A 47,814-nucleotide genomic window follows, 5' to 3' on the forward strand; every position below is an offset into this window, starting at 1 on the left:
GCGATCAATCGAAAGCGCAACGGCCTGGACGCTCATCGCCAGCATCCGAATGCTCACGAGGCGCATCGCAAGATATTGGATCTATTGCTGAACTTTTGAATCAGGCTCTCAGCGTTTGTCGCCACCGCTGGTCCCTCGAACGCACACTTCCTCACGGCCATTCTGGCCGTGGGAGAACGACAATGGGACATTCGCAATTTGATCCGGCAGCCAATGCCCGAAGAGCCTGGAACGCAGGCCGAACGGTTGGTGCCAAGCGAGCGCTGAAGCCGCCACACGTTTTGGGCCGATCGGTTCTGGCTCGATCATGAAGGCAGACTGCGCGACCGAGCACTGTTCGATCTGGCGATCGACAGCAAGCGGCGCGGCTGTGACATTGTTAAGGTAAAAACCGGTGAACTCGTGTCGGGCGGGCGCATCCGGGCCCGGGAGGTGCCACCTGCGATTACGCTAAGTGGTCCAAGGCAAATCTTAGTGCATGACGGGCCTTGGCGCCAAGGCCGGTGAAGCCGGTTCGGATCGCGAAGCCGGCCGTTGCAGGACCTTGGGTGCGGGCGGTCCCGGCAAGGTCGAAGCCTACCATCGGCAAATCGGTAGGGAAACCACGGCGGACCTGCCCGGCTTACTGCCGGGCAGGTCCGCCGTGGTTTATATCGCTATAGAAAGTGATTTATGCCGGAAGTGGTTGCGGGGGTAGGATTTGAACCTACGACCTTCAGGTTATGAGCCGGAAAGCTACGTCAGTTGGACAACTTGGCTACAGCAGATCTGTTCGTCAGTAATGCCCAGAGACAGCAAACCCGCCGTTCTATATCCGGGACCGTCCCTTCTCACTACTCCGACGCACAGCGCCTTCCCTCACGGGCGTGACCAAGGCTTTCATTAGCGGGTCACAACGTTATCGGAGGCCGCGCAACATGACCGATCAGAAATATCTCACCCCAGAAGAGGTCGCGGAACGTTACCGAGGGACGATTACCATCGGCACACTGCGAAACTGGCGATCTATGAGAATAGGTCCCGCCTATTTGAAGGTGGGCAAGTCAGTTCTCTATCCCGTCAACGAGATCGAGGCATGGGATCAGAAAAATATCGTGATGTGTCCTGCAGCAAAACGACTCGGAATTAGAGCGGGGGATCAACGATGATAATCGCAGGGGTCGGCAAAACATCCGACCCCAGAAACCTACCCCATCAGAATCTTATACTCAATAATCTTTAGTATTTTCAACTACTTAATGAAATGAATGGTGTGATCCACAACCACCCGTCCGGGGATCCCACGCCGTCACGGGCCGACATCGACATGACCCGCACCATCGTCGAGACGGCGAAACCCTTGGGTATTTCCGTGCATGACCACATCATCATCGGCAAGGCCGGTCATGCCAGCCTCAAGGGCCTGCGATTGATCTGAGCGACGCGATTGTTCATCGCGAACCATATGATCGTCACGCATTTGATAAGAATCTTACGTAAGGTTAGAATGAGCGCATAGGAGAACGGTCATGGCCAGAGAGCGATTCACGATCGCAACGTTCAACTTGCGAAATCTGAACGAGCCGGGCCTCGACATGTATGGTCGCGACGGCTGGACAGCCGACGAGTACGGCGAGAAAATCGCGTTCACGGCCCGGATGTTCAAAATTCTGCCCTCAGACGTTTGGGCGTTCCAGGAGCTTTGGCACGCCGCATCGCTCGATCGCGCGCTCGCCGACGCCGGACTTTCCGCGGATTACACCGCTCTCGTGCCCGACGCCCATGCCGGCGGCATGATCGTGTGCGCGGCTGCCGTTCGCAAGGAGATCCTCGTCGGCGAGCCAGAGTGGATCAGCCGGTTTCCGGAAGGTCTCGTTCTTTCGAGCGGCGGTGACGACCCGCAGACGGAAAAGATATTCATCAGCCTTTCCAGCTTCTCGCGGCCGGTCCTGCATTTCCGGATCCAGCCGTCCGACCGCGCGACCCCGATCCACGTCTATGTCTGTCACTTCAAGTCGAAGGGACCGACGCGAATCTTTCGGGAGCCGTGGTACCAACGCGACGTGCATTCCAAGCACAGCGAGGCGATCGGCGGCGCCCTGTCCACCATTCGCCGGACCGCAGAAGCTACGGCGCTCCGCTTCATGCTGACCGAACGGATGAAGGGAACCGACGAGCCGGTCATCGTGCTCGGCGACATCAACGACGGCACCCTGTCGAACACGATGAACATCCTGACCGGCCAGCCGCGCTTTCTCGTCGGTGAAAGCCGCGGCGGCGGCGACATCGACCTCTATACGGCGCAGACGCTGCAGGAATACCGCTCCACCCGCGACGTTTATTACACCCACATCTTCAACAACAATTACGAGTCGCTCGACCAATTGCTGGTCAGCCGCGAACTCTATGACAACAGCCGCAACCGGGTTTGGGCGTTCGACGGGCTCGATATCGTCAATGATCACCTCCACTACGATCCGAAGCACGAGCAAGGGACCAGCGACCACGGCGTGGTCCGCGTCACCTTCAAACTCGACCCGGCGCGGGGCGCCGAAACCGGCTAACGAGCGCCCTTCCCTCTACGGCTTCAGTGCAGATAGCCGCCATCCTTCACCAACCGCAGTTCACGCGGCTTGATCAAGCCCGCATGCATGATTCGAACCGAGTGGATCGCCGCCTCGATCTCGCGCTCCCAATGGTCGAGAAAGCGACGCAGTCGCGGATATTCGGGGGCCAGATCCTCGAATTGCCAGGCGAAAGTCTGCAGGAAGCTGGGATGGTCCGGCATCCGGTACAGGACCTCCGCCGTGGTCAGGCCATAGCCCTGCAACATCCGTTCGAATTGCGGATCGGCGGTCTTGATGGTCATCGGCGCACCTTTTCGCTGCGCCAGCCGGGCATCGGCCGGCATTAGAAATGCTGCGACCTAAGAGTTAATGATGTGTTACCGGGCGCCGAAGTTCAAGCGCGAACAGTGCTTTCCGCGCCACAGGACCTGTCATTTCCCGGGATTGTTCACCTCGGCCGCGGCGCGCCGACGCCAACCGGAGCGTATGGGCCTCAGAACGCCCCGGGAAACGCGCCGCCGTCGATCAGCAGGCTCTGGCCGGTGATGTAGCCCGAATGCGCCGAGCACAGGAATGCGCAGGCCTTGCCGAACTCGTCCGGCTCGCCGAAGCGCCCGGCCGGAATGCCGGCGGCTCGGTCGGCGCGGATGTCGTCAAGACTGCGGTTTTCACGCTTCTGCGCCGCCGCGAAATTGGAGCGCAGCCGATCGGTGTCGAAGGCGCCCGGCAGCAGACAGTTGATCGTGACGTTCTGACCGGCGACGGTGCGGGCGACCCCGGCCAGAAAGCCGGTCAGCCCGGCGCGCGCACCGCTGGACAGGTCGAGGCCCGCGATCGGCCCCTTGACTGAGCTGGAGGTGATGTTGACGATCCGTCCGAAGCGGCGCTCGGTCATGCCGTCGATGACACGCTGCACCATCTCGATGGGCGCGATCATGTTGCCGGTGACGCCGGCCAGGAGATCGTCGCGCCCGAGCGCGCGAAAATCGCGCAGCGGCGGCCCGCCATTGTTGTTGACCAGGATGTCCACCTGCGGCACGGCGCCGACGAGCCGGGCCTGGCCGTCCGGGATCGAGACGTCGGCAACAACGGGAATGACGTCGGCGCCGGTCTCCCGTGAGATGGCTTCAGCCGTCGCGTTCAGCACCTCTTCGTCGCGGCCGTTGAGCACCACCGTACAGCCGGCCCGCGCCAACTCGGTGGCGCAGCCCCGGCCAAGCCCCCGGCTCGATGCGCAGACGATCGCGTATTTCCCTGTCAGTCCCAGATCCATGTCGTTTTCCCACTCGTCCTCAGCCGCTTAACGGCACGGGCGATTTTCGATTCTTCACCAATCACTTAGTCGGCTTTAATGATTCACTTTGCCAGGACGCATTGTGACGTTCCTGCGTTACCCTGCCCCCGGCGGCGTGCACTGCTTCCTGGGTATCGACGTCGACGCTCGCGGCGGCGCCGATCTCGACCTCGACCACAGCGTCGGGATGGTCGGCGATCACGCCTTGCGCCCCGACATCTCCCGAAAGCGCCATGATTTCAGGGCGATAGACCGTCGAGACCACGACCGGATTGCGCCGCCGGCCGCGATCGAAGGCCGCCGCGATCGACCCCGCGCCGGACGGCACGAAGGCCGCGATGAGCCGGTCGAGATCCGCCGGTGTCAGGAACGGCTGGTCGGCCAGCATGACAAGAACGCCGTCGGCTTCGGACGAGGCCGCGAACCCGGCCTTGAGCGAGGTCGAGAGCCCGTCAGCAAAGACCGGGTTCTCTACGATGTCGATGGCGAGGTCACCCAAGGCCGCGACAATCTCTTCCCGCATATGCCCGACGACCACCCGCACATGTCCCGCGCGCTTCGCAGCCAGCGCGGTCTCAGCCGAACGCCGGATCAGCGGGACGCCTTCGAAGGTCGACAGCAGCTTGTTCGGCCCGCCCATGCGGCTCGACCGGCCAGCGGCGAGGATGACGATATCGACGACTGGCTCCTCGACGGCGCTGTCCGCCTCACGCGGCTGCGGCCGCGAGGCGATCTCCATCAAGAGCCCGCCGACGCCCATCTTCCGAATGTCGTCGCCGGTCACCGGGAGATCGGCCAGTAGGCGATCGAGCACCCAGTCGAAGCCGTTTTCCTTGGGGCTGCGGGCGCAGCCGGGCGCGCCGAGCGCCGGCCGGCCGTCCAACGTGCCGAGGAGCAAGAGATTGCCGGGGTCCACCGGCATGCCGAGATGGTCGATCCGGCCGGCGGCCGCCGCGATCGCCGCCGGGATGACGTCGCCGCCGTCGATCACCGCCGAGGCGCCGAAGATCAGCGTCACATCCGCTGTCTCGCGCCGCAGCAGGGCATCGGTCAGGGCGCCCACCTCATGGGCACAGCGGATCTCGCCGACGATCATCGAGCCGGAGGCCGCGAGCCGCACCTCGGTGACGGCACGCGTCTTGTCGAGCACGCTCGGCTTGACGCCAGGAAGCTCAGTCTGGATCAGCACCACGCGCTTCGGCGCGAAGGGGGCGAGACGAAATGCCGCCTCTCCCGCGCAGAGCCGCACGGCCGCCTCGACCGCCGCGCCGGAAACGGCCAGCGGGATGATCTTCACCGTCGCCACCATCCGCCCTGCCTCAACGGGGGCGTATTCGCCGAGCGTCGCGAGGGTCACGCCGGGGTCGATGGCGTTGAGCGCGTCGACCATGGCGCGATCCGGCAGGAACAGCCCCGCTGTTTCCGCAAAGAGATTGACACGGCCGGTTCCGGCCTCGCCCGCTCGAATTCCCGCCCCGCCAAGCGCGGCACCGATCGCCGCCGCCGCCTGATCCTCGGTGAGGTCGCCCGGCTCGAGACGCGCAGCGGTGACAACGCCGACACCGGCGTCGCGAAGCGCGGCAATGTCCGCCACCGAGAGCCGTGTCCCCTTCTTCAGCCGACGCTGGTCGAGCCTCTGGGAGTGTGCCAGAATCGCCCCTTCCGCCTCCGCGACAGGTATCTCCCCGAAGATCATGCCGCCTCGGTCTCGCCCCGGCGCTCGGCGAACATCTTGCGCTTGCGGAACGCCTCGATGACCGAAGCAAGGATTGCGACGGCGATCTCGCCCGGCGTCGACGCGCCGATATCGGCGCCGATAGGCGCTTCGATACGGTCCATCGCCTGGACGGACATCCCGGCGTCGGTCAGTCGCTCGACCCGCCGCGCATGGGTCTTCCGGCTGCCCAGCGCGCCAATGTAAAAGCACCCGGCCTGGAGCGCCGCGATCAGCGGATAATCGTCGATCTTCGGATCGTGAGTGATGACGCAGACGGCGGTATAGGCGTCGAGCGGGCGGGCTTTCAGCACCACCTCGGGCCATTCGGCGACAAGCGCAACATCCGGAAAACGCTCCGTGGTGGCAAAGGCCGTGCGCGGGTCGACGATCTCGACATCATAACCGGCCAGCTTCGCCATCGGCGCCAGCGCCTGGCTGATATGGACCGCGCCGACGACGACGAGCCGGGGCGGCGGCAGATGGGCGTTGAGGAAAACCTCGCCGTGATCGGTCTGGACGATCCCGGACTTGCCGGAACGGATCACCCGCCCGATCGGCTCGGCGAGCGGATCGCCCACAACCTCCGCCTCGCGCACGAGCCGCTGGGCGCCATTCGCCAGAGCGGTGACGACGACGGCGGCCCGGCGGGCGGCGCGCTCGACGTTCAGATCTGCCAGAAGCACACGGTCCATCAGTTCACCCGTTCGACATAGACGCGGATGCGCCCGCCGCAGGACAGACCCACCCGCCACGCGGTTTCGTCGGCGACCCCGAATTCCAGCATGCGCGGCTCGCCCGCCTCGATCACGTCGACTGCCTCGGTGACCACAGCGCCCTCGACGCAGCCGCCGGAGACCGAGCCCTCGAAATTGCCGTCGGCATCGATGATCAGCTGGCTGCCGGTCGGCCGGGGCGCTGAGCCCCAGGTTTCCACGACGGTGGCGAGCGCGAGGCTCCGCCCCTCGCCGGCCCACGCCTCGGCGGTCTTCAATACATCGAACTCATGGATCGTCTGGGACATGATCTGACCCTCCTCAAAGGCGCGGCACACGATATCGCCGTAGTCGACCCGGCACCAGCGTCGGCAGAGCCTGCCCTTACGCCGCCATCGCACGATCGGCGGCGTCCATCCACCAGCGCGGATCGGTCTCCCGGCCCCCGCCACCCGACAACGCCTCGCAGAGCGCGCTCATCGCCTCCAGCGAATGCACCGAGCGGAACTCGTCCACATGCGGCAGCATGGCGCGGACTCCCTTGGCGCGGGCGGAAAATCCGTCGAAGCGCAACAGCGGGTTCAGCCAGATCAGCCGCCTGCAGGATTTATGCAGCCGCTCCATCTGTTTCGAGAGCTCGTCGACCGAATCGCGCTCCAGCCCGTCGGTGATCAGGATCACTACCGCGCCCTGGGTCAGCACCCGGCGCGACCAGGTCAGGTTGAAGCTCGCCAATGCCTCGCCGATGCGGGTTCCGCCGGACCAGTCCTTCACCGCGCCGGCACAGTCAGCGAGCGCCTCGTCGGGATCTTTGTGGCGCATCTGCCGGGTGACGTTGGTCAGCCGCGTGCCGAACAAAAACGTATGCACCCGGCGCCGTTTCTCGGTCAGGGCATGGATGAAGTGCAGAAAAACTCGGGTGTACTGGCTCATCGAGCCGGAGATGTCGGCGAGCACCACCAGCGGCGGGTGAATCTCGCGGCGAGAACGAAATTTCGGCAAGACGAGGTCGCCGCCGGTCCGCATCGAGGCCCGCATCATGGCTCTCGGGTCGATTCGATCACCGCGCGGATCGGGGCGAAACCGGCGTGTCGCGATCCAGTCCGCTGGCAGGCGCAGCGCGGCGATGGCCTGCTTGGCCTCCTCAATCTCGCGTACCGACATCTGCGCGAAATCCTTCTGGCGCAGCACCTCGTTGCCGGACACCGTGAGACTGGCGTCGATCTCGATCTCCGGCCGCTCCTGCTTGGTGATCCGGTCGCGGGCGCCCTCGAACATCGCTTCGGCGGCGCGGTCCTCGCCGGCCCGCTTCTTTTCCCGCTCCGATTGGCGTGGCGGAGCCTTCGGCGAGAACATGGCGATCATCTTTTCGATCAGTTCGCGCGAGCGCCAGAACAACCGGAACGCCTCCTCGAACACCGCATCGTCCTCGTGGCGGGTGATCAGCACCGCATGCAGCGTCCAATAAAAATCGTCGCGGCTGGTCAACCCCGCCGCCTTGACCGCCGCAATCGCGTCGAGCGTCGCGGAGGGACCGACCTTCAGTCCCGCCTTGCGTAGCGCCCGGGCGAAATAGGCGATGTTGTCCGCGAGCTTGCCGTCCGGATCTGCCGCCACTTTCGGCGGATCGGCGACGGCGCTCATGGGAGCCTTGCCAGGTCGCGCTTCACCTCGGCGAGAATCTCGCGGCCCTCGCCTCGTTCCATGCGTTGGATGTCGTCTTGGTATTTCAACAGCACCCCCAGCGTATCGGAGACATGCGCGGGGTCCAGCGCAACGGCGTTGAGTTCGGTCAGGGCGTTGGCCCAGTCGATGGTCTCGGCGACACCCGGCGCCTTGAAGAGATCGATCTGACGCAGCCTCTGCACGAAGGCAACGAGTTCAGCCGCCAGTTCGGCATTGGCTTGCGGTGCCTTGCGTCGCACGATCTGAAGTTCGCGGTCGGACGCCGGATAATCGACCCAATGATAGAGGCAGCGCCGCTTCAGCGCGTCGTGGATCTCGCGGGTGCGATTGGTGGTGATGATGACGATCGGCGGCTCGGCGGCTCGAATGGTACCGAGTTCCGGGATCGTGACCTGATTGTCGGAGAGAATCTCCAGAAGAAACGCCTCGAAGGCTTCGTCGGTACGGTCGAGCTCGTCGATCAGCAGCACCGGCGCGCGACCCGGCTCGCCTTCTAGCGCCTGCAGGATCGGCCTGCGGATCAAGAAGCGCTCCGAAAAGATGTCGGAGCGCATCGCGTCCTTGGACGTATCGCCGGAGGCCTCGCGCAGCCGGATCTCGATCATCTGCGCGGCGTAGTTCCATTCGTAGAGCGCCGAGGAGACGTCGAGCCCCTCATAGCACTGCAGGCGAATCAGCGGCCGGCCCAACGCCGCGGCCAGCACTTTGGCGATCTCGGTCTTGCCGACGCCGGCCTCGCCTTCCAGAAACAGCGGTCGCCCCATCTTGAGCGACAGAAACAGGACGGTCGCGAGCGACCTGTCCGCCACGTAGTTCTGTCCGTCGAGAAGCGCTTCGGTCTCGTCGATCGATGCCGGCAGTTTCGATGTCACGGATACCCTTTCCCTGAGACGCTCCGATGGCCCACGCTAGAGGCTGCGATAGGTCCGGTCGAGATAGACCAGCGACGGCGATTTCGATCCTGTGCGGATCGCCACCACCTCGCCGATCAGCACGCGGTGCGTGGCAACGATTTTGGCTTCCAATATCCGGCAATCGAACCCGGCCAGCGAACCGACCAGCAAAGGCGCGCCGGTTTGCAGTACCTCCCATTCGCCCTTGGCGAAACGCGCGTCCGACTCGAGCTGCCCTTCACCGGCGAAGGCGCGAGCGATCGCCTCGCTGTCTTCGGACAGCAGATTGACGGCGAAATTACCGTTGTTCTCAAACCGGTCGTTGGCCGGGCTCGACGTATTGAGACAGACAAGCAGCGTCGCCGGTTCGTCGGACACCGAACAGGCAGACGAGACCGTCACGCCACGCCGGCCCGCCGGGCCGTCCGTCGTCACCAGGTGAACCGCCGAGGCAAACCGGCTCATCGCGTCGCGAAAGCTGTCGCGGTCGATCGTCGATGTCGTCAGCAAACCATATTCCATTCATTGCGCCCGGGTCCCGAGCCGTTCGCGTCAAACATAGGGCGGGGATGGCGGATTCGCACGGGGTCTCGTCGCAATCCATCGCGGGCCCCCATCCAGACAGGCTTTCCCGGGCATTCCCGTTATGGCGCGAGCCGGCATCACGACACCGTCGTGGATACGGCCGGGTCCGTCTCGCCATCGTCCGGACGGTCGACTAGACTCGCAGGCATGACGCGTTTCTTTCTCACCCAGCCCCGGTATTTTGCCGCCTTCGGCCTGATGGGGATCACGCTTTTGCCGGCGCAGGCCCAAGACACGGGCGAGCCGATCACGCTCGGCGTAGCGGCACCGCTTTCCGACAGCGCCGGCATTCTCGGTCGGCAACTCGCCGACGGCGCGCGCGCAGCGGCGGCAAAACCCGCCGACGGCCAGACGGTCGAGGTCGTGGAGGCCGACACCAAATGTTCCGCCGAGGGCGGCAAACAGGCGGCCGAAAGCTTCGTCGCCATGAATGTCTCCGTCGCCACCGGCTTCCTGTGCGCCGACGCCATCGAGGCGGCGCTTCCGATCCTTACGGAGGCAGGGATTCCGACCATAGACGTTGGCGTGCGGGCCAACCGCCTCACCGACCGGCGCGAGCGGACCGGCTTTCTCGTCTGGCGCGTCGCGCCGCGTTCCGACAAGGAAGCTGCGGCGGCCGCAAGCTATCTGGCGACGCGCTGGAAGGCCGAGCCCTTCGGCCTCCTGGAGGACGGCTCGATCGCTGCGCGGGCATTGTCCGACGCGGTCCGCCGGCTCCTCGCCGACCAGGGCATGAAACCACAGACGATCGACAATTACCGGCCCGCCGAGGAAAAGCAGTTCGGCCTGGTGAGACGCCTGGAGCGCACCGGGGTCAGCCGATTCTTCATCGCCGGTGACCGGCCGGACGTCGCGATCATCGCCCGCGACGCTGCCGAGATCGGACTTGCCCTCGACATTGTCGGCGGCGAGGCACTATTCGACGAGACGAGCGACGACGTGCCGCTGCCGGACGGCATCGTTGCGGTCGCGCCGCGAATCCACGTCCCAGAACTTCAAGACGGCGGCCCGGACGAAGGACCAATGGCCGGACCGCAAGGCTATTTCGGCCCCGCATACGCGGCAACGCAGATCGCCGTCGCAGCGGTCGGCCAAAGCCGGGAAACCGGCCGGCCGATCACCGAAATCCTGGGCAACGAGGCATTCCAGACCGTGCTCGGGCCGATCCGTTTCGACGCCAAGGGCGATTCCGACCTCGATCTCTACCGCGTCTTCGAATGGCGCGGTAACGGCTTCGTCGACGAGACCGGGGGCTGAGGACATGAGCGCCTGGCGGCCTGGCACTCGCAATCTCCTCAGCGACGTCGCCGGGGTCAGGGTCGGGCATGCCGGCGACGAACGGCTGAAAAGCGGCACGACGGTCGTCATTCTCGACACGCCATCAATCGCGTCCGTGGCTATTCTGGGCGGCGCACCGGGGACCCGCGAAACCGATCTTCTGGCGCCGGAGAACACCGTCGCGGAGGTCGATTCGCTGGTGCTGTCGGGCGGGTCCGCCTTCGGCCTCGACGCCGCGTCGGGCGTGCAGGCCTGGCTCGCGGAGCAAGGCCGCGGCTTTGCCGTCGGCGATGTGCGCGTGCCGATCGTGCCGGCTACGATCCTGTTCGATCTAGCCAATGGCGGGGCCAAGGCCTGGGGCCGCTATCCGCCCTACCGCGAGTTCGGCTACGAGGCGGCACGCTCGGCAGGCGCCGATTTTCCGATCGGCACAGTCGGCGTCGGCATCGGCTGCACCACGGCGACGGTGAAGGGTGGCCTCGGCTCGGCGTCGACCGTGCTCTCGAACGGCATCACGGTCGCGGCGCTCGTCGCGGTCAACGCCGTCGGGTCGGCAACGATCGGGACCGGCCGCAGTTTCTGGGCGGCGCCCTTCGAACTGGGCGACGAGTTCGGCGGCCTCGGCCTGCCGCAACCGTTTCCTCCGGGCGCGACAGCCCCGCGAACCAAGCTCGACGCGCGGATGGGCGCCAACACGACCATCGGAATCATCGCCACCGACGCAGTGCTCGACAAGGGCGCCGCCAAGCGGCTGGCGATCGCCGGACAGGACGGCTACGCCAAGGCGATCTGGCCATCGCACACCGATTTCGACGGCGATCTCGTCTTCGCGCTGGCCACCGGCGGCAGCGGAATTCTGCCGGAGCCGATCGGCCGTGTGGAACTCGCCGCCGCGGCCACGGCGACCATGGCCCGCGCCGTCGCGCGCGCTATTTACACCGCGATATCCGCCGAGGGCGACCGACAGGCAACATGGTCGAGCCTTCGTGACCCGCGGATGGCGTCCGGCAGAGCCGGCAGCGAGAGAACGGCCCCATGAAAAACGTCACGAACACGATAGCGGCCGCAGCCATCGCGACCTTGCTGGCGTCGACCACCGCATCTGCCGAAGACCTGCCGTTCCTGGGTACCTGGGACTGCGAGGTGGCGATCTTCACTTTTACCCCGACCACCTACAACACCGGATCGGAGGATCTGCTGGTCGAAGAGGTTCAGGAAGGGAGCGACGGTTCCTACACGCTGTTGTTCGCCGATGACTATTTCATCACTCTTTCCGGCTTTACCGGCGATTCGATGGGGTGGTTCTCCGAGGCCAGCGGCGACAATTTTTCGTGCACCCGTATCGTCGCGCAAAAGTAGCACTCCCCGCGGCCAGCAAGTGAGGACCGACGATGACGCCCCCGCGACTTCCAAAGATCGCCGCCGCGGCGGCAGTCCTGCTGGTGGCGCTGCCGGGATTCGCTTCGCCTGCCTCGGCTGGCGACGCGGCAAGGCTGGAACCGCTCGGGTTCTCCGAGGACGGCAAGGTCTTCGCATTCGAGCAATCAGGCATCCAGGATGGGTCCGGCTTCCCCTATGCCGAGATATTCTTTCTCGATCTCGCCGAGGATCGCTTTCTGCCGCCCTCCCCGGTCCGCATCCGGATCGAGGCGGACGGCGCCGGGATCGCGGATGCCAGAGAGCAGGCTCGCGAGGCAGCCCAGGCGCTGTTCACGACCTATGATCCCGAGGCGCATCCCGGCTCACTGGTCGTCGCCAATCCGCCGACCGAATTGTCGGCAGATCCGTACCGAGCCCGCTTCCTGCCCCGACCCATCGAGCCGACGCCTGACAAGCCGGTCGAGCTTCGACTGGAGCCGATCCCGCTCAGCGGCGGCAAGGCGTGCGAAGTGTTCGGCACGTCTTACGGCTACCGGCTGGTGCGCATCGCCACCAAGCCGGGCGATGCGGCTGTGCTGATCCACGAGGACACTGCGATTCCAGAAAGCCGGGGCTGCCCGCTCGACTACGCCCTGTCCGAAATTCGCGTCTACGAGCGACCGACCGGCGGATTTTCGGCGGTGGCGATCATCGGGGTCAAATCCGTCGGCTTCGAGGGACCGGACCTGCGCTACATCGCCAACCCGCTGTCGATGGACTGATGAGCGATCACTTCGGCAAACGTTGAGACGCGGCGTCGGCTCTGTTAGACGGCAGCCGTTCCTCCCAATCGTATAGCTGAAAGAATCCGCGCCATGATCCCCCGCTATTCCCGCCCCGAGATGGTCGACGTCTGGTCGCAGGAGACGAAGTACCGGATCTGGTTCGAGATCGAGGCCCATGCCTGCGACGCCCTCGCCGAACTCGGCGTCATTCCCGAAAGCGCGGCGAAGACGATCTGGGAAAAGGGCAATGGTGCCACGTTCGATGTAGACCGCATCGACGCGATCGAGCGTGAGACCAAGCACGACGTCATCGCCTTCCTGACGCATCTTGCCGAGATCGTCGGCCCGGACGCCCGCTTCGTCCATCAAGGCATGACCTCGTCGGACGTCCTCGACACCTGCTTCAACGTGCAGCTGACCAAGGCCTCCGACCTGCTCCTCGCCGATCTCGACGGCCTGCTCGCCGCGCTCGAACGCCGCGCCTTCGAGCACCGGGACACGATCACCATCGGGCGTTCCCATGGTATCCACGCCGAGCCGACGACCTTCGGCGTCAAGCTCGCCCTCGCCTATGCCGAGTTCCAGCGCTGTCGCGAGCGCCTCGTCGCCGCCCGCACGGAGATCGCTACTTGCGCCATCTCGGGCGCCGTCGGCACCTTCGCCAACATCGACCCGCGCGTCGAGGAGCATGTCGCCAAGGCGATGGGGCTTGCGGCCGAGCCGGTGTCGACGCAGGTGATTCCGCGCGACCGACACGCGATGTTCTTCGCCACGCTCGGCGTCATCGCTTCGTCGGTCGAACGTCTGGCGACCGAAGTCCGCCATCTGCAGCGCACCGAGGTGCTGGAAGCGGAGGAATATTTCTCGCCGGGCCAGAAGGGCTCGTCGGCGATGCCCCACAAGCGCAATCCGGTGCTGACGGAAAACCTCACGGGCCTTGCCCGCATGGTCCGTTCCTACGCCCTGCCGGCGATGGAGAATGTCGCGCTCTGGCATGAGCGCGACATCTCCCACTCCTCGGTCGAACGGATGATCGGACCGGACGCCACGGTGACGCTCGACTTCGCGCTCGNACATCTCCCACTCCTCGGTCGAACGGATGATCGGACCGGACGCCACGGTGACGCTCGACTTCGCGCTCGTGCGCCTCACCGGCGTCGTCGACAAGCTGCTCGTCTATCCCGAGCGGATGCTGGCCAACCTCAACAAGTTCAAGGGTCTCGTCCATTCCCAGCGGGTGCTGCTGGCACTGACCCAGGCCAGTGTCTCCCGCGAGGATGCCTACCGGCTTGTGCAGCGCAACGCGATGCGGGTGTGGGAGGAGGACAAGGACTTCCTGACGGAACTCCTCGCCGACAAGGACGTGACGGCCGCACTGCCGGAAGCCGAGATTCGCGAAAAATTCGACCTCGGCTATCATACCAAGCACGTCGGGACGATCTTCGAGCGGGTATTCGGCCGCGCCGGTTGAACCCCGCGCCTGCGATCGTCGTTGCACCAATGCGCCCGGCCTGATCGCGACAAGGTCGGATCGGACGGGCGCTGGAACGGAGGACATCGCTATGCCTCACACGTCGGATCGCTCCGGAACCAACAGCCGCCGGCACATGATCTGGATCGCGATCGCCGTGGCCGCGCTGGCGTTCCTGGTTTATTTCTTCTTCTTCACCGCAACGCCGGACCGAGCGATTTTGACGGAGGACGAACTGTCCCCGGCGCCGACCGCCGAGGAGCCGGCCACGTAGCGGCGAGACAAGGGCCCGCCTGTCAGCTGTCTTGAACCGCGACAGGGTACGAGGATGGAAAACCGATGCCCTGACGGCTTGACTTGCGCGGCTCGCATTCGCATGTCCCGCCGATGCGCATTGCCGAAGCCGATATCCTCATCCTGCCCGGTTACAAGGGCTCTCCTGAAGATCACTGGCAGACCCGTTGGGAGCGCAGGCTGTCAACGGCGCGCCGTGTGCCGCAGGCCGAATGGACGAAGCCCGTCCGCGACGACTGGATGGCCGCGGTGGCGGATGCCGTGAACACCTCCGCCCGGCCGGTCGTCCTGGTCGCCCATTCGCTCGGCGTCGCGGCCGCCGTGCAGGCGATCCCGCGCTTCGAACGGCCAGTGGCGGGCGCGTTCTTCGTCGCGCCTCCGGAGGTGGAGAACGATGCGATTCGCCCGAGACACCTGCGCACCTTCGGACCCTACCCACGCGATCCGCTGCCGTTTCCCAGCGTCGTCGTCGCCAGCCGCAACGACATTTTCTCGTCCTTCGAGGCCGCCGAGGACATCGCCGGCGCCTGGGGATCGCTGTTCATCGATGCCGGCGAGGCCGGCCATATGAACGCCGAGAGCGGCCATGGCCCCTGGCCCGAAGGCTTGCTCACCTTCGGCAAGTTCATGACCGGACTGCGCATGCCGGCCTGACCAGCCGCGTTCAGCCGCGAACGGCCTCGGCAAGGGCCCGCGCCCCCGCTGCAATCACGGCCTGGTCGGAACTGACGCAAACCAGACGATAGCCATACTCCCGGTACCGCTTGGCGTCCTCCGGCGTCGCGGCATAGATCGTGGCGATCTTGCCGGCCGCCGACGTCGCCGCGGCAATTCGTTTGATCGCCGCCTCGGCCTGCGCGCCGCGCGGATCGAGCGTCCCATCGCCGGACAGAGCGATCGACAGATCGGAGGGGCCGACGAAGACACCGTCGAGGCCGTCGACCGCCAGGATCGCCTCGAGATTGGCGACTGACGCACCGGTCTCGATCATGGCGAAGGCCAGCGTTTCGTTACGGGCGTCCGTGACGTAGTCGGCGCGATCGGCGTAGCCATGCAGTTCGCCGGCACGCGTCGGGCCATAAGACCGTTGCCCGAACGGCGGATATTTCGCCACCGCCACGAAGGCGCGGGCCTCGTCGGCGGTTTCGATCATCGGCATCATCACGGCCGAGGCACCGAAGTCGAGAAGGCGCGCGGCGAGCGCCCGGTCCTCGATCGGCAAGCGTACCAGCGCGGGCTTGCCGAGCAGCACCGCGCGTTCGATGCCGGCCCGCAGGCTGGCAGTGTCGTGCAGGCCGTGCTGGACGTCAAAGGTCACGGCGTCGAAATCGGCGCGCAGAAACGCTTCATGAACCACCGGATCGATCAGGCCGAGCCATGCGGAGACGACGAAGCCCCCCTCGCCCAGGCGATCACGAAGTCGAGGGAGGGCCATCAGGCGCTGCGGATCTGGGTTTCGGCTTCCGCCAGAAAGTGCGCCAATTGCTTGCGGATCTGATGCTCCGACTGTTCGACGCCGGCCGCGACAAAATCGTCGCGAATCTTGTGGACCACATCGTCGTCACCGGGCAACAGGAAGTCGACCTTGATGACCTCCTGGGCGTAGGCGTTCGCTTCCTCACCACTCTTCCCGAGCTTCTCAGCCGCCCAGAGGCCGACCAGCTTGTTGCGGCGCGCCTCGATCCGGAACCGCAATTCCTGGTCATGGGCATAGCGGGACTCGAAATCGCGCTCGCGGTCGTTCATGGACATGATGTTCCTCCTTGGTAAGAATCGACCGTCCGATCCACCGGCCTTTCGTCTGACATACGGTCTTGCGCCGCGTTTTTGAAGCGCGATTTCGTTTCAAGCGGCGTTATCAGGCCTTGATTTGCGGCGCTTGCCGCACGACTTCCCGCAGAGCAATTGCCGAAACGATTGTTAAGGCGGGCCGTATGGTCTATTCAGCCGCACCATCGTCAGCCGTCTTCGCACCGTGGCCAGGGCCGGTGCTTCCTTCACGATAGAGTTCCATGATGACACGTCGCCGCCGTATCTACGAAGGCAAGGGCAAGATCCTCTATGAGGGCCCGGAGCCTGGCACCCTGGTGCAGTTCTTCAAGGACGACGCCACCGCGTTCAACAAGAAAAAGCACGAGGTCGTCGACGGCAAGGGCGTTCTCAACAACCGCATCTCGGAATACATTTTTTCGCATCTGAACAAGATGGGGATTCCGACCCACTTCATCCGCCGCCTCAATATGCGCGAGCAGCTGATCAAGGAGGTTGAGATCATCCCGCTCGAAGTGGTGGTGCGCAACATCGCCGCCGGCTCGCTCGCCAAGCGCCTCGGCATCGAGGAGGGCACCGTCCTGCCCCGCTCGATCATCGAGTTCTATTACAAGGCCGACGCGCTCGACGATCCGATCGTTTCCGAAGAGCACATCACCGCATTCGGCTGGGCGAGCCCGCAGGAGATCGACGACATCATGGCCCTGGCGATTCGGGTCAATGATTTCCTGTCCGGACTGTTCCTCGGCGTCGGCATCCAGCTCGTCGATTTCAAGATCGAGACCGGCCGGCTGTTCGAGGGCGACATGATGCGGATCATCGTCGCCGACGAGATCTCTCCCGATTCCTGCCGGCTGTGGGATGTCCAGACCCACGACAAGCTCGACAAGGATCGCTTCCGCCAAGACATGGGCGGTCTCGTCGAGGCCTATCAGGAGGTCGCCCGCCGGCTCGGGATCATGAATGAAAACGAGCCGCCCCGCCCCTCCGGGCCGGTGTTGGTCAAGTAAGGCGGCGCAGAGCCTCCAAGCAGCCGGCACCGGCACTCAAGCTCGTTTATTCCAGGGACAGGCGCATATCGTGATCAAGGCTCGCATCGTCGTCACTCTCAAGACCGGTGTCCTCGACCCGCAGGGCAAGGCCATCGAGGGCGCTCTCGGCCATCTCGGCTTTGCCGGCGTCGGCGCCGTCCGGCAGGGCAAGGTCTTCGATATCGAAGTCGACGCCAAGGACGAGGCGACGGCGCGGTCTGAGCTTTCCCGGATGTGCGACAAGCTCCTCGCCAACACGGTCATCGAGAATTACACTGTCGAGATCGCGTAAAGGTGGCTCCGGAGCGGGGTGATGGCAGAGGTCACGAACGAGCTAGTATACGATCTGATGAAACGCTTTCACGAGCGGTTCGACAAGCTCGACCACGGGCTTGCGGAAGTGAAGCAGGAATTGATTTCGATACGCGGTCACTTTCTGTCCATGCAGACGGACATTCACAATATGTATGGCGTGCTCGTCCGTCACGACGACCGTCTCGAACGGATCGAGCGGCGTGTGGAGTTGTGCGAGATGGCCGAACCCCAGCGACCGTTTGATCATAATCCATGAACACAGCCGTCATCCTCCTCCCCGGCCTCAATCGCGACCGTGACATGATCGCGGCGCTGACCGCGATCACCGGCAAGGCGCCGCTCACGGTCTGGCAGACCGAGACGACGCTCCCCGACGTCGACCTGATCGTCGTCCCGGGCGGGTTCTCATTCGGCGATTATCTGCGCTGCGGCGCGATCGCCGCGCGCGCTCCGGTGATGCGCGCCGTCGCCGACGCGGCGGCCAAAGGCGTTCCGGTCCTCGGCGTCTGCAATGGGTTCCAGATCCTGTGCGAAGCAGGGCTCTTGCCCGGCGCCTTGATGCGCAACAATTCGCTGCGCTTCGTCTGCCGGGACGTGAAGCTGGAAGTCGTCAACGCCGCGACGCGCTTTACCGCCAATTATCGCCAGGGCCAGGTGATCCGCTGCCCGGTCGCCCATCATGACGGAAATTACTTCGCCGACGCGGACACGCTGGCGCGTCTCGAAGGCGAGAACCGGATCGTGTTCCGCTATGCCGAGGGGACCAATCCCAACGGCGCGATCCGCGACATCGCGGGCATCGTCAACGACGCCGGCAACGTCCTCGGCATGATGCCGCACCCGGAAAATCTCGTCGAGCCGGAGCACGGCGGCACCGACGGCCGCGCGATCTTCGAGGGCGCGCTCGGCATGACCGCGAGCGCCGCCGCGTGAGAGAAGCGCTCTTCGGACGAATGGCCGTCTTCGCGGCGTCGATATTCACGCTCGCCCTCGGCGCCTGTGCCACAGGCCCCACGGACCAGGACCAACCAGGCGCGACGGCCGATTCCGGCCTCGACCGCATGGAGCGGCTGGCGCTAGCGGCCAATCGCTGTTGGTTCAAGTCGGGCGATCCGGCCTTTGCCCGCTACAGCCTCGCGCCGGAACTCTCCTCCTTCTCCGGCCGGCCGCGCTTCCTGCTGGTGCCGCGCGGTCAGCTCGAAGCACGACCTTTGTTGGTCGTGGAAGCCCAGTCCGACTCGGCGAATGTCTCGGTCTACGGGCCGCTGATGAATGAGGCTCTCGCAAGCCGCATCGACACCGACCTCGCCCGTTGGCGCGCCGGCGCCAAGACGTGTTCGGCCTGATATGAGCGCGCTTCGCCGATCCGGCGCCCTTGGCGTCCTGCTTCTTGTGGCCGGCAGCCTCTCCGCCTGCGCCGCGACCAACGGAACCGCGTCCGGTCAGGCGTCACCTCCCGTGACGATCGCGGCAGCGTTCCCGACCCCCGCTGATGCAGAACCGGACAGGATAGCCCACCGAGCCGCCCCGTCGGCCGCGCCCGTTTCGGGCGGCAAGCTGACCCCGGCCGAGATCGCCTATGTGAACGGCACCGCTGCCGCAATTTATCGACGCCGCGCCGTCGAGCGCGCGACTTCGCTCGTGCCGACGGGCGAAGTCGGCGGATACGGGATTTGCGTGCGCTCGCCCGCGGCCAAGGGCGGTTACGACGTGGCGCTGGTGGTAATTGCCCGGCGCCTTTACGGCGAGCCGATCTCGCAAGTGGACGACGATACGGTCGTGCTGCGGCGGGCGGCCGATACGGGTGTCTGTCGCGCCACATCGATGACCTATGTCTCTGCCCGCGCCGGCTGAAATGAGCAGACCCGGCTCGCTGCCTCCATCCGACCCGCTCGGGCTTTTTCGACACTGCCGCAGATGGTAACAGGCCGACAGGCCAGAGCATCGAACCAGGAAGCGGAATCCGGTTCTTGGATCATTCCGAGGCTCAACCGAAATGTTAGAGCGCAGACCAACGCCCAGGACACGCCATGACCGCCGAGACCGACATCACCCCGGAGCTGATCGCGGCCCACGGACTGAAACCGGATGAATACGAGCGCGTGCTGTCGTTGATCGGCCGCGAGCCGACGATGACCGAACTCGGCATTTTCTCGGCCATGTGGAACGAGCATTGTTCCTACAAATCCTCCAAGCGCTGGCTGCGGACGCTACCGACCAAGGGGCCGCGCGTCATCCAGGGGCCGGGCGAGAATGCCGGCGTCGTCGATATCGGCGACGGCATGGCGGTGGTCTTCAAGATGGAGAGCCACAACCACCCCTCCTTCATCGAGCCCTATCAAGGGGCGGCGACCGGCGTCGGCGGCATTCTGCGCGATGTCTTCACCATGGGTGCGCGGCCGATCGCGGCGATGAACGCGCTGCGCTTCGGCGCGCCGGACCATTCCAAGACCCGTCATCTGGTCGCCGGAGTAGTCGCCGGCGTCGGCGGTTACGGCAATTCCTTCGGCGTGCCGACGGTCGGCGGCGAGGTCAATTTCCATCCCCGCTACAACGGCAATTGCCTGGTCAACGCCTTTGCGGCGGGCCTTGCCCGGACTGATTCGATCTTCCTGTCGGAAGCCAAGGGCGTTGGCCTTCCGGTCGTCTATCTCGGCGCCAAGACCGGCCGCGACGGCGTCGGCGGCGCGACCATGGCCTCGGCCGAATTCGACGAGAACATCGAGGAGAAGCGGCCGACCGTGCAGGTCGGCGATCCCTTCACCGAGAAATGCTTGCTCGAGGCCTGTCTGGAACTCATGCAGACCGGCGCCGTCATCGCCATCCAGGACATGGGCGCGGCGGGACTGACCTGCTCGGCCGTCGAGATGGGGGCCAAGGGCGGGCTCGGCATCGAGCTCGATCTCGATAAGGTGCCGGTGCGTGAGGCCGCGATGACGCCTTACGAGATGATGCTGTCGGAGAGCCAGGAACGCATGCTGATGGTGCTCGACCCCGACAAGCGCGAGGTGGCCGAGGCGATTTTCGTCAAATGGGGGCTCGATTTCGCGATCGTTGGCCGCACCACCGACGATCTGCGCTTCCGCATCCTGTTCGAGGGGCGCGAGGTCGGCAATTTGCCGATCAAGCAACTTGGTGACGAGGCGCCGGAATACGATCGCCCATGGATCGAGCCGAAGCCCGCGCAGGCGCTCCATGCCACGGAGATCGCCGAGCCGGCCAATTATGGCACCGCCCTGTTGTCGCTGCTCGGCTCGCCGGATCTGTGCTCGCGCCGCTGGGTGTTCGAGCAATACGACACGCTCATCCAGGGCAATTCGCTTCAGCGCCCCGGCGGCGACGCCGGCGTCGTGCGCGTCGACGGCCACCCGACCAAGGCGCTCGCCTTTTCCTCCGACGTCACGCCCCGCTATTGCGAGGCCGACCCGTTCCAGGGCGGCGCCCAGGCCGTCGCCGAGTGCTGGCGCAACCTCACCGCCGTCGGCGCCGAGCCGTTGGCGGCAACCGACAACCTCAATTTCGGCAATCCGGAAAAGCCGGAACTGATGGGTCAGTTCGTCAAGGCCGTCGAGGGCATCGGCGCGGCCTGCGAGGCCCTCGCCTTCCCGATCGTCTCCGGCAATGTCTCGCTCTACAACGAGACCAACGGCGAGGCGATCCTGCCGACCCCGACCATCGGTGGCGTCGGGCTGATCGATGACCGCGCCAGGACCGCCCGCGTCGGCGGCCTGAAGGAGGACGACATCCTGTTCCTCGTCGGCCGGGACGGCTCCCATCTCGGCGCGACGATTTATCTGCGTGAGATCGAGGGGCGCGAAGCCGGCGCGCCGCCACCGGTGGACCTTGCCGAGGAAAAGCGCAACGGCGACTTCGTTCGCGGCCTGATCCGCTCCGGCCACGTCGCGACCTGCCACGATCTGTCGGATGGCGGTCTCGCGGTCGCGGTCGCGGAAATGTGCATGGCCTCCGATCGCGGCGTCAGGATCGACGCCGGCAGCGGAGCCGGCCATGCGCTGCTCTTCGGCGAGGATCAGGCCCGCTATGTCGTGGCGGTCGCAGCGGACGTCGCCGAAGCGATCGAGGCCGAGGCTGCGGAAGCCAGCGTGCCTCTGCGCCGGCTCGGCGTGGCTGGCGGCTCCCGGTTGGTCATCGACGGTCGGCTCGATCTGTCCGTAGCGGCGTTGACGATCGCGCACGAATCCTGGTTCCCGTCCTACATGTCGGGCGAGATCATCGAACCGGCCGCCGCCGCCTGAGCGAGAGACGGCACCCGCCCCGATTGATTGCGCCCGGTGCGATCCCTATCATCCCACAAGGTTCGCGATTCCGGACGCCGGACCAAGGAGACCCGTCATGCCCATGAACGCCAGCGACATCGAGAGGATGATCAAGAGCGATATCCCCGATGCTGAGGTGACGATCCGTGATCTGGCCGGCGACGGCGACCACTACGCCGCGGAGATCGTCTCGGAGAGCTTTCGCGGCAAGTCCCGGGTGCAGCAGCATCAAATGGTCTATAAGGCCTTGCAGGGCAACATGGGCGGGGAACTCCACGCCCTCGCCCTACAAACCAGCGCGCCGAAGTAGTATGTTGGCGAGATGAGCGAGATCGACGATACAGTTGCGGACAATTTGTCGAGCCGCACGCTCGCCTATCTGCGCCTATTTGACAGCCGGATGGTCAGCATCGAAAAGCCGCTCTCCTCCCCACATTCATAAGTTAGGAAATGCCATGACCGCCATTAACGAATGGATCGCCAACGAGGTGAAGACGAACGACGTCGTCGTCTTCATGAAGGGCACACCCGCTTTCCCGCAATGCGGGTTTTCCGGTCAGATCGTCCAGATGCTCGACTATCTGGGCGTCGAGTATAAGGGCGTGAACGTCCTTTCGTCCGACGATCTGCGTCAGGGCATCAAGGATTACGGCGATTGGCCGACGATTCCCCAGCTCTACGTCAAGGGCGAGTTCGTCGGCGGCTGCGACATCGTCCGCGAGATGTTCCAGACCGGCGAGCTTCAGACCTTCTTCGGAGAGAACGGCGTGGCAACGACCGCACCGGCCGCCGCCAACGGCTAGGCCGACCTTCGGCTCGTCTCTTTTGCGGACCTCTGATGGCCCGTGCGTTCCGGCGCGCGGGCTTCTATGTTGACGGACCGTTTCCATCCGCAGCCGATCGCAAATGATAAGTATGGCTTGTAATTTCGCGAATCGGGGATAGATCTCCGCGTGCTCCTTCGAGAGGCCGGCAATGTCCAACGCGTCCATGAACGATCAAACGCGCGGGCTCCCCTATTGGGAGCTGGTGACGATGATTGCCTGCCTGATGGCATTGAACGCGGCGGCGATCGACATTTTTATCCCGGCATTGCAGGAGATGGGGTCGGCGCTTGGGGTCGCTGACGCGAACCAACGCCAGCTGGTGATTACCGCCTACATCCTCGGTTTCGGCGGCGCCCAGATCGTCTATGGCACGCTCTCCGACCGGTTTGGGCGACGCCCCATCCTGTTTTTCGGCCTTGGGGTCTATGTCGTTGCTTCGGTGGCGGCCATTTTCGCGCCGGACTTCGAGACGGTTCTTGCGCTACGGGCGATCCAGGGCGTCGGCGCGGCGGCGACGCGCGTGATCGCGGTCTCGGTGGTCCGCGATTGTTTCAACGGCCGGCGTATGGCCAGCGTCATGTCGCTGGTGATGATGGTGTTCATGGCCGTGCCGGTGATCGCCCCGAACATCGGCCAGTTGATCATGCTGTTCGGAGACTGGCGCGAGATCTTCCTGGCGATCGGTGTCTTCGGCGTCTTCGTCGCGATCTGGACGGCCATCCGCCTACCCGAGACGCTGCACCCCGAGAACCGACGGGAACTGACCGGCAGGCGCATCCTCGAGGCGTTTCGGATCGTCCTGACCAACCGGGTCGCCTTCGGCTACACGGTTGCGACGGCGTTGATCTTCGGCGTGTTGTTCGGTTTTCTCAACCAGGCCGAACAGCTTTACACGGAGGTCTATGGCCTCGGCCCGACCTTCACTCTCGTCTTCGCCGCGACGGCGGTGTTCATGGCCCTCGCATCTTTTCTCAACGCGCGATTGGTCGAAAAGCTTGGAATGCGCCGCCTCTCCCACGGAGCCCTGATCGGCTTCCTGCTCCTGGCGGTCATTCATCTCGTCGTTGCCTATTCCATGGGGGGCGCTGCCCCGTTCTGGTTCTTCGTTCCGGTTCTGACCGTGAATTTCTGTCTGTTCGGCTTCATCGGCACGAACTTCAACGCGCTGGCCATGGATCCGCTCGGCCATGTGGCGGGAACGGCCTCGTCGGTTCTTGGCTTCGTGCAGACGTTCGGCGGCGGCCTGTTCGGCGCGATAATCGGCTATGTCTACGATGGCACCGTGGTCCCGATCCTGATCGGCTTCACGATCTTGTCGATCGCCGCTCTCGTTTCGGTCTTGCTGGCCGAGGGTCGGCTGTTCGAGGCCAAGAACGCACCCGCGCCTCGCGCAAGCGAAGCGCTTCGTCAGAACCCCGCCGAATAAACTTACAGCAGGGAGGGAGGCAGCGAGCCTAAACGGGCAGCAGCCCGTTCCGGACATCCCGCCAGAGGCCAGGATCGCACGCCGCTATCAGCGAGCCGTCGCGGTCCCTCGGCGTATAGGATGAGCCGTCGGCCTTGGCGACATGCCCACCCGCCTCGGCGACCAGCAGGCATCCGGCCAGATGGTCCCACGGCATCAGCTTGGCATAGAGCGAGAAATGCGTCCCGCCCGAAGCGAGCAGGCGATACTCGTGCCCCGCGCAGCGATAGTTGCCGACGATCTTCACCGCTCCGAGGCGGGGCAACAAGGCCGCCTTCTCGTCGGCGGGAAAATGGGTCGCGCTGACGCAGCCGACAGCATCGGCCAGCGCGACGGGCTTTGCCACGCTGAGCGGTTGCGTCTCTCCCGAAGGCGTTTTGCGCACAGCGCCCGCCCCCTTCTCCGCCAGCATGAAGTCATCGCCCAGCGGATCGTAGATGATGCCGCCGACGGTTTCGCCCTTTGCCACCACCGCAGCCATGACAGCGAATAGCGGAAGACCAGCGGCGAAGTTGGCCGTCCCGTCGATCGGGTCGACGACGATCGCCAGATCGACACCGTCAAGCTGATCGAGAAGGCCGGTATTCGCGGCGACCGATTCCTCGCCGACGAACAGCGCGCCAGGAGCAAGCGCACCGCATTCGCGCGCGATGAAGCGTTCCGCCGCCTCGTCGGCTTCCGTCACGAGATCGGTCGCCGATGTCTTTTCGCGGATGTCGGCGTCGGACAGATTGCGAAAGCGTGGCATGATTTCGGCCTTGGCGGCAGCGCGCAGGATCTCGGCCAGGCGGTCGATGTTGACGGAACGGGTCATGAGTCTCGGCTTTCGGACGAAGGAGAAAGAGAGGCGAAATCGAACAGCGACGGATCGAGCAGGTGCCCGGCCCGCACGTTCGACAGCGCCCGCATCATCACCTGCTTGCGGCCGGGAAACCGCTGCTCCAGGTCGGCGAGCATCTGTTTTGTGACATTGCGCTGTAGCCCGTCCTGGCTGCCGCAGAGATCGCAGGGGATGATCGGAAACGCCATGGCGGCGGAGAATTTTGCTATATCCTCCTCGGCCGACCGGATGAGCGGGCGCAGGACGAGAAGGTCGCCATCATCGTTGAGAAGCTTGCCGGGCATGGCCGAGAGCCGGCCGCCATGAAACAGGTTCATGAAGAAGGTTTCGAGGCAGTCGTCCCGGTGATGGCCGAGAACCAGTGCCTCGCAACCTTCCTCGCGCGCTATGCGATAGAGATTGCCGCGCCGCAGCCGCGAACACAGCGCGCAATAGGTGGCGCCCTCCGGCACCTTTTCGGTCACGACCGAATAGGTGTCGCGATATTCGATCCTGTGCACGATGCCGAAGCGGGTCAGGAAATCCGGCAGGACGTGCTTGGGAAAGTTCGGCTGGCCCTGATCGAGATTGCAGGCCAGAAGATCGACCGGCAGCAGGCCGCGCCATTTGAGGTCGTGCAGCAGCGCCAGCAGCGCGTAGGAATCCTTGCCGCCGGAAATACCAACGAGCCAGCGGGCGCCGGGCCGCGCCATGGCGCACTGCGTGATCGTTTCGCGCATTTCACGCAACAGGCGCTTGCGCAGTTTCTTGAAACCGACTGACGACGGCACGTCGCGAAACAGCGGATGGACGCCCCCGGCGTCGCTCTCCGGCTCGCCGACTTCGTCAGTCAGATCAGCGGCGTCGCGGCGATCTTCCTCCAGCATCATCGTCCCTTCCCCGTTTCGCCTCCGTCTAAACGGCGACGTCGCAAAACAAAAGGCCGCCCCGAGGGACGGCCTTCGCATTCGTAACGGATCGAACGGCTATCAGCGCGAGTAGAACTCGACGACCAGGTTCGGCTCCATCTGCACCGGATACGGCACATCGTGGAGGCCCGGCACACGCTGGTAGGTCGCGACCATTTTCTGATGATCGACCTCGATATATTCCGGCACGTCGCGCTCGGCGAGCTGGATCGACTCGAGCACGATGGCCAACTGCTTTGATTTCGGCCGCACCTCGATCACGTCGCCCGGTTTGCAGACGTAGGACTGGATGTTCGTGCGCCGGCCGTTGACGTTGACATGACCATGGTTGACGAACTGGCGTGCCGCAAAGACCGTTGCGACGAATTTCGAGCGATAGACGACGGCGTCGAGCCGGCTCTCCAGGAGGCCGATCAGGTTCTCGGAGGTGTCGCCACGACGGCGTGCGGCCTCTTCGTAGATCTTGCGGAACTGCTTTTCCGAAACGTCGCCGTAATAGCCCTTGAGCTTCTGCTTGGCGCGCAGCTGCACGCCGAAGTCGGAGACCTTGCCCTTGCGGCGCTGGCCGTGCTGGCCCGGCCCGTACTGACGGCGGTTGACCGGGGACTTGGGGCGTCCCCAGATGTTTTCGCCCATGCGGCGATCGATTTTGTATTTCGCTGATGCGCGCTTGCTCATCGCATTTCCTTCAATAGCAACGAAGCCCGGCAGACCGTCCGCGGGCTTCAAGGAAACGCGCCCTCCTCTGCCCGCCATTTTCGCGGACTGACAGGACGGCATGGGCACGAGGCGATGCCGTCCACGGGACACGTCAAAAACCGGCTGGAACGGATCCCAACCGGATGAGTGCTTCCTAATGGCCGGCCGCATGGGTGTCAACGCCCCCTACGAAGACCGACCTCAGTACTTCGCGATGACCCAGATGGCGTGGATGATGCCGGGGATGTAACCAAACAGAGTCAGGAGGACGTTGATCCAAAAATGCTTGCCCAGGCCCACCTGCAGAAAGACGCCGAGCGGCGGCAGGAGGATGGCGACGATGATGCGGATGATATCCATGTGCGGTCAAGCCTTCGTGAGTGTGTTGACGGACCAACGCCAACGGCGCGAGGTCGTTCCCCTCGGCACGGTTTTGCGGCGCAATTCGTCATCAATCGGCCGCAACGGCTCGCCAAAGCTGGGCCGCTGACCAGCCAAAGAAACGGATCCGCCATGAAGCCCCTGATGTTCCCGTCGACCGCTGCGTTTCTGACCGTTTCGGTCCTCGCGGGCGCGGCCCAGCCCGCCGACTATTTCGCCCGCTACGATGGTGGCTGGACCGGCGGCGGTTCGGTGAAGGTGGAGCAACTCCCGCGACCGAACAATGTGAGTTGCAAGGTCGCGGGCAGCCGCGGCAGCAAGACCTCGTTCTCGTTGGCTGGAACCTGCCGGGCCATGCTGATCATGAGTCGGACGATCGGCGCCGACCTCAAACTCGATCCGGCGACCGGCACCTATTCGGGAACCTATACGGGCTCATCCAGCGGCCCGGCCCGCCTCGTCGGCAAGCTGAAGGGCGATACGCTCGATCTCAGGGTGACCTGGGGCCGCGTCATCTACGATGACAACACGGCGCGGATGCTGATCAAGAACCCTGACGGAGAGTCCTTCCGGATGCAGGTCGTGGAAAAGATCGACGGCAAGGCAGTGACGGTCTCGGATCTTACCTTTCAGCGCGGCTGATTTCAGCCTGCGGAACGGCTCACAGCGCCAGTCCGAATCCGTGAATCAGTCGCCGGGTCGCGTGGTCTGGCGCGCCGGAGGTGAAGACCGCATGGTCGAAGCCCTCCGGCAGTTCAGCCGTAACGGCCGCGCCTGACACCTTGAATGCTTGCCGCGCGATCGCCTCGGCGGGGTCGAGCCAGTCGACCGGCCATGGGGCCAGCTTGCGGAATATGTTGGCCAGAAACGGATAGTGCGTGCAAGCAAGGACGACAATGTCGGTGCGCCGTCCGTCCCGCTCGACAAAGCACTCGGCGATCTCGCCCCATAGGGCTTTTCCGTCGACCGCCTGCCCCCGGATATGGCTTTCCGCCATACCGGCCAGCTTCTGGGAGCCGACCAGCGTCACCTCGCATTGACGCGCGAAATTGTCGATCAGGCCGCGCGTATAGTCGCGCCGCACCGTGCCTGGGGTCGCAAGCACGCTGACGAGGCCCGAACGGGTGCGCTCGGCCGCCGGCTTGATAGCGGGCACGGTGCCGACGAAAGGAATGGAGAAGCGTTCCCGCAACTCCGGCAGCAGCAGCGTCGAAGCCGTATTGCAGGCGATGACGGCGGCGGTGGGCCGGTGGGTCGCGATCAACTCCGCGAAAAGGCCCGAGACGCGCTGAACCAGTGGCGCCTCCTCCCAATCGCCATAGGGAAAGCCCGCGTCGTCGACGACATAGACGAAACGGCGATCCGGCATGACGGTTCTCAGCTCTCGCAGAACCGTCAGGCCGCCGATGCCGGAATCGAAGACCAGAATGGGATCGCTCATTTCGCGCCCTCTCCCCGTGCGATGGCGAAATCGAACGCCTTGACGACACCGCGCAGGGTCCGCACTTCGGGTTCGGAAAAGCCGGCCTTGGTCAGCATGGTGCGAAGGTTCTGGACGAACACCTCGCGCTTTTCGGGCGGATGGAAATATCCCGTCTTGGCCAGCGAGGATTCCAGGTGTCCGAACAGCCCGTGAAGATCGGCTTTCTTCGCCGCCGGGGCCTCGGGCGCGGCGAAGCGCGGCTTGGCCGGATCGTCCGTGCCCGCCATGCGCCATGCATAGCTCATCAACAGCACGGCTTGGGCGATATTGAGCGAGGCAAACGCCGGATCGACCGGAAATGTCACGATCTCGTCGGCGAGCCCGACCTCTTCGTTCGACAGTCCGAAACGCTCCCGGCCAAACAGGATACCGGCGGGCTGGCCGGCACCGATTCGCGCCCGCAATTCGCCCGCCGCCGTCTCCGGCCCCCGCACCGGCTTGAAGCTGTCGCGCGCCCGCGCCGTCGTGGCGAGGATGAACGTCAGATCGGCCACCGCCGCCTCGACCGAATCGAACAGACAGACGGCGTCGATAACGTGGTCGGCACGGGACGCCGCGGCCCTTGCCTTGTCGCTCGGCCAGCCGTCGCGCGGCTTGACCAGGCGCAGATCGACGAGACCGAAATTCGCCATGGCCCGCGCGACCATGCCGATGTTTTCGCCGAGCTGCGGCTCGACGAGGACGATCACCGGTCCTGGTTCCGGCGTGGGAGGGGTGCGGGCGGGCATCAAATTCGCGATCCTTCTTGCCGCACGGCTGATAGCGCGCTCCTTCCGCCCCGCCAAGTCGTGGCGCGATTTTGCCGGCCTGCGATCGCTCAAAACGTATAGCCGTCGACCCCCTGCCACGCGACGCGGCGGACACGATCGGGATCGGACAGCACACGATCGCGGAGCGCGAAGATTTTCGTCTCGCGGGTGTCGGCATCATAGGCGGGCCAGTCTTCGCCCGGTCGGCCTTGGTTGACGAAGCGCATCCAGTGGCTCCGCATTCGCTCGGCCAGCGCTCGGCGCCGAGGGTCCGGCAGAATGCCGAGATAAACGGCGCGAAACGGCTTGAGAAAGTCCTCGAAGAGGAGCGGCAGATCGAGCGAATGCGTCGCGCCAAGGCGCGACATCAGGCCCTTTGCCTCCCAGTCGAGACGATACATGAAGGTCGGCGCGCGGCTCGAATGAACATCGGCCTGGTGGATCGCCGCCATCCGAAACAGGAGATCGGTGCCGAAGCCAATCCGCCCGCCCCGGTCGTCCGAATAAAGTCGGGAGATGCGGCGCGCCGTCTCGGCCCCGGCCGCGCTTTCGACCCACTCGGCCAGTGCCGCCTTGCCGCTGTCGATGCGGAACATCGACAATTCGCTGAAAAGCGAGAATTCGTCGCGGTTCGTCCCGATCAGCACCGGCACCGGCCTCATCGCGCCATAGAGCGCCGGCAGGCTCGTCTCGGGAAGCTCGGCGCCATCGAGATACGGGCGGGACAAGATCCCGGTGTGCTTGTCCGCCAGAGATCGCGTGGCCACGGCGAAGGCGTCGTGATCTAGCCGAAAGAGCCGTTCCGGATCCCCTTTCGGCGACACGATCCGCAGAACGTCCCGGCTCACCTCCATTGCCCGGTCGCGCGTGTAGAAGAGGTTCAGCGTTCCGGACTGCAGGATCGCTTGGGCATAGAGCGGCTGGGAGCGATGGGCGACGAGGTGGAACGCGACGGACGCCGCGCCGGCCGACTCGCCGGCGATGGTGACGCGGTCGGGATCGCCGCCGAAGGCCGCGATATTGTCCCGCACCCATTCAAGTGCCAGTCGCTGATCCAGAAGGCCGGCGTTGGCGGCGAAGCGATCGTCGCCCGGAAAGATCTCGGCAAAGGCATTGAAGCCAAAGAAGCCCAGGCGGTAGTTCAACGTCACCACAACGATGTCGCCGCGACGAGCGAGATCGTCGCCGGGATATTGCGCGCCCGCGCCGATGATGAAACCACCACCATGGATGAAGACCAAAACAGGTCTTCGCCCGGTTATGTCCGGCGTCCAGACATGCAGATTGAGGCAGCTCTCACTGAAGGAACGCGTCACTGGGGAGAGCCTGGCGAACGGCTCCGGCAGCGATCGGCGCTGCGGCGCGGCCGGCCCGTAACCGTCCGCGTGAAAAATAGCCGCGAAGCGCCGGGCGGGTTTGGGGGCGGCGAAGCGGGCCCGGCCAACCGGCGGCTCGGCATAGGGAATGCCGCGGAATCCGGCAATGCCGTTCTCCTCGATGCCGCGCACCGGCCCGCAGGGCGCCTCGACGAGAACCGACTTCGGCATATGCGACTCCTGGTAATTCAATATCCGCCCGCCCGGTAGTGCCAGCAAAACGGCCACGCTGCTTTGCGCCGGCGGGTGCCGGTGCTATAGGGCGCGCTGAGCTTCGGGAAGCGGCCCCGCTTCCTTTCGTCACCTGCGCGGCCCATCAGGCCGCCGATTTGTTTTCAAGGAAGGCGCCGATGGCAAAGATCAAGGTCGACAATCCGGTCGTGGAACTCGACGGCGACGAGATGACTCGGATCATCTGGCATTTCATCAAGGAAAAGCTGATCCACCCCTATCTGGACATCGACCTGAAATATTACGATCTCGGCGTCGAGCATCGCGACGCGACGGACGACCAGGTGACGATCGACGCGGCCAATGCGATCAAGCAATATGGCGTCGGCGTGAAATGCGCCACGATCACCCCGGATCAGGGCCGGGTGAGCGAATTCAATCTGAAGAAGATGTGGCGCTCACCGAACGGCACCATTCGCAACATCCTCGGCGGCGTCATCTTCCGCGAGCCGATCATCGCCAAGAATGTGCCGCGCCTCGTACCCGGCTGGACCAAGCCGATCATCATCGGCCGCCATGCCTATGGCGACCAGTACCGCGCGACGGACTTCAGGTTTCCGGGCAAGGGCAAGCTGACGATCAAATTCGTCGGCGAGGACGGCGAGACGATCGAGCACGAGGTCTTCGACGCGCCGAGTTCCGGCATTGCCCTGGCGATGTACAATCTCGACGATTCGATCCGCGATTTCGCCCGCGCGTCGTTGAATTACGGCCTGCAGCGCGGCTACCCCGTCTACCTCTCCACCAAGGACACGATCCTCAAGCAGTATGACGGCCGCTTCAAGGATATCTTCCAGGAGATTTTCGACGCAGAGTTCAAGACCGAGTTCGACGCCAAGGGCATCGTCTATGAGCATCGCCTGATCGACGACATGGTGGCATCGTCGATGAAGTGGTCCGGCGGCTACGTCTGGGCCTGCAAGAACTACGACGGCGACGTCCAGTCCGACACGGTCGCGCAGGGCTTCGGCTCGCTCGGCCTGATGACCTCCGTGCTGATGACCCCCGATGGCAAGACCGTCGAGGCGGAAGCCGCGCACGGCACAGTGACGCGGCACTATCGCCAGCATCAAAAGGGCCAGGAGACCTCGACGAACTCGATCGCCTCGATCTTCGCCTGGACGCGCGGCCTCGCGCACCGGGCCAAGCTCGACGACAACGCCGAGTTGAAGCGCTTCGCCGACACGCTGGAAAAGGTCTGCATCTCCACCGTCGAAAGCGGCTTCATGACCAAGGATCTGGCGCTGCTGATAGGCCCTGACCAGCCCTGGCTGTCGACCACCGGTTTCCTCGACAAGATCGACGAGAACCTGCAGAAGGCGATGGCCTGAGCGCCAGCGTCACGCGCAAATAGAAAAAGGGGAGCGGCCGGGCCGCTCCCCTTTTTCATGCTGTCCGCTCGTTAGCGCCAGCGCTGGGCCAATGTCGACGCAACCCGATCTCCGTCGATCGGGTGCCCCAGAAGGTCGCCTGCTGCGAGCCTTCAAAAGTCACCCGTCCAACCGACCACGGCGGTCAGGCCGCGAGCGCCGCCTCGACCGCCGACACGGCGTCGCTCGCTTTATCCCCGTCGGGCCCGCCCGCCTGCGCCATATCCGGCCGTCCACCGCCGCCCTTGCCACCGATCGCCGCGCTGGCCTGCCGCACCAGCGACACCGCGTCGAACCGCTCGGTCAGATCCGGCGTGACGCCGACGACGACGCTGGCCTTGCCGTCGGCGACGCAGACGAACACGACGACGCCCGAGCCGAGCCCGGCCTTGGCTTCGTCGACGAGGCCCTTGAGATCCTTGCCGGCGACGCCCTCGAGTACCCGTCCCATGAAGCTGACGCCACCGACATCCTTCGGCGCGGCGGACGAACCCTGTCCGGCACCGTCACCGGCGAGCGCGAGCCGCTTCCTCGCCTCAGCGAGTTCGCGCTCCAACCGACGCCGCTCCTCGACGACCGCCTCCAACCGCTCCGCCGCCTCGGCGGGCGCGACCTTCAGCGCCGACGCCATGCGTCGCACGCGCTCGTCCTGTTCGACGAAGTAGGCCCGCGCCGCCTCGCCCGTGAGCGCCTCGATGCGCCGCACGCCGGCACCGACAGCGCTCTCGCCGACGATATGGACCAACCCGATGTCGCCGGTCGCGGAAACATGCGTGCCGCCGCAGAGCTCGATCGAGAACGGCCGGCCAGCCTTTTCGCCCTCCTCGGCCGTCCCCATCGAGACCACCCGGACCTCGTCGCCGTATTTCTCACCAAACAGCGCCATCGCTCCCGCCGCCATCGCGTCGTCCACCGCCATCAGCCGGGTCTCCACCGAAGCGTTCTGCAGCACGATCCGATTGGCCAGCCGCTCGACTTCGGCGATCTCGCGCGCGTCCAACGGCTTGGGATGGGAGAAGTCGAAGCGCAGCCGCCCCGGCGCAACCATCGAGCCCTTCTGGCCCACATGGGTGCCCAGCACCTGACGCAGTGCCTCATGGAGAAGATGGGTCGCCGAATGATTAAGCCGGATACGCGACCGCCGCGAATGATCGACCTGAAGGTCGAGCGGCTGGCCGCCGCGAACCGCGCCCGCCTTGACCGTGCCGCGATGGATGAACAAACCATCCGCCACCTTCTGCGTATCGGTGATATCGATCTCGACGTTTTCGCCGCGCATCGTGCCGGCGTCGCCGAGCTGGCCGCCCGATTCGCCATAAAATGGCGTCTGGTTGAGAACGACGAAGATTTCCTCGCCCGTCTCGGCACGGTTCAACTCCTGCCCGTCCTTGACCAGCGCCATGACCACGCCCTCCGCCCGCTCGGTATCGTAGCCGAGGAACTCCGTCGCACCGGCGCGCTCGCGGATCGGGTACCAGATAGTTTCAGACGCCGCGTCTCCGGAGCCGGACCAACTGGCCCGTGCCTCGGCCTTCTGGCGCGCCATCGCCGTATTGAACGCGTCGAGATCGACCTCGATGCCGCGCTGGCGCAGTGCGTCTTGGGTCAGATCGAGCGGAAAACCATAAGTGTCGTAAAGCTTGAACGCCGTCTCGCCGGAGAGCTTCTGGCCGGCGCCCATGCCTTCGGTCGCATCCGTCAGCAGCGTCAAACCGCGATCAAGGGTCTGCAGGAATCGCTTCTCCTCGAGCTTCAGCGTTTCCGAAATCAATGCCTCGGCCCGCACGAGTTCGGGAAAGGCACGGCCCATCTCGGCGACCAGCGTCGGCAGCACCTTGAACAGCACCGGCTCGCGCGCGCCGAGCAACTTGGCATGGCGCATTGCCCGCCGCATGATCCGCCGCAACACGTAGCCGCGTCCCTCGTTGGACGGCAGCACCCCGTCCGCGATGAGAAACGCGGTCGCCCGCAAATGGTCGGCGATGACCCGGTGGCTGGCAATCTTGTCACCCTCGGCCCGCGAACCGACCGCCGCCTCGACCGACTCGATCAGCGCCTTGAACAGATCGATATCGTAATTGTCGTGGACGCCCTGGAGGACGGCCGCGATCCGCTCCAGCCCCATGCCCGTGTCGATCGACGGACGCGGCAGCTCCATGCGCTCGTCGGCCGAGAGCTGCTCGAACTGCATGAAGACCAGGTTCCAGATCTCGATGAACCGGTCTCCGTCTTCGTCCGGGCTGCCCGGAGGCCCGCCGGGAATGCCCTCGCCGTGGTCGAAAAAGATCTCCGAACACGGGCCGCACGGGCCAGTCTCGCCCATCGACCAGAAATTGTCCGAAGTAGCGATGCGGATGATGCGGTCGTCGGGCAGCCCCGCAATCTTGCGCCAGAGGGTGGCCGCCTCTTCATCTTCGGAAAAAACGGTCACCAGCATCCGGTCCGCCGGCAGATCGAACTCCTTGGTGATCAGGTTCCAGGCGAGCTCGATCGCCCGAGCCTTGAAATAATCGCCGAAAGAGAAGTTCCCCAGCATCTCGAAGAAGGTGTGATGGCGGGCGGTATAGCCGACATTGTCGAGGTCGTTGTGCTTGCCGCCGGCGCGCACGCATTTCTGCGAGGTGACGGCCCGGGAGTAAGGACGCTTCTCCACGCCGGTGAAGACGTTCTTGAATTGCACCATCCCGGCGTTGGTGAACATCAGCGTCGGGTCGTTGCGCGGCACCAGCGGCGAGGACGCGACCGGCTCGTGGTCGTTCTTCGCGAAATAATCGAGAAACGCGGACCGGATTTCGTTGACGCCACTCATGAATGCGACCTTCGGAAAACTGACGGAAAAACACGGCCGGACCACGCAAAGAAGCGCCTCCGATCCCTATCGAAGGCGCTTTGTACAGAGGCCCGGAAGCAGTGTCCATCAAGCTCCGGTTCGCCGGCGCGCATCTCAGCGACGGCCGCGACCGGAGCCCGGCGGTTCAGCCCTCGTCGGCACTGTCCTCGCCGCCGGGATCGACGAGCAGTTGCTCGGCAATCAGGCCGGCGTTCTGGCGGATCAGGGCCTCGATCTCATTGGCGACACTGGGATTGTCGCGCAGGAAATTCTTCGAATTCTCGCGCCCTTGCCCCAGTCTCTGACTGTTGTAGGAGAACCAGGCGCCGGATTTTTCGACAATCCCGGATTTGACGCCGAGATCGATGAGTTCTCCGGTCTTCGACACGCCCTCGCCATACATGATGTCGAATTCAACCTGCTTGAACGGCGGCGCCAGCTTGTTCTTGACGACCTTGACCTTGGTCTGGTTGCCGACGACCTCGTCGCGGTCCTTGATCGCGCCGATACGGCGAATGTCCAGACGAACCGAGGCATAGAACTTCAAGGCGTTGCCGCCCGTGGTCGTCTCCGGCGAACCGAACATTACGCCGATCTTCATGCGGATCTGGTTGATGAAAACGACCATGCATTTAGAGCGGGAGATCGAACCGGTCAGCTTACGCAGCGCTTGGCTCATCAGTCGCGCCTGCATGCCCGGCAGGGAATCGCCCATCTCGCCCTCGATTTCCGCCCGCGGCGTCAACGCCGCGACCGAATCGATGACCAGCACGTCGATCGCGCCCGAGCGAACCAGGGTGTCGGTTATCTCCAAGGCCTGCTCGCCGGTATCGGGCTGCGAGATCAGCAGATTCTCCAAATCCACGCCGAGCTTCCTGGCATAGACCGGGTCCAGCGCGTGTTCGGCGTCGACGAAGGCGCAGATCCCGCCCTTCTTCTGGGCCTCGGCGATCGTATGCAGGGCGAGCGTCGTCTTGCCCGAACTTTCCGGCCCGTAGATCTCGATGACCCGGCCTTTCGGCAGCCCGCCGACACCGAGCGCGATGTCGAGTCCGAGCGAGCCCGTCGACACGGTTTCGATCTCGACGATCTTCTCGTTCGCGCCGAGCCGCATGATCGAGCCCTTGCCGAACGCCCGCTCGATCTGCGAAAGCGCGGCATCGAGAGCCTTGTTCTTGTCCAACGAATTTTCCTCGACGAGACGGAGTGTGTTCTGTGCCATGGAGACGGGACCTTATTCCACGCGTTGGACGGGGGTGCAATGATGCGGCCTGAACCAAACGTGTACGCTATTTGTTCTCATTGGGCAAGCCCATATTCCTGGTTTGTTCCGGTTTATCGTCGCAAGCCGAATCGCAGTCCGCTCTCACTGTCTGTTAAAGTTTTATGAAGAAGTCCGGAATTTCATCTCATTCCCTCTCCGTCTTCGTTGTCGGTGCGGCCCATATCGACCGGCGCGCCAAGGCCGATGCGCCGTATCGTCCCGCCGCGTCGAACCCCGGCCGCTTCTTCGACATGCCGGGCGGTGCCGCGTTCAACGCCGCCTTGACGCTGGACGCGCTCGGTTGCGCGGTGGTGCTGCAAAGCGCCAGGGGCGGCGATTCCGACGGCTACCGAATTGCCCAGGCAATCGCCGCTCGCAAGTTCACCGATGTCTCCATCACCTGGATCGACCGGGCGACACCAACCTATACGGCCATATTGGACGACCGGAGCGAGCTTGTTGCCGGCGTCGCGGACATGGGCCTTTACGATCTCCTGGTTCCGCGCGTGTTCACGCGGCGGCATGTCAGGGCAGCGATAGATGAGGTCGACGCATTGCTGGTCGACGCGAACCTGCCGAGCGGATCGATCGACGCGCTGGCGAAGGCCGCCGGCGGGCGTCCCATCGCGGCGATAGGTGTCTCGCCCGCCAAAGTTCGCCGCCTGCACGGGGCAATTCGCTCGCTTTCGGCGCTGTTTCTTTCGCATGCCGAGGCGGCAAGCCTGGTCGAGGCCAGTTCTGGCACGAGCCCCAGGCTCCTCGCCGAACTCCTGATCGAACTCGGTGCACGGCGCGCCGTCATTACCGATGGACCGAGGCAAGTCGTGGTGATTGACGGAGAGACGATCGCCTTCCAGGAGCCCCCCGTCGTGATTCCAAGGGACGTCACCGGCGCCGGGGACACGCTGGCCGCAGCCGCGCTCGTCGGCCTTTGCGAGGGGCGTGAATGGATCGATTGCGTCCGCGCGGGCCTGGTAGCGTCATCGATCCGGATTTCTGTCGATCCGTTTCCGCCACGCGATTTCTCTCGACTGATCCAGGAGGGCGCCGCGGCTCTGCCAGATCCTCATTTACCGGAAAGGTCGCTGTGATGTCCGTGACGCTCCCGTTCAGGTCCTCTGCCGAGGTCACTGATGCGATTCGCAGCCGACGGCCAGTGGTGGCGCTGGAATCGACCATCATCACCCACGGCATGCCCTATCCACAGAACCGCGACATGGCCCGCAATGTCGAGGCGATCATACGCAAGCAAGGCGCCGTCCCAGCGACCATCGCGGTTCTGGATGGGCACTTGGTTGTCGGACTCGACGACCAGGAACTGGACGCACTCGCGACGACCCGGGATGCGATGAAGCTGTCGCGGGCCGACCTTGCCTATGCCGTCGCCACGGGGCGAACCGGCGCGACCACGGTCGCTGCGACGATGATCGCCGCCGATCTCGCCGGGATCGGCGTCTTCGCCACCGGCGGTATCGGCGGCGTTCATCGCGGCGCCGATACGAGCTTCGACATTTCCGCCGATCTGGAGGAGCTTGCGAGTACGCCGGTTATCGTGGTTTGCGCCGGGGCGAAGGCGATTCTCGATCTCAATAAAACCCTGGAAGTCTTGGAGACAAAAGGCGTTCCGGTCATCGGCTACGGCACCGATGAGTTACCTGCCTTCTGGTCGCGCGAATCCGGCCTGCCCGCCCCCCTTCGGCTCGATACGGCGGACGAGATCGCCGCCTTTCAGAGAGCGCGGAGCTCTCTTTCGATCGGCGGGGGTATGCTGGTCGCCAATCCGGTGCCGAAGGATCAGGCGTTGCCGCGCGGAATGGTCGAGGGTTGGATCGAACAGGCCCTCAGCGACGCGAAAGTCCAGGGGATCAGCGGCAAGGCCGTCACGCCGTTCCTGCTCGATCGCATGTATCATTTGAGCGAGGGGCGCTCGCTCGCCGCCAACATCGCGCTGGTCGAGGCCAACGCGCGGCTGGCCGGACGCATCGCCGTCGCCATGGCCAAGACCGCGTGAGCTGGGAAGCGGCAGCGGTTCGAGCCTATTCGTCAATCATGGTTTTGACGGCGACGGCCAGTTCGCGCAGCGAGAACGGCTTGGCGAGGAAGCCGAACTTTTCGCCCTCCGGCAAGTTCTTGGCGAACGCGTCCTCGGCGTAGCCCGACACGAAGATAAATTTCAGATCCGGTCGCTTCTTGCGCATCTCGCGGAGCAGCGATGGCCCGTCCATTTCCGGCATGACCACGTCGGAGACCACGAGCTCGATCTGACCGTCCAGTTCTTCCATCACTTCCAGCGCCTCGATGCCGGAGGCGGCTTCGTGGACGTCGTAGCCGCGCATCTTGAGAGCGCGGACATTGCCGGCCCGCACGTGATCCTCGTCCTCGACGAGCAGGATCGACGCCGTTCCCGAAAGGTCGAGCTTGGCGTTTGAGGGGGCGATCGCACTCGCCGCGATTTTCGCCGCCGCGACCTGATCTGGGATGTGCCGTGGCAGGAAGATTCGAAAGACCGTGCCCTCGCCGGCCTTGGAGTCGACGAAGATGAAGCCGCTCGACTGTTTGACGATGCCATAGACCATCGACAGGCCAAGGCCAGTGCCCTTGCCGATCTCCTTGGTGGTGAAGAACGGCTCGAAAATGCGTTCGGCGAGGTCCGATGGAATCCCGGTTCCGGTGTCCGCGACCTCGACCAGGACATACTCGCCTTCGGTCAGTTCCGCATATGCAAAGCCGCGGGCTTCGGCGGCCTCGACATTGCGAGTGGAGATAGTGATCGTTCCGCCGTCGGGCATCGCGTCGCGGGCATTTTGAACCAGATTGGTGATCACCTGCTCGAATTGGCCGATATCGGCCATCACTGGCCACAGGTCACGGGCGTGATGACGCTCCAGCTTGGCGTGATCGCCGCTGACACGCTTCAGGAGCAGGTGCATGTCGGCGACGACGTCGGTGAGGTTGAGCATCTTCGGCCGCATCGTCTGCCGGCGCGAATAGGCCAGCAACTGGCGCACCAGCGAGGCAGCGCGGTTGGCGCTCTGCTTGATCAGCAAAAGGTCCTGGAACGAGGGATCTCCGGTGCGATGGTTGAGCAGGAGAAAGTCCACAGACGCGGTGATGATCGTCAGCACGTTGTTGAAGTCGTGGGCGATACCGCCGGCCAGATTGCCGATCGCCTGCATCTTCTGGCTTTTGGCGAATTGCTCCTCCAGCGCCCTTTGCTCGGTGATCTCGACACCGTAGAGAATCGCCGCTTCGTGAGTGTCCGGGCCGGCCTTCGGAATCGCGCTGATATAAAGCCGGACAGAGCGCGGCCTCTCGCCCAGAATTTCGGCATCGACAGGCGCGATTCCAGCTTGCCCGCGAACCGCGGCAGCGAGCGCCTGTCGCAGACCATCGCGATCGCTTTCGCGGATGCTACCGACGATCTCGGCGGTGCCGCCGGATGCATCCAGACCGAAGACCTGCCGGAAGGCCGCGTTGGAACGGATCGCGCGCCCGTCCTCGTCCAGCGCCGCGATCGCCATGGGGGACGAATTGAAGAAGCGGGTGAAACGCGCCTCGGCCAGCTCCGCCGTATCCGCCGCTTCGCTCTTCGCGCTGCGGCTGAGAACGAGCGTTCGCACGATCCCCGGCGCCGCGGCGTCGTCTGCCACCGGCTTGCGCAGGAGCCGCACCGGAAGGCTTTGCCCGTCGCGGGTGATGAGATCGAGATCGACGATGCTGGTTCCGTCCGCGTCATCGTCGCTGGCATTGGGCGCCAGCAACGCGCGTGACGCTTCCGGCACGAAATCGAGAAGTGAAAGCCCGCCGGGCTTGAACTCGACCAGATCGACGCCCAGCCATCCGGCCAGCGTGGCGTTGAGATAGGCGATCTTCAGATCCGCGTCCGTCGCCACGAAACCCGCGGGCGCCCTGTCGAGATAGTCGATCGCGTGCTGGAGATCCTGGAAGGAACTTTCCTGCGACTGGCGGTCGGCGGTGATATCGAGAATCTGCCAGGCTTGCAGCGTTCCACGCGAGGTCGCGAGCGGGCGCACCGAGGCCCGATACCAATGCGGCGTGCCGTTGCCAGCCGCCATCGCTGCGAGGCTGCGCGGCAGACGAAACTCGCGCTGGCCGGAACGATTTTCACGCGCCAGATTGGCGAGGAAATAGATCGCCTCGGAGGCCTCCGGTTCACGCGCCAACAGCCGTTCCAGAGTTTTCACGCCGGCGGCCGTCGTCGCGCCGGTCGTCTCGCCATAGGCACTGTTGGCGTAGATGATTCGCCCTTTGCGATCGACGATCAGCGTCCCGTTGCGCGCGGTATCGAGAAAGTCCTTGGCGATCGCGCCTTCGCCGATTCGGCCGGTAAATTGCACGAAGCCGAGTGCGGTGGCGAAGATCGCGGCGATTCCAGCCACGGCGAGGCCACCAAAGATCACCAGCAGCGCGATTGCGCCATAGGCGTGGCCAAACAGCGCCAGCGATGCCGCCAGGACGGTCAACAAGCCACCCAGAACGAGCAGGCGCCGCACACCCGATGCGGCCGCAGCCCGGTCGATCAAAGGCTTCTCGGCCGCGCCCATCGCCGCTCCATCCATGTCGATTCGCCCCTGCTTGCCGCAACTATGAATCAAAAGCGAATCCGAGGCGAGTGATCGCGTCCAAGCTTTATTCAACCAAGACCACGAAAAATGCCCATGCTGACTTCGCGCACCGTTGTCCACGCATTATGAACAGCCAAGCTGACGTTGCACTTGCCCCGGACCGAAAGATCGGTCAACCGGGTTGGGTGACGGAAGAAAACTTCGCTGGTCTCCGGCGCCGCAGGAGGAAATCGCGCCCATGCCCCAATGGATCGTCGACCTAGTAGGCGAAAGTCTCGCGTCAATCGTCTGGGTGGCGATCGTGGCGACCGCCGTGTGCCTATTGGCAATACTGATGATCGTGCTCGCCAAAAAAGCCTTCGGCAGCCGAATCGGCACCGGCTTCAAAGGGAGCGCTCCGCGACTGGCGGTCATGGATGTCGCCCGAATCGACGAGAAACGCCGCCTCGTCCTGGTGCGACGCGACGAGGTCGAGCATCTCGTACTCGTCGGTGGGCAGAACGATGTGCTCATCGAGGGCAGCATTCTGCGCGTTCGAGCCACGACTGGCGTCCGTCGGGACGAACCACGCGGCGACTTCCCGGAATTCGAAGACGATATGTCGGCGGAACCGGCATCCAGTCGAGGTGTCGCACCGATTCCCGTTCCGATTCCTGCCCCGGAAGCGAAACCGCTGGCTCCACGCCCTGAACCACGCCACCAGGAAGCGGTCGCATCGCGGACCCCATCCGAGAACAAGTCCCGTCCCACGCCGATGACGGCGCCCTTGCCGGTGCCCCCGGCTCCGACTGTCCCGCCATCTCCAATGGCGGCCGGCACCGAACAGGCCAAGGCGCCCGCATACAGCGCGGCCCCCATTCCGGAAATAGATACCGATCGCTCACCAGCATCCGCGCGGAGCCTTCCTCCACGTTCGATCGCGACGCCGACGCTCAACCTGCGGCAGAGCCGGTCGACGACGGACGCCGGGAACGTCTCGTCGGAGTCTCCCGCCTCCAAATCGGACGCGGCGCTCCCCGCCTCGCCTGCCTCCGGCCGACGTGAGCCGTCGCTGGCAGTGCCGGATGTGCAACGCGATCCGATGGCCTCCAAGGCCGAGCAGCCCCGCGCCGATCTGCGCGCGCAAATGAATCGCGCCCAGTCCCCAACCCTCGAACGCGTGCAGGATGCGACCGCACCGGCCATTGCCGTCGATGCCGTCGATGCCGTCGATCGCCGGGACCCGCCGCGGCAGCCGCTGTCGGTCAGGAGCTTCGCCACGGCGATACAAAATCGCAAGGTGCCGGCGGAAATGCCGCAGCCAGCCCCTAAGGCAGCCGAGGCGACGACACGTCAAGATAACGCGAACTCGTCGCTTACCGACCCCGACCAGCGGGATCGGCAGCGTTCGGGACCGCCTGCCGCCGGGGGGAGTTCCACGTCCTCAAGCCAGACGGAGGCCGCGCCGAAACGTCCGTCCGTTCCGGATGCCGAGCCGAGTCTCGAGGACTTCCTTTCGGCCGAGATGGATGCGGATTTTGGCAACGACGCCTTCTTCGCCGACAAGCCCGACGACGGCGATTCAGGTGCGAATGCGCCGCGCGGAGCGCCCCCAGTCGAGGCCTCCAGATCAGAGCCGGATCCCGCGACGGCGACCGAGGCACCGCGCGTTGTCGCACCAACTCCGCCTGCCTCATCCACCGGAGGCGGTACGCCTCCTCGCTCGGCAGTTCAGCCGGACACGCCGCCCCGCACCGCCGCGGCGCCTGTGCCTTTGACACTCGAAGAGGAAATGGAACGGTTGCTGGGCGACTTCAATTTCGGCGACGACAGCGATCGCAAGGCCAACTGAGTCGGGCAATCCCCGGATAACTTCTGGTGTCCGCCTGGCACTGAAACCCTGAAGCCAACTTATGCCGCCGCGCGATACCGAGGCCGGTCGCTGCTCTGACACCGACACATTGGGCAGGCTGTATGCGAGGATCTGGGAGGAGCCCGGTGGCTGTAACAGCTCATCCACTAAAATGGCAGGTGCGGAAAACCAGTGATGGAGGGTTGTTCAGTTGCTCTTCGATTCACGCCCCGCCACTCGGGACCAGGCCAAATTTTCGCTGGCTGAGCCTATAGGCGCCAGCCGAAATCTCGGTGTCTAAAAGACCCCGTCCAGGGAGCTATTCGTCCCGATAGACCTTCTCGCGGCGCTCGTGCCGCTCCTGCGCTTCCAGGGACATCGTCGCGATCGGGCGGGCGTCCAGCCGCTTCAGGCTGATCGGTTCACCCGTCTCTTCACAATAGCCGTAGGTGCCCTCGTCGATCCGCTCCAGCGCGTCGTCAATCTTGGCGATCAACTTGCGATGGCGGTCGCGCGCCCGCAACTCGATGGCGCGGTCCGTTTCCGACGAGGCGCGATCGGCCGCATCGGCGAGATTGCTGTTGTCATTGGCCAGGGCGGCAAGTGTCTCTCGCGACTCGCGCAGGATTTCCGCTTTCCAGGCCAGCAGCTTCTTGCGGAAATAATCCCTCTGGCCATCGTTCATGAACTGCCCGTCCTCGGACAAGGTCGTCTCTATATTGAGTGTCTCGCTCATCACGCACCTCCGTTCACGCAATCGGGCTTATAACGACGCTTTCCGCAGCGAACAAGTTGTTCATAGACTACAACTTGAAAGTGAACGGGTTTCTAACATCCCGTTTTTCTTCGCTTTTCGACGGGACTCATCGGCCCGCGCGATGACACGGCTATGACGGGCAACAAACGTGCCGGCCCGTGCGTTCGCGGGTTTCGGCATGAAGAGCCTCGATGCCGCCTTTCCGGGTCAGCAGCGCGCGCGCTTGACCGTCACCGGATTGCCCGATGCCGTCGTTTCGGCATAGTCCATCGCCATGTCCGCCTTATCGCCCAGCCGCCGCCTCTACATCCTGCGCCACGCGCATTCATCGTGGGCCCTTCCCGGCCAGCGCGACCACCACCGTCCGCTGGATGCGCGAGGACGCAAGGAAGCCGACCGGCTCGCGGAGTTCATCGCAAGGAAAGGCTACCGCTTCGACGTGGTGGTGTGTTCGACGGCGAAGCGGGCGAGCGAGACCTATGACCGGATTCGCCCCAAACTTCCGACTGAAGGCCGCGAGGAAGCCTCGGACGCCCTCTATGCCATGGGCGTCGAGGCCTATTACGACGCCGCGCGGCGCCACGGCGATTGCGATGCGATCCTCCTCGTCGGGCACAATCCGGTGATCGAGGAATTCACCCTGTCGCTCATCGCGGATGGCGATCCCGCCGCCATCGAAGCCATTCGGATGGGCTTCCCCACCTGCGGCCTCGCTGTCGTGGAGTTTTCAGGGCCGCTGGACGCGATCGAACGGGGCACCGGCCGGCTTCGCGAATTCGTCGATCCCCATGATCTGCGTTAGACGAAGGAGGCGCACTTTCGACGCCCATCGTCACTGCCTATATCGCCGACAGCCCATCTCCAGAGGATTTTCGCCCAGCCTATGACCTCTCTTGCCGACGAGGCCCGTCTCGTCCTCGATACCTTCGCCGATCGGACGACCGGCCTTTTCCACCCGACCGTGCGTCTCGGCGTCACCGGTCTGTCGCGGGCCGGCAAGACGGTCTTCATTACCGCGCTGGTCCACAACCTCCTGCATGGGGGCCGGCTGCCGCTGTTTGGAGCCCAGGCCGGGGGACGCATCCTGCGCAGCTATCTGGAGGAGCAGCCGGACGACGCGGTGCCGCGCTTCCAGTATGAGGACCATATCCGCACGATCCTCGAGGAGCGGGCCTGGCCGCAATCGACCCGGGCGATTTCCGAATTGCGGCTGACGATCGAGTATGAATCGGCGTCGGGTTGGGGACGGATGTTCTCCGGTGGCCGGCTATCGATCGATATCGTCGACTATCCGGGCGAATGGCTGCTCGACCTGCCGCTGCTGGACAAGGATTTCTCGACTTTCTCGACTGAAGCGATCGCGCGCGCCCGGCTGCCCTCGCGCCGCCCTCTCGCCAGCGACTATCTCGCGCTGCTCGAAACGGTGGATCTCGCAGCCCCGGCCGACGAGCCGACAGCCCAGGCCTTGCACGCCGCCTTCGCCAAATATCTGACAGCCTGCCGCGCCGACAGGACGGCCCTGTCGACTTTGCCGCCGGGGCGATTCCTGATGCCGGGCGACCTCGAAGGCTCCCCCGCCCTCACCTTCGCCCCGCTGCCGGTCGAGCCCGGCCACACCTATCCGAAGGGCTCGCTCGCGGCGCTGCTGGCGCGGCGCTACGAGGCCTACAAGACGGTGGTGGTAAAACCTTTTTTCCGCGAGCATTTCGCCCGGCTCGACCGCCAGATCCTGCTCGTCGACGTGATGCAGGCGATCAACGCCGGCCCCGAGGCCGTCCGCGATCTCGAAACCGCGCTCGCCGACATCCTCGCCTGCTTCCGTCCCGGCCGCTCAAGCTGGCTCGGATCGTTCCTGACAAGGCGGATCGATCGCATCCTCGTCGCCGCGACCAAGGCCGACCATCTCCACCGCGACAGCCATCGCAGGCTCGAATCCATCGTTCGCCGAATGCTCGACGACGCCATCGCTCGCGCGAAATTTTCCGGCGCCCGAACCGACGTTCTCGCCCTTGCCGCGATCCGGGCGACCCGCGAGGCGAGCGTCGATGACCGCGGCGACACGCTGCCCGTCATCGTCGGCACCCCCGCGGCCGGCGAGACGATCGGCGACGAAACCTTCGACGGCAAGACCGAAACGGCGATCTTCCCCGGCGATCTGCCGGCCGATCCCGCGCGGCTGTTCGTCGACAGCGACGGCGGCGCGGCGGACCCGATCCGGTTCGTGCGTTTCAAGCCGCCGAAGCTCGAACGCGACGCGGCCGGGATGACGCTCTCGCTGCCGCATATCCGGCTCGACCGGGCCCTCGAATTCCTGTTGGGAGATCGCCTGGCATGAGCAGCGACGAGAGCCCCCGCCCCGGCCGGCGTCCCGGCGCGTATCGGCTGGAAGAGACGGGCATTCCCCGCTCCGACCAGGAGCAAAAGACCGCTGCGCCGGGGCGGTCCCCACGCGCCATCGAGGATCTGGCCCGGATCACCATCGAGCCGGACGACGCCATCGAGCGTGAGGCGATCGTGGAGCTCGAGATCGAGCAGATGGCGCGGCGGCGCCACGGCTTTTCCTTCGGCAAATTGTTCCTCGGCGCCCTCGGCATTCTCGTCTCGCTCGGTGTCGGCCTCGCCGTCGACGCCCTGATCCGGGATCTGTTCGCCCGATCGGAGTGGCTGGGATGGGCGGCGCTCGTTGTTGCCGTCCTGCTCGTCGTCGGCGCGCTGGGCGTGGCCCTGCGGGAAATCATCGGCCTGATGCGGCTGGCCGCCGTCGACCGGGAGCGCCAGGCCGCACTCGCCGCCTACGAGGCCAATTCCTCCGCGGACGCGAAAACCGTCGTGCGAACGTTGACCACACTTCTCTCCGAACGGCCGAAGACCGCCCACGGCCGGGCGCGGATGGCCGAACTCGACGACGAGGTGATCGACGGCGCCGATCTCATCGCGCTGGCCGAACGCGAGCTTCTCGCACCGCTCGACGCCGAAGCCCGCGCCCTCGTTCTGGTCTCGGCCAAGCGGGTGTCGGTGGTCACCGCCGTCAGCCCGAAGGCGCTGGTCGACGTCGCCTATGTGCTGTTCGAGACCGTCAAGCTCATCCGCCGCATGTCGGAGCTCTACGGCGCCCGGCCGGGCACGCTCGGCCTGGTGCGGCTGACCCGCGACGTCGTGGCGCATCTGGCCGTCACCGGAACGATCGCGATCGGCGACGGCGTCATGCAGCAATTGCTCGGCCACGGGGTCGCGGCAAAACTGTCGGCGCGGCTGGGTGAAGGCGTCGTCAACGGCCTCTTGACCGCTCGGGTCGGCCTCGCGGCGATGGATCTCTGCCGCCCCCTGCCCTTCCTGCGGGTCCGCCGCCCATCGATCGGCGACGTCCTCGGCGATCTCACCGTGATCGGTGCGATTCGGCCGTCCCGATCAGCCTCGGATGAGACGTCACGCGACAAATCGTGAAGACCGCGGCAAGGCTTGATTAACCCTTCCGGGCGATAAAGGCAGCCTGTTCCAGCCACCCCGTCCGCCAGGAAGGTTCGCCCCATGTCCCGCATGCTGACCGCCGGTCTCGCTCTCGCCATCGCCGCCGGTTCGGCACTGGCGACGCCTGCCCTTGCCGAACCGGACGAGGCGTTCTTCCGCCAGGTCGTCGGCCAGTGGTCGGGCCCCGGCGAGATCGTTGCCGGCAAGTACAAGGGCACAAAGTTCGTCTGCGACTTCGCCGGCTCCCAGCATCCGAAGAAATTGGGGATGGAGCTGGACGGCTCCTGCCGCGTCGGGGTGTTCTCGCAGCCGATGCGGGCCGAGGTGGTCCGCTCCGGCAAGGGCTACACCGGCGCCTTCCAGGACGGCGCCAAGGGCAAGGGACTCGATATTGTTTCCGGCAATGTCGACGGCGACCGCATCGTCGTCGGGCTCGACCGCAAGCAGCTCAAGGGCGCCATGATCGCCCGCCTGGACGGAGCTGGCGCGATGGCGATCACCGTCTCGGTCCGGGTCGCCTCCGAACTTGTGCCGGTCATCGGCATGAATTTGAAGCGCACCGGCGGGATACGTCAGAGCGCGCTGACGAAGTAGGGAAGGCGGTCGAAGGACTGTTTCGGCTTGGCTAGCATTACAGTTGCGTCTTTCGACGAGTTCTGAATCCATGGGCGACCATGATTCGGAGGTCATGGATGATGGGCGCATCGATCGAGACGACGCTGGAGCTTTGGGCC

At 64.7% G+C, this 47,814-nt stretch carries 48 protein-coding genes and 4 pseudogenes; 31 read left to right on the top strand and 21 right to left on the bottom strand.

What is annotated here, in order from left to right:
• The 5 genes and pseudogenes from VSX60_RS16205 to VSX60_RS16225 all read left to right on the top strand — a co-directional run.
• Positions 1-91 (top strand): annotated as a pseudogene (locus VSX60_RS16205) (IS5/IS1182 family transposase); the annotation flags it as partial.
• Positions 92-182: 91 nt separating this feature from the next.
• Positions 183-435: pseudogene (locus tag VSX60_RS16210) on the top strand (integrase); the annotation flags it as partial.
• Between the two features lie 482 nt (positions 436-917).
• Complete coding sequence (locus VSX60_RS16215) at positions 918-1,148, top strand: helix-turn-helix transcriptional regulator (protein ID WP_327625298.1); 231 nt, start codon at positions 918-920, stop codon at positions 1,146-1,148.
• Positions 1,149-1,252: 104 nt separating this feature from the next.
• Positions 1,253-1,417, top strand: a pseudogene (locus tag VSX60_RS16220) (JAB domain-containing protein); the annotation flags it as partial.
• A gap of 91 nt (positions 1,418-1,508) precedes the next feature.
• Positions 1,509-2,543 (top strand): endonuclease/exonuclease/phosphatase family protein, encoded by a 1,035-nt coding sequence (locus VSX60_RS16225; RefSeq protein WP_327625299.1) that lies wholly within the window; start codon positions 1,509-1,511, stop codon positions 2,541-2,543.
• 23 nt (positions 2,544-2,566) lie between these two features.
• Here the strand turns inward: VSX60_RS16225 and VSX60_RS16230 are convergent, their stop codons facing one another.
• From VSX60_RS16230 to VSX60_RS16265, 8 genes are all read right to left on the bottom strand, one after another.
• Positions 2,567-2,848, bottom strand: a complete 282-nt coding sequence (locus VSX60_RS16230; RefSeq protein ID WP_327625300.1) for an usg protein — start codon at positions 2,846-2,848, stop codon at positions 2,567-2,569.
• A gap of 191 nt (positions 2,849-3,039) precedes the next feature.
• Positions 3,040-3,819 carry an SDR family oxidoreductase gene (locus tag VSX60_RS16235; protein WP_327625301.1) on the bottom strand — a complete coding sequence of 260 codons (780 nt, stop codon included), beginning with the start codon at positions 3,817-3,819 and terminating at the stop codon, positions 3,040-3,042.
• Between the two features lie 61 nt (positions 3,820-3,880).
• Positions 3,881-5,536, bottom strand: a complete 1,656-nt coding sequence (locus VSX60_RS16240) for a molybdopterin-binding/glycosyltransferase family 2 protein (protein WP_327625302.1) — start codon at positions 5,534-5,536, stop codon at positions 3,881-3,883.
• Entirely contained in the window at positions 5,533-6,249 is a 717-nt protein-coding gene (locus VSX60_RS16245; RefSeq protein WP_327625303.1) for an XdhC family protein, read from the bottom strand. Before VSX60_RS16245 ends, VSX60_RS16240 begins: the two co-directional genes overlap by 4 nt.
• Complete coding sequence (locus VSX60_RS16250) at positions 6,249-6,578, bottom strand: XdhC family protein (protein ID WP_327625304.1); 330 nt, start codon at positions 6,576-6,578, stop codon at positions 6,249-6,251. The genes VSX60_RS16245 and VSX60_RS16250 overlap by 1 nt, the downstream gene beginning before the upstream one ends.
• Before the next feature lie 76 nt (positions 6,579-6,654).
• Positions 6,655-7,914, bottom strand: a complete 1,260-nt coding sequence (locus VSX60_RS16255) for a vWA domain-containing protein (protein ID WP_327625305.1) — start codon at positions 7,912-7,914, stop codon at positions 6,655-6,657.
• Positions 7,911-8,828: an AAA family ATPase gene (locus VSX60_RS16260; protein ID WP_327625307.1), complete on the bottom strand. Its 918-nt coding sequence runs from the start codon at positions 8,826-8,828 to the stop codon at positions 7,911-7,913. Before VSX60_RS16260 ends, VSX60_RS16255 begins: the two co-directional genes overlap by 4 nt.
• Positions 8,829-8,864: 36 nt before the next feature.
• Positions 8,865-9,359, bottom strand: coding sequence for a flavin reductase (locus VSX60_RS16265; protein WP_327625308.1), 495 nt, complete (start codon positions 9,357-9,359; stop codon positions 8,865-8,867).
• A gap of 222 nt (positions 9,360-9,581) precedes the next feature.
• On the opposite strand from VSX60_RS16265, the gene VSX60_RS16270 reads away from it, so the two are divergent.
• The 7 genes and pseudogenes from VSX60_RS16270 to VSX60_RS16300 all read left to right on the top strand — a co-directional run bounded on the left by VSX60_RS16270 (position 9,582) and on the right by VSX60_RS16300 (position 15,275).
• A complete protein-coding gene (locus tag VSX60_RS16270) occupies positions 9,582-10,691 on the top strand; it encodes an ABC transporter substrate-binding protein (protein ID WP_327625309.1) in 1,110 nt (369 codons plus the stop codon).
• A gap of 4 nt (positions 10,692-10,695) precedes the next feature.
• Positions 10,696-11,751, top strand: coding sequence for a P1 family peptidase (locus VSX60_RS16275; protein WP_327625310.1), 1,056 nt, complete (start codon positions 10,696-10,698; stop codon positions 11,749-11,751).
• Positions 11,748-12,071, top strand: coding sequence for a hypothetical protein (locus VSX60_RS16280; RefSeq protein ID WP_327625311.1), 324 nt, complete (start codon positions 11,748-11,750; stop codon positions 12,069-12,071). Before VSX60_RS16275 ends, VSX60_RS16280 begins: the two co-directional genes overlap by 4 nt.
• A gap of 32 nt (positions 12,072-12,103) precedes the next feature.
• Positions 12,104-12,853 carry a DUF2259 domain-containing protein gene (locus VSX60_RS16285; protein ID WP_327625312.1) on the top strand — a complete coding sequence of 250 codons (750 nt, stop codon included), beginning with the start codon at positions 12,104-12,106 and terminating at the stop codon, positions 12,851-12,853.
• A gap of 93 nt (positions 12,854-12,946) precedes the next feature.
• Positions 12,947-14,327 (top strand): annotated as a pseudogene (gene purB, locus VSX60_RS16290) (adenylosuccinate lyase).
• A gap of 91 nt (positions 14,328-14,418) precedes the next feature.
• The gene (locus VSX60_RS16295; protein WP_327625313.1) at positions 14,419-14,601 is read left to right on the top strand and encodes a hypothetical protein; all 183 of its coding nucleotides are present in this window, start codon (positions 14,419-14,421) and stop codon (positions 14,599-14,601) included.
• Positions 14,602-14,714: 113 nt separating this feature from the next.
• On the top strand, positions 14,715-15,275 hold the full coding sequence (locus VSX60_RS16300; protein WP_327625314.1) for an RBBP9/YdeN family alpha/beta hydrolase: 561 nt from the start codon (positions 14,715-14,717) through the stop codon (positions 15,273-15,275).
• 10 nt (positions 15,276-15,285) lie between these two features.
• Here the strand turns inward: VSX60_RS16300 and VSX60_RS16305 are convergent, their stop codons facing one another.
• Positions 15,286-16,056 carry an HpcH/HpaI aldolase family protein gene (locus tag VSX60_RS16305; RefSeq protein WP_327625315.1) on the bottom strand — a complete coding sequence of 257 codons (771 nt, stop codon included), beginning with the start codon at positions 16,054-16,056 and terminating at the stop codon, positions 15,286-15,288.
• Entirely contained in the window at positions 16,056-16,376 is a 321-nt protein-coding gene (locus VSX60_RS16310) for a DUF1476 domain-containing protein (RefSeq protein WP_327625350.1), read from the bottom strand. The genes VSX60_RS16305 and VSX60_RS16310 overlap by 1 nt, the downstream gene beginning before the upstream one ends.
• 260 nt (positions 16,377-16,636) lie before the next feature.
• On the opposite strand from VSX60_RS16310, the gene purC reads away from it, so the two are divergent.
• From purC to VSX60_RS16360, 10 genes are all read left to right on the top strand, one after another.
• Complete coding sequence (gene purC / locus VSX60_RS16315) at positions 16,637-17,401, top strand: phosphoribosylaminoimidazolesuccinocarboxamide synthase (protein WP_327625316.1); 765 nt, start codon at positions 16,637-16,639, stop codon at positions 17,399-17,401.
• 70 nt (positions 17,402-17,471) lie between these two features.
• Complete coding sequence (gene purS, locus VSX60_RS16320; protein WP_327625317.1) at positions 17,472-17,714, top strand: phosphoribosylformylglycinamidine synthase subunit PurS; 243 nt, start codon at positions 17,472-17,474, stop codon at positions 17,712-17,714.
• Between the two features lie 21 nt (positions 17,715-17,735).
• Positions 17,736-17,993 carry a hypothetical protein gene (locus tag VSX60_RS16325; protein WP_327625318.1) on the top strand — a complete coding sequence of 86 codons (258 nt, stop codon included), beginning with the start codon at positions 17,736-17,738 and terminating at the stop codon, positions 17,991-17,993.
• Positions 17,990-18,670, top strand: coding sequence for a phosphoribosylformylglycinamidine synthase subunit PurQ (purQ, locus tag VSX60_RS16330; protein WP_327625319.1), 681 nt, complete (start codon positions 17,990-17,992; stop codon positions 18,668-18,670). The genes VSX60_RS16325 and purQ overlap by 4 nt, the downstream gene beginning before the upstream one ends.
• A 20-nt stretch (positions 18,671-18,690) precedes the next feature.
• Positions 18,691-19,083: a hypothetical protein gene (locus tag VSX60_RS16335; protein ID WP_442873115.1), complete on the top strand. Its 393-nt coding sequence runs from the start codon at positions 18,691-18,693 to the stop codon at positions 19,081-19,083.
• A 112-nt stretch (positions 19,084-19,195) separates the two neighbouring features.
• Positions 19,196-19,591, top strand: a complete 396-nt coding sequence (locus tag VSX60_RS16340) for a hypothetical protein (RefSeq protein WP_327625321.1) — start codon at positions 19,196-19,198, stop codon at positions 19,589-19,591.
• 176 nt (positions 19,592-19,767) lie between these two features.
• On the top strand, positions 19,768-21,993 hold the full coding sequence (purL, locus tag VSX60_RS16345) for a phosphoribosylformylglycinamidine synthase subunit PurL (RefSeq protein WP_327625322.1): 2,226 nt from the start codon (positions 19,768-19,770) through the stop codon (positions 21,991-21,993).
• 97 nt (positions 21,994-22,090) lie between these two features.
• The gene (locus tag VSX60_RS16350) at positions 22,091-22,324 is read left to right on the top strand and encodes a BolA family protein (protein ID WP_327625323.1); all 234 of its coding nucleotides are present in this window, start codon (positions 22,091-22,093) and stop codon (positions 22,322-22,324) included.
• Positions 22,325-22,469: 145 nt separating this feature from the next.
• A complete protein-coding gene (gene grxD, locus VSX60_RS16355; protein WP_327625324.1) occupies positions 22,470-22,817 on the top strand; it encodes a Grx4 family monothiol glutaredoxin in 348 nt (115 codons plus the stop codon).
• Positions 22,818-22,989: 172 nt separating this feature from the next.
• Positions 22,990-24,267: a multidrug effflux MFS transporter gene (locus tag VSX60_RS16360; RefSeq protein WP_327625325.1), complete on the top strand. Its 1,278-nt coding sequence runs from the start codon at positions 22,990-22,992 to the stop codon at positions 24,265-24,267.
• Between the two features lie 28 nt (positions 24,268-24,295).
• Here the strand turns inward: VSX60_RS16360 and VSX60_RS16365 are convergent, their stop codons facing one another.
• From VSX60_RS16365 to VSX60_RS16380, 4 genes are all read right to left on the bottom strand, one after another.
• A complete protein-coding gene (locus VSX60_RS16365) occupies positions 24,296-25,120 on the bottom strand; it encodes an inositol monophosphatase family protein (RefSeq protein ID WP_327625326.1) in 825 nt (274 codons plus the stop codon).
• Positions 25,117-26,013: a tRNA 2-thiocytidine(32) synthetase TtcA gene (gene ttcA / locus VSX60_RS16370; protein ID WP_327625327.1), complete on the bottom strand. Its 897-nt coding sequence runs from the start codon at positions 26,011-26,013 to the stop codon at positions 25,117-25,119. Before ttcA ends, VSX60_RS16365 begins: the two co-directional genes overlap by 4 nt.
• 102 nt (positions 26,014-26,115) lie before the next feature.
• Positions 26,116-26,733 (bottom strand): 30S ribosomal protein S4, encoded by a 618-nt coding sequence (gene rpsD / locus VSX60_RS16375; protein ID WP_327625351.1) that lies wholly within the window; start codon positions 26,731-26,733, stop codon positions 26,116-26,118.
• A 222-nt stretch (positions 26,734-26,955) separates the two neighbouring features.
• Complete coding sequence (locus tag VSX60_RS16380; RefSeq protein ID WP_206454445.1) at positions 26,956-27,114, bottom strand: YqaE/Pmp3 family membrane protein; 159 nt, start codon at positions 27,112-27,114, stop codon at positions 26,956-26,958.
• A gap of 153 nt (positions 27,115-27,267) precedes the next feature.
• Here VSX60_RS16380 and VSX60_RS16385 point away from each other — a divergent pair, with 153 nt between their 5' ends.
• Positions 27,268-27,777 (top strand): hypothetical protein, encoded by a 510-nt coding sequence (locus tag VSX60_RS16385; protein ID WP_327625330.1) that lies wholly within the window; start codon positions 27,268-27,270, stop codon positions 27,775-27,777.
• A gap of 19 nt (positions 27,778-27,796) precedes the next feature.
• On the opposite strand, the gene murI is transcribed toward VSX60_RS16385, so the two are convergent.
• The 3 genes from murI to VSX60_RS16400 all read right to left on the bottom strand — a co-directional run bounded on the left by murI (position 27,797) and on the right by VSX60_RS16400 (position 30,914).
• Positions 27,797-28,576, bottom strand: a complete 780-nt coding sequence (murI, locus tag VSX60_RS16390) for a glutamate racemase (protein ID WP_327625331.1) — start codon at positions 28,574-28,576, stop codon at positions 27,797-27,799.
• Entirely contained in the window at positions 28,573-29,346 is a 774-nt protein-coding gene (locus tag VSX60_RS16395) for an RNA methyltransferase (RefSeq protein ID WP_327625333.1), read from the bottom strand. The genes murI and VSX60_RS16395 overlap by 4 nt, the downstream gene beginning before the upstream one ends.
• An 89-nt stretch (positions 29,347-29,435) precedes the next feature.
• Positions 29,436-30,914 (bottom strand): carboxylesterase/lipase family protein, encoded by a 1,479-nt coding sequence (locus VSX60_RS16400; RefSeq protein ID WP_327625334.1) that lies wholly within the window; start codon positions 30,912-30,914, stop codon positions 29,436-29,438.
• Positions 30,915-31,093: 179 nt separating this feature from the next.
• Between VSX60_RS16400 and VSX60_RS16405 the strand changes: the two genes are divergently transcribed.
• Positions 31,094-32,305 (top strand): NADP-dependent isocitrate dehydrogenase, encoded by a 1,212-nt coding sequence (locus tag VSX60_RS16405; protein WP_327625335.1) that lies wholly within the window; start codon positions 31,094-31,096, stop codon positions 32,303-32,305.
• Positions 32,306-32,489: 184 nt separating this feature from the next.
• Here VSX60_RS16405 and alaS read toward each other — a convergent pair whose 3' ends face one another.
• Positions 32,490-35,153 (bottom strand): alanine--tRNA ligase, encoded by a 2,664-nt coding sequence (gene alaS, locus VSX60_RS16410; protein ID WP_327625336.1) that lies wholly within the window; start codon positions 35,151-35,153, stop codon positions 32,490-32,492.
• A gap of 166 nt (positions 35,154-35,319) precedes the next feature.
• Positions 35,320-36,396, bottom strand: coding sequence for a recombinase RecA (gene recA / locus VSX60_RS16415; RefSeq protein WP_327625337.1), 1,077 nt, complete (start codon positions 36,394-36,396; stop codon positions 35,320-35,322).
• Positions 36,397-36,560: 164 nt separating this feature from the next.
• Between recA and VSX60_RS16420 the strand changes: the two genes are divergently transcribed.
• Positions 36,561-37,529, top strand: a complete 969-nt coding sequence (locus VSX60_RS16420) for a carbohydrate kinase family protein (protein ID WP_327625339.1) — start codon at positions 36,561-36,563, stop codon at positions 37,527-37,529.
• Entirely contained in the window at positions 37,529-38,449 is a 921-nt protein-coding gene (locus VSX60_RS16425; protein WP_327625341.1) for a pseudouridine-5'-phosphate glycosidase, read from the top strand. Before VSX60_RS16420 ends, VSX60_RS16425 begins: the two co-directional genes overlap by 1 nt.
• 25 nt (positions 38,450-38,474) lie before the next feature.
• On the opposite strand, the gene cckA is transcribed toward VSX60_RS16425, so the two are convergent.
• Positions 38,475-41,018 carry a cell cycle histidine kinase CckA gene (cckA, locus tag VSX60_RS16430; protein ID WP_327625342.1) on the bottom strand — a complete coding sequence of 848 codons (2,544 nt, stop codon included), beginning with the start codon at positions 41,016-41,018 and terminating at the stop codon, positions 38,475-38,477.
• A 244-nt stretch (positions 41,019-41,262) separates the two neighbouring features.
• Here cckA and VSX60_RS16435 point away from each other — a divergent pair, with 244 nt between their 5' ends.
• Positions 41,263-42,855, top strand: a complete 1,593-nt coding sequence (locus VSX60_RS16435) for a hypothetical protein (protein ID WP_327625343.1) — start codon at positions 41,263-41,265, stop codon at positions 42,853-42,855.
• Between the two features lie 319 nt (positions 42,856-43,174).
• Here the strand turns inward: VSX60_RS16435 and dksA are convergent, their stop codons facing one another.
• The gene (gene dksA / locus VSX60_RS16440; protein WP_327625345.1) at positions 43,175-43,591 is read right to left on the bottom strand and encodes an RNA polymerase-binding protein DksA; all 417 of its coding nucleotides are present in this window, start codon (positions 43,589-43,591) and stop codon (positions 43,175-43,177) included.
• Positions 43,592-43,886: 295 nt separating this feature from the next.
• On the opposite strand from dksA, the gene VSX60_RS16445 reads away from it, so the two are divergent.
• From VSX60_RS16445 to VSX60_RS16460, 4 genes are all read left to right on the top strand, one after another.
• The gene (locus VSX60_RS16445; RefSeq protein WP_327625346.1) at positions 43,887-44,414 is read left to right on the top strand and encodes a SixA phosphatase family protein; all 528 of its coding nucleotides are present in this window, start codon (positions 43,887-43,889) and stop codon (positions 44,412-44,414) included.
• 81 nt (positions 44,415-44,495) lie between these two features.
• Complete coding sequence (locus tag VSX60_RS16450) at positions 44,496-45,947, top strand: YcjX family protein (RefSeq protein ID WP_327625347.1); 1,452 nt, start codon at positions 44,496-44,498, stop codon at positions 45,945-45,947.
• The gene (locus tag VSX60_RS16455; RefSeq protein WP_327625348.1) at positions 45,944-47,056 is read left to right on the top strand and encodes a YcjF family protein; all 1,113 of its coding nucleotides are present in this window, start codon (positions 45,944-45,946) and stop codon (positions 47,054-47,056) included. Before VSX60_RS16450 ends, VSX60_RS16455 begins: the two co-directional genes overlap by 4 nt.
• A gap of 84 nt (positions 47,057-47,140) precedes the next feature.
• A complete protein-coding gene (locus VSX60_RS16460; RefSeq protein WP_327625349.1) occupies positions 47,141-47,674 on the top strand; it encodes a hypothetical protein in 534 nt (177 codons plus the stop codon).
• Positions 47,675-47,814 lie beyond the last annotated feature (140 nt).

Origin of the sequence: Aurantimonas sp. A3-2-R12, assembly GCF_036016755.1 — a bacterium.
GTDB classification, from domain to species: domain Bacteria; phylum Pseudomonadota; class Alphaproteobacteria; order Rhizobiales; family Rhizobiaceae; genus Aurantimonas; species Aurantimonas coralicida_A.

Coding starts and splice junctions, on each gene's coding strand:
- VSX60_RS16300 (WP_327625314.1), top strand. CDS start 14,715: ATGCGCATTGCCGAAGCCGATATCCTCATCCTGCCCGGTTACAAGGGC.
- VSX60_RS16385 (WP_327625330.1), top strand. CDS start 27,268: ATGAAGCCCCTGATGTTCCCGTCGACCGCTGCGTTTCTGACCGTTTCG.
- VSX60_RS16395 (WP_327625333.1), bottom strand. CDS start 29,346: ATGCCCGCCCGCACCCCTCCCACGCCGGAACCAGGACCGGTGATCGTC.
- VSX60_RS16250 (WP_327625304.1), bottom strand. CDS start 6,578: ATGTCCCAGACGATCCATGAGTTCGATGTATTGAAGACCGCCGAGGCG.
- VSX60_RS16255 (WP_327625305.1), bottom strand. CDS start 7,914: ATGAGCGCCGTCGCCGATCCGCCGAAAGTGGCGGCAGATCCGGACGGC.
- VSX60_RS16295 (WP_327625313.1), top strand. CDS start 14,419: ATGCCTCACACGTCGGATCGCTCCGGAACCAACAGCCGCCGGCACATG.
- VSX60_RS16425 (WP_327625341.1), top strand. CDS start 37,529: ATGTCCGTGACGCTCCCGTTCAGGTCCTCTGCCGAGGTCACTGATGCG.
- VSX60_RS16235 (WP_327625301.1), bottom strand. CDS start 3,819: ATGGATCTGGGACTGACAGGGAAATACGCGATCGTCTGCGCATCGAGC.
- VSX60_RS16215 (WP_327625298.1), top strand. CDS start 918: ATGACCGATCAGAAATATCTCACCCCAGAAGAGGTCGCGGAACGTTAC.
- VSX60_RS16435 (WP_327625343.1), top strand. CDS start 41,263: ATGCCCCAATGGATCGTCGACCTAGTAGGCGAAAGTCTCGCGTCAATC.
- purQ (WP_327625319.1), top strand. CDS start 17,990: ATGAACACAGCCGTCATCCTCCTCCCCGGCCTCAATCGCGACCGTGAC.
- recA (WP_327625337.1), bottom strand. CDS start 36,396: ATGGCACAGAACACACTCCGTCTCGTCGAGGAAAATTCGTTGGACAAG.
- VSX60_RS16230 (WP_327625300.1), bottom strand. CDS start 2,848: ATGACCATCAAGACCGCCGATCCGCAATTCGAACGGATGTTGCAGGGC.
- VSX60_RS16245 (WP_327625303.1), bottom strand. CDS start 6,249: ATGGACCGTGTGCTTCTGGCAGATCTGAACGTCGAGCGCGCCGCCCGC.
- cckA (WP_327625342.1), bottom strand. CDS start 41,018: ATGGATGGAGCGGCGATGGGCGCGGCCGAGAAGCCTTTGATCGACCGG.
- VSX60_RS16270 (WP_327625309.1), top strand. CDS start 9,582: ATGACGCGTTTCTTTCTCACCCAGCCCCGGTATTTTGCCGCCTTCGGC.
- VSX60_RS16305 (WP_327625315.1), bottom strand. CDS start 16,056: ATGGCCCTCCCTCGACTTCGTGATCGCCTGGGCGAGGGGGGCTTCGTC.
- VSX60_RS16285 (WP_327625312.1), top strand. CDS start 12,104: ATGACGCCCCCGCGACTTCCAAAGATCGCCGCCGCGGCGGCAGTCCTG.
- alaS (WP_327625336.1), bottom strand. CDS start 35,153: ATGAGTGGCGTCAACGAAATCCGGTCCGCGTTTCTCGATTATTTCGCG.
- rpsD (WP_327625351.1), bottom strand. CDS start 26,733: ATGAGCAAGCGCGCATCAGCGAAATACAAAATCGATCGCCGCATGGGC.
- VSX60_RS16380 (WP_206454445.1), bottom strand. CDS start 27,114: ATGGATATCATCCGCATCATCGTCGCCATCCTCCTGCCGCCGCTCGGC.
- VSX60_RS16350 (WP_327625323.1), top strand. CDS start 22,091: ATGCCCATGAACGCCAGCGACATCGAGAGGATGATCAAGAGCGATATC.
- VSX60_RS16450 (WP_327625347.1), top strand. CDS start 44,496: ATGACCTCTCTTGCCGACGAGGCCCGTCTCGTCCTCGATACCTTCGCC.
- VSX60_RS16325 (WP_327625318.1), top strand. CDS start 17,736: ATGGCAGAGGTCACGAACGAGCTAGTATACGATCTGATGAAACGCTTT.
- VSX60_RS16420 (WP_327625339.1), top strand. CDS start 36,561: ATGAAGAAGTCCGGAATTTCATCTCATTCCCTCTCCGTCTTCGTTGTC.
- grxD (WP_327625324.1), top strand. CDS start 22,470: ATGACCGCCATTAACGAATGGATCGCCAACGAGGTGAAGACGAACGAC.
- VSX60_RS16335 (WP_442873115.1), top strand. CDS start 18,691: ATGGCCGTCTTCGCGGCGTCGATATTCACGCTCGCCCTCGGCGCCTGT.
- VSX60_RS16240 (WP_327625302.1), bottom strand. CDS start 5,536: ATGATCTTCGGGGAGATACCTGTCGCGGAGGCGGAAGGGGCGATTCTG.
- purL (WP_327625322.1), top strand. CDS start 19,768: ATGACCGCCGAGACCGACATCACCCCGGAGCTGATCGCGGCCCACGGA.
- dksA (WP_327625345.1), bottom strand. CDS start 43,591: ATGAGCGAGACACTCAATATAGAGACGACCTTGTCCGAGGACGGGCAG.
- VSX60_RS16460 (WP_327625349.1), top strand. CDS start 47,141: ATGTCCCGCATGCTGACCGCCGGTCTCGCTCTCGCCATCGCCGCCGGT.
- VSX60_RS16445 (WP_327625346.1), top strand. CDS start 43,887: ATGTCCGCCTTATCGCCCAGCCGCCGCCTCTACATCCTGCGCCACGCG.
- VSX60_RS16365 (WP_327625326.1), bottom strand. CDS start 25,120: ATGACCCGTTCCGTCAACATCGACCGCCTGGCCGAGATCCTGCGCGCT.
- VSX60_RS16280 (WP_327625311.1), top strand. CDS start 11,748: ATGAAAAACGTCACGAACACGATAGCGGCCGCAGCCATCGCGACCTTG.
- VSX60_RS16275 (WP_327625310.1), top strand. CDS start 10,696: ATGAGCGCCTGGCGGCCTGGCACTCGCAATCTCCTCAGCGACGTCGCC.
- VSX60_RS16405 (WP_327625335.1), top strand. CDS start 31,094: ATGGCAAAGATCAAGGTCGACAATCCGGTCGTGGAACTCGACGGCGAC.
- murI (WP_327625331.1), bottom strand. CDS start 28,576: ATGAGCGATCCCATTCTGGTCTTCGATTCCGGCATCGGCGGCCTGACG.
- VSX60_RS16455 (WP_327625348.1), top strand. CDS start 45,944: ATGAGCAGCGACGAGAGCCCCCGCCCCGGCCGGCGTCCCGGCGCGTAT.
- VSX60_RS16360 (WP_327625325.1), top strand. CDS start 22,990: ATGTCCAACGCGTCCATGAACGATCAAACGCGCGGGCTCCCCTATTGG.
- VSX60_RS16400 (WP_327625334.1), bottom strand. CDS start 30,914: ATGCCGAAGTCGGTTCTCGTCGAGGCGCCCTGCGGGCCGGTGCGCGGC.
- ttcA (WP_327625327.1), bottom strand. CDS start 26,013: ATGCTGGAGGAAGATCGCCGCGACGCCGCTGATCTGACTGACGAAGTC.
- purC (WP_327625316.1), top strand. CDS start 16,637: ATGACACGTCGCCGCCGTATCTACGAAGGCAAGGGCAAGATCCTCTAT.
- VSX60_RS16225 (WP_327625299.1), top strand. CDS start 1,509: ATGGCCAGAGAGCGATTCACGATCGCAACGTTCAACTTGCGAAATCTG.